This window comes from Micromonospora sp. NPDC049282 (genome assembly GCF_043197045.1).
Classification (GTDB): Bacteria; Actinomycetota; Actinomycetes; order Mycobacteriales; family Micromonosporaceae; genus Micromonospora.
In genome coordinates this window covers 1-56407 of record NZ_JBICSL010000006.1, presented here as the reverse complement: position 1 = coordinate 56407, position 56407 = coordinate 1, and the positions used below count along the sequence as shown (strand labels likewise).

The window sequence follows — 56407 nt, the reverse complement described above, 5'->3', positions numbered from 1 at the left end:
GCTGGACGAGAAGTCGGCCCAGCTGCGGGCCGCCAGTGAGTCGAAGAGCCGGTTCCTGGCCAACGTCAGCCACGAGCTGCGCGCCCCGGTCACCGCGATCATCGGGTTGGGGCGGCTGCTGGCCGATTCCGCCTCCGACCCGCTCACCGGCGAACAGGCCCGCCAGGTGGGGCTGATCCGGTCCTCCGCCGGCGACCTGCTGGCCCTGGTGAACGAGCTGCTCGATCTGGCGAAGGCCGAGTCGGGCCGGATCGAGCCGGACTGGTCCGAGGTCGACCTGCGCGCGGTGTTCGGGCAGTTGCGCGGCACGCTGCGGGCGCTGGCCACCCGGCCGGAGGTGGAGCTGGTGGTCGAGGAGCCGCCCACCCCGGCCACGGTCCGCTCCGACGAGGTGCTGCTCGCCCAGGTGCTGCGCAATCTGCTGCACAACGGTCTGAAGTTCACCGAGCGGGGCGAGGTGCGGTTGCGCGCCGAACGTCGCGACGGGGCGTGGTCGCTCTCGGTCACCGACACCGGCGTCGGCATGCCGCCGGAGCTGCACGAGCGGATCTTCGAGGAGTTCTACCAGGTGCCCGGGACGACCCGGGTCGGCGGCACCGGCCTCGGCCTGCCGTACGCGCGGCGACTGGTCACCCTGCTCGGCGGGACGCTGGAGCTGACCAGCGAAGCGGGCCGGGGCAGCACCTTCACCGTGATCCTGCCCGTGGGCGGAGCGTGACGGTGGACGGCGGGCCGGCGACGGTGCTGGTGGTCGACGACAGCGGCCCGAAGCGGTACCTGCTGGTGAAGTGGCTCAACCGGGCCGGTTTCACGACCGTCGAGGCGGAGAACGGCACGGCGGCGCTGGACCGGGTGGCCCGGGAACCGCTCGACCTGGTGGTGCTCGACGTCCGGCTGCCGGACATGAGCGGCTTCGAGGTGTGCGAGCGGATCAAGGAGATGAACCCGTCCATCCCGGTCATCCACGTCTCCGCGCACGCGGTGGACGTGGTGGACCGGGCGCAGGGGCTCACCCGGGGCGCGGACGCCTACCTGACCGAGCCGATCGAGCCGGAGGAGCTGGTCGCCACCGCGCACGCGGTGCTGCGCTACTACCAGGCGCGGCGGCGGGCCGAGCAGCTCGCCGAGCGACTGGCCACGCTGGCCGACGCCACGGTGGAGATGCACGCGTCGCCGAATTTCGTCCGCCTGCTGGAGGCCGCGGCGTCCAGCGCCGCGCGGATCTTCCGGTCACCGGCGGCGGTGGTCGCCGAGACGTTCGACGGGGACTGCCTGGCCGGGGTGGCCGTCGACCCGCACACGCCGGCCGGGATCGTGCCGTGGGTGGTGGACGACACCGGCGTGCCGATCGGCACCCGGGTGTGGGTGGACCAGGCCGCCAACTGGCCGCTGACCGACTGGCCGGCCGGTGACACGGTGACGGTGGCCGCGTCCCGGCTGCGGGAGGACCGGGCCCCGCTCTACGTGGTGGTGCCCACGTCGACCCAGACCGTGCGTACGCCGGTGCTGGTGCAGCTCGCCCAGGCCGTCGCCTCGGCGGTGGAGGCGCAGCGTTCCTTCGACGAGGAGCACCGGATCGCGGTGACGCTCCAGCGCAGCCTGCTGCCCCGGCGACTGCCGGAGGTGGCCGGCCTGGACCTGGCCGTCCGCTACGAGCCGGCGAGCGCGCAGACCGAGGTGGGCGGGGACTTCTACGAGCTGGTGATGCTCGACGGGCACCTGCTGGTGGCGATTGGTGACGTGGCCGGGCACTCGCTGCACGCCGCCACCGTGATGGCCGAGCTGCGGCACGCGGTGCGGGCGTACGCGGTCGAGGGGCACCAGCCGGGCGTGATCCTGGACCGGGTCAACGAGCTGATGCGTACGCTGCTGCCGACCGAGCTGGCCACCATCTGCGTGCTGCTGCTGCATCCGGGCAGCGGGCTGATCAGGCTGGCCAGCGCCGGGCACCTGCCGGCGTTGCTGAGCCGGGACGGGCAGGTCGAGTTCGTGACCCAGTCCGCGCCGCTGCTCGGGGTGCGCGCGCCCCGCCCGCCCGATCTGGAGTTCGTGCTGCCGGCCGGGGCCACGCTGGTGCTCTACACCGACGGGCTGATCGAGCGGCGGGACGCCACCATCGACGAGGGCATGGCGGCGCTCGGCGTGGTGGCCACCCGGGTGGACGACGACCTCGACCAGTTCTGCCAGCGGCTGCTGATCGAGCTGGCCCCGCCGGAGATCAACGACGACGTCGCCGTGGTCGCCGTCCGCCGCCGCTGACGGTCACCCTTCGTATTTCATCGGTGTTGTCACTCGGCGTGTCCGGGTGGCACGGGTGGCGGCAGGTGCCGTCGGCGCCTTTGCTCTGCAGCCATCGGCGCAGCACCGCCTTGAGCAGGGGTGGTGGTTGCGGAGGCGCGGCAACGGTCCGGATCGTCATCGTCACCCTACGTGCGTGCTGCGCCCGTGGCTGCAGAGCAAAGGCGGTACCGGCTGACCTCGGCAGCCTCGGCTGTCGTGACGGAGGGCAACCGCGTCACGTCCGGTCGCGTCGACCGCCCGGCCACCACCGCCCGCAACCACCGCTCGAGCCGGGCCCGCCGACGACCGTGGCGGTCGGCCCGTCCGGCCGGTCAGGCGCCGCGGGAGGCGGCCAGCGAGCGGGCGTACGCGGCGGGGGATACGCCGGCGACGGCGGTGAACTCGCGGACCAGGTGCGCCTGGTCGGCGTACCCCAGATCGGCGGCGATCCGCGACCAGTCCAGCGGTCCGGCGGTGGCCTGCTCGATCGCCTCCTGGAGCCGGTACCGCCGGATCACCCACTTGGGGCCGACGCCGACGTGGTCCAGGAAGAGTCGCTGGAGCCGGCGGGTGGAGGCGGTGTGCCGCCGGGCGAGGTCGGCCACCCGCAGCACGCTCCGGTCGGCGCGGATCTCCTCGACCAGCGCGACGGCCTCGGTGGTGACCGGATCGGGCGCCGGCGCCCAGCCGGTCAGCAGGTCGTCCAGCCGGCGGCACCGCTCGTCGTCGCCGCCCGGGCAGACCGGTCCGGCTCCGGCGGTCAGCCCGGCTCCGGCGGGCCGTCCGGTTCCGGCGGGCCGTCCGGCTCCGGCGGGCAGCCGGGCGTCCGGGGAGCGGGCAGGGGCGAGCGGGATGCGACGGCCGGTCAGCTCGGCCACCGGACGGCGCCAGAACGGGCGGAAGCCGCCGGGGCGGAACTGCACGCCGGTGACCCGCCCGGCGCCGTGCAGCGTGACCGTGAACAGGCCGGTGTCGACGCCGGCGATCTCGCCGTGCTCGGCCGCGCCGTCCTGCGCCTGGAACACCACGTTGACCGCCGGATGCGGCACGACGTGCTGGTCGAACGGTCCGGTCAGGTCCCAGTCGATCAGCCAGTAGTGCTCCACCCAGGGGCGCAACGCCGGGTCGGGCAGTCGGCGGCGGAACCGGACCTGCCGCAGCAACCGGTCGGGATCGAGGATCCCCCGGCTGTCCCGGCGCGGCTCGTGTCGCATTTCTTCAAGACCGTCCTCATACGCTGGCCCGATGAGCACGAAGACTAGTGAGCTGCTGGCCGTCGCCGCACCGGACACGGTGGCGGTGGTGCGCGGCGTCGCCGACGACCAGCTCGACCGACCCACCCCGTGTCCCGAGTACACGGTGCGCGACCTGCTCAACCACCTGATCGAGGTGGTGGTCAACTTCCAGGCGATGGCCCGGCGGGAGGAGGTCGACTGGTCGGGTGGGACCGATCACCTGACTGACGGCTGGCGTGAGCGGTTCGCCACCGAGTCGGAGCGGCTGGTCGAGGCGTGGTCCGACCCGGACGCGCTGGAGGGCGTCTCGCCGGGCATGGGACTGCCCCAGGAGACGGTCGGGCTGATGGCCCTGATCGACCTCACCGTGCACGGCTGGGACCTGGCCCGCGCCACCGGCCAGGAGGTGGTGGTGGACCCGTCGGTGGTGGCGGCCGGGCACGAGTTCATGGACCTGATGGGCGACACCGGGCAGCGGATGGGCGCGTTCGGCCCGCCGGTGCCGACCGACGCCGACCCCGCCACGCTGGACGCGCTGCTCGGCCGGACCGGGCGGGACGCGGCCTGGCCCCGCGCGGGCCGCTCTTGACACCACTATTCGCTCAGCGAATAGTGGGGCCGTGTCCACCCAGCACGTCCTCCTCGGGCTGCTCGCCGGCGGACCGCGTCACGGCTACGAGCTGAAACGCGCCCACGACGAGCGGCTGCCCCGGGCCAGGCCGCTCGCCTTCGGGCAGGTCTACGCGACGCTCGCCCGGCTGCACCGGGACGGCCTGGTCGCCCCGGCCGGCCCCACCCGCGACGGCGGGCCCGACCGCACCGTCTACGCGCTCACCGACGACGGGCGGGCCGTGCTCGACGCGTGGCTGGCCACCGTCGAGCCACCGATGCCGTACGTGGCCAGCACGCTCTTCGCCAAGGTGGTGGTCGCGCTGCTGGTGGCCGACGCCGACCAGGCCCGCGCCTACCTGATCGCCCAGCGCCGGGCGCACACCGAACGGCTGCGCGAGCTGACCGCGGTCAAGACCGCCCCCGGCGCCCACCTCGACGCGGTGGTCGCCGCCGACTTCGCCATCGCCCACCTCGACGCGGATCTGCGGTGGCTGCACACCACCCTCGACCGGGTCGCCGACTGGCACCGGGAGGTGCACTCGTGACGTTCCTGGAGGCGCGCGGCGTGGTTCGGGCATACGGCCCGACACCGGCGCTGCGCGGCGTGACGCTCGACGTGGCCGAGGGGGAGATCCTCGCCGTCACCGGCCCGAGTGGCTGCGGCAAGTCGACGCTGCTGCACTGCCTCGCCGGCATCCTGCGCCCCGACGCGGGCCAGGTCAGCTGGTGCGGCGAACGGATCGACCAGTGGTCGGAGGCGGCCCGCTCCCGGCTGCGCCGCACCGAGTTCGGGGTGCTGTTCCAGTTCGGCCAGCTCGTCGCCGAGCTGACCGCGGCGGAGAACGTCGCCCTTCCGTTGCTTCTCGCCGGCACGGGGCGGCGAGCGGCACGGACGGCGGCGCTCACCTGGCTGGAACGGCTCGGGGTGGCCGAGGTCGCCGACGCCCGGCCGGGCGAGATGTCCGGCGGGCAGCAGCAGCGGTGCGCGTTGTCCCGGGCCCTGGTCACCGAGCCTCGGGTGCTCTTCGCCGACGAGCCCACCGGCGCGCTCGACACGCTCGCCGGCGAACAGGTGCTCACCCAGCTGGTCCGGCTGGCCCGGGAGCAACGCACCACCGTCGTGCTGGTCACCCACGAGCCGCGGATCGCCGCGTACGCCGACCGGGAGGTGAGCCTGCGCGACGGCATGGTCGACCACACCGGGCTGGGCCTCGACCCGGCCCTGCCGGGCGGGTCGCGGTGAGGCCGGGCACGCTGCTGCGGCTCGCGCTGGCCGGCACCCGCACCGACGGGGCGCGGGTGGCGCTGACCGCGCTGAGCGCCGCGCTGGCGACGCTGGCCGGGCTGGCCGCGCTGACCGTGCTGGCGGTGGCGAAGCCGCCCGGTGACGCGTGGACGGAGTCCGAGCAGTACACCAACGCGCTGCTGCGCGAGCCCGGCCTGCGCCCCGGCGTCGCGTTCGCGTTGCTGCTGCTCTGCGTGCCGGTGCTCGGGCTGGCCGGGCAGTGCGCCCGCCTCGGCGCGCCGGGACGCGACCGGCGGCTGGCCGCGCTCCGGTTGGCCGGGGCCACCCCCGGCCAGGTCACCTGGCTCGCGGTCGCCGAGACCGGCGTGGCGAGCCTGCTCGGCACCGTCACCGGCCTGGCCGTGTTCGCGGTCGGCCGCTGGCTGCTGCACCGGCCCGACGCCGCCGGCCGGCTGCCGCTGCCCACCGACGTGCATCCGGCCCCGCTGGCCGTGGCCGCCGTCGTGGTCGGCCTGCCGCTGGTCGCCGCGCTGGTCGGCGCGCTGCTGCTGCGTCGGGTCACCACCACGCCCTTCGGCGTGGTGCGCCGGGTCCGCACCCGGGCGCCCTGGCCGTGGCCGGGCGTGCTCATCCTCGCCGCGCTCGGCATCTTCGCCGCGATCCGGCCGATCGGCCTCTGGTACGAGCGGCGCGACGTGGTGATGCCCGACTCGATCGTGCCGCTGCTACTGGTCCTGGGCGGGCTGACCGCCATGATCGGGGTGGTGTCCGGCACCGGCTGGATCTCGTACACCACCGGGCGGATGCTGCACCGCCACGGGCGTGGCCCGGCCGCGCTGCTCGCCGCGCGCCGGCTGACCGCCGACCCGTGGGCCGGCAGCCGTACGTTCGCCGCGCTGCTGGCCGCGCTGATCTTCGGCGCCGGTGCCGCCGGCCTGCGCGCCGCCTTCCAGGCCGAGGCCGAGCTGGCCCGCCGCACCGGCGGCGGCCTGTCCGACCCGGACTTCTATCTCGGCGCGATGGACCTGGTCAATCTGGCGGTCGTGGTGGCGGTGGTGATCGCCGGCGGCGGGCTGCTGGTGGCCGTGGTCGAGGGCATCACCAGCCGGCGTCGGGCGTACGCGGCGCAGGTGGCGACCGGAGTGCCCCGGGCCACCATCGGCCGGTCACTGCTCTGGGCATCGCTGGCCCCGGCCGTGCCGGCGATCGGGCTCGCGTTGACCGTCGGCTACCTGCTGGTCGCCGGCCTGATACCCGCCCCCCGCGGCGGCGGCTTCGAGCAGACGGTCTGCGACGCCGGCCCGCAGCCGTGCGACCCGAACGGCGGCGGGGCGCGTACCGAATGGGTGCCGAAGGTGACCGTCACGCCGGACGTACCGTGGGAGCAGCTGGCCTGGTTCGCGGCGGGTGGGCTGGCGGCGGTGCTGCTCACGGTCCTGGCCGGCCTGCTCCTCCTGCGCTCCGCCACGTCGGTGGAGGAGCTGCGCGTCACCTGAGCCGGCCGGTCAGCGGCCGAGCAGCCCGGCGGAGCCGGCGACGGCCAGGCCGACCACGGTCGAGCAGCAGCAGACCACCAGCGCGGCGGCGACCACCACCAGGATCAGCCAGGTCGGACCGCGCCGCGCCGCCGGCTGCTCCTCCTCGCTCACCCGGGGGGTGGCCGCTCAGGCCCGGCCGAGGCGGTCCAGCGTCCAGGCGTTGACGAACGCCTCCTCGCGCCAGGCGTCGTACCGGCCGCTGGGCCCACCGTGACCGGCGCCCATCTCGGTCTTGAGCAGGTAGTCGCCCTGCGGGGCGAGCGCGCGCAGCCGGGCGATCCACTTGGCCGGCTCGTGGTAGAGCACCCGGGTGTCGTTGAGGCTGGTCACCGCCAGGATGGCCGGGTAGTCGGCCGGCACCACGTTCTCGTACGGGGTGTACGACTTCATGTACGCGTAGACCTCGGGGTCGTCCAGCGGGTTGCCCCACTCCTCCCACTCGGTGACCGTCAACGGCAACGACGGGTCGAGGATCGAGGTGAGCGCGTCCACGAACGGCACCTGCGCGACGATCCCGGCGAACGCGTCCGGCGCGAGGTTGGCCACCGCGCCCATCAGCAGGCCGCCGGCCGAGGCGCCCCGGGCGACCAGCCGGTCGCTCGCCGTCCAGCCGGCCTTGACCAGGTGCCGGGCGCAGGCCACGAAGTCGGTGAACGTGTTCTTCTTGGCCAGCAGCTTGCCCTCGTCGTACCAGCGCCGGCCCAGCTCGCCGCCGCCGCGGATGTGCGCGACCGCGAAGATGACGCCGCGGTCGAGCAGGCTCAGCCGGGCGATCGAGAACCACGGGTCCATGCTGGCCTCGTACGATCCGTAGCCGTAGATGACCGCGGGCGCGGAGCCGTCGCGTGGGGTGTCCCGGCGGCAGACCAGGGAGATCGGCACCCGGGTGCCGTCGTCGGCCAGCGCCCAGTCGCGGTGCTGCTCGTAGTCGGCCGGGTCGTACGCCCGCCCGTCCGGGCCGGGCCGCACCGGCTTCTGCCGGAGCAGCGTCAGCTCACGGGTGGTCAGGTCGTAGTCGTAGACCGAGTCGGGGGTGACCAGCGAGGTGTAGCGCAGCCGTACCGTGCCGGTGCGGTATTCCGGGTTGGCGTCCAGCCCGACGCTGTAGATCGGCTCCGGGAAGTCGATGTCCCAGCTGTCGTCGCTGCCGATCGGCAGCACCCGCAGCCCGGTCAGCCCGTTGCCGCGCAGCGAGACCACCAGGTGGTTCTCGAACGCGTCGACCGCCTCCAGCCGGGTGCCCGGGGTGTGCGGGATCAGCGGCGTCCAGTCGCCCGGCGCGTCCGCCGAGGTGTACGCCAGCGCGAAGTCCTCCGCGCCGTCGTTGTGCAGGATCAGGAAGCGGTGGCCGTGGTGCTCGACCGCGTACTCGACGCCCTGCCGGCGCGCGGCCACGATCGCCGGCTCGCCGGTCGGGTCGGCCGCCGGGATCACCCGTACCTCGCTGGTGATCTTGCTGTGGATGTCGATCACCACGAAGCGCTCGGAGCGGGTCAGCTCGACGCCCACCCAGAACCGCTCGTCGTCCTCCTGGTGCACCACCACGTCCTCGCCCGACGGGGTGCCGATGGTGTGCCGCCACACCCGGTTCGGCCGCCAGGCGTCGTCCACCGTCACGTAGAAGAGCGTGGAGGCGTCGCTGGACCACGCGGTGCCGTAGAACGTGTCGGGCACCTCGTCGGGCAGCGGCTCGCCGGTGGCGAGGTCCTTGATCCGCAGCGTGAACCGCTCGTCGCCGGAGAAGTCGGTGGAGTAGGCCAGCCAGCGCCCGTCCGGGCTGACGTCGAACGCGCCGAGGGAGAAGAAGTCGTGCCCCTCGGCGAGCTGGTTGCCGTCGAGCAGCACCTCCTCGCCGTCGAGCGGGGCACCGTCCGCGCTGACCGGGGGCGTGGTCTCGCCCGGGCGGACGGCGCGCCGGCAGTGCACGCCGTACTGCTGCCCCTCGACCGTGCGGGTGTAGTACCAGTGGCCGTCCTTGCGGGTCGGCACCGACAGGTCGGTCTCCTGGGTGCGCCGGCGGGTCTCCTCGAACAGTTCGGCCCGCAGCCCGGCCAGGTGCGCGGTGCGCGCCTCGGTGTAGGCGTTCTCGGCGTCCAGGTAGGCGATCGTTTCCGGGTCGTCCTTGGTGGCGAGCCAGGCGTACTCGTCGACGACGGTGTCACCGTGGTGGGTCCGCTCGGCCGGAACGCGCTTCGCCGTGGGCTGTGGGGTCGTGGTCACGGCGCCACGTTACCGGTCGCCCGGCCGCCGCCCAGGGCGTCCTCGCCGCGCGGATCGGTGTCCGGTCGGTAGGCGGCGCGAAAACAGACCGGCAGGCGCGGTCTTCGATATCTGTCAGCCGCATACCGTCCGTCGACCACCGTGAGCGCGCCGAGGCGATCCTCGACCTCCTGGGCGGCGGCCAGGCACAGGTCCTCCCGGAACGCACGGCCGATGATCCGTACGCCGGACGGCAGCCCGTCGATCACTCCGGTCGGTACGGCGACCCGGGCACGCCCACGAAGCTGGTCACCGTGCACAGGCGCATGCCCGTGCCGACAACCCGCCGCCAGGCTATTCGAACATGTGTACGATAACCGCCATGGCGGCTGCAGCGCGTTCCACCGACCGACCCGGAGCCCTCGAGATCACCCGGAAGCTGACCGAGATCTGCGGTCCGCCGTTCGCCCGTTTCGCCGGCCCGGCCGACGAGGTGGCCGGCCGCACCGCCCGCTGGGTGGCCGTGCCGGGTGGCCCGCACGCCGCCGCCGAGGTGCTGCGGCTCGCCGCGGCGCACGACCTGACCGTGGTGCCGCGCGGCGCCGGCACGAAGATCGACTGGGGCGCCGCGCCGGCCCAGGTCGACATCATGCTCGACACCGGCCGGCTGGCCGGGGTCTGGCACGAGCCGCATGCCGCCTCGGTGGCCGAGATCGGCGCCGGCACGCCGCTGCGCGCCGTCCAGGCCACGCTGGGCCGCACCGGTCGGCGGCTTCCGGTCGACGCGCCCTCGCCCGGCGCGACGCTGGGTGGGGTGCTGGCCGCCGACGAGGCCGGGCCGCTGCGCCACCGGCACGGCAGCCCGTGCGCCCAACTCGTCGGCGTGCGCTACCTCGACGCCGACGGCGAGCTGGTCAGTGTCGGCGAGTCCGGCACCGCGCGCCTCGGGCGGGCGGCCCCGGCGGCCGGCTTCGACGGCCTGTTCACCGCCGGTTCCGCCGGCGGCGGCGACGCGCGGCCGGGCGTCGGTGGCTCCGGCACCGGCGGGCTCTTCGCCGGCATTCCGGGCGGTGGTGGCCCCGGTGCGGTCGGCCCGGATGCCGGCGGCGCTGACGCGATCCTGGGGCGCGACAGGATGCCGGGGTTGGATGTGGTCCGGCTGCTCTGCGGCTCGCAGGGCGGGCTCGGCGTGCTGGTCTCGGCCACCATGCGGGTGCAGGCGGTGCCGGCCGGCCGGGTCTGGGTGTCCCGCCCGGTGTGGACCCCGCTGGAGGTGCACGACCTGATCCGCGCGGTGCTCGCCGCCGACGTCGGGCCGGCCGCGGTCGAGCTGGACCTGCCGGTGCCGGTGCCCCTGCCCCGCCGCCGGATACCGGCGAGTCATCCCTCGGTGGCCGGCCGCCCCCACCACCCGGCGGTGACCGGGCGGCCGGCGGCGGGCAGCCTGGTGGTGCTGCTGGAGGGCGGTCCGTCCGACGTGGTCGAGCGGGCCGAGCGGTTGACCGCCGTGCTCGGCGCCGAGGCTGTGGTCAACCACCACGCGCCCGAGTGGTGGGGGTGCTACCCGTTCGCCCCGGGCGACACCGCGCTGCGCATCGAGGTGCCCGCCGGCGACCTGCACGCCGCGGTCTACGCGCTGCGCGACGCCGCCGGCGCCCCGGTGCCGGTGCGTGGGTCGGCCGGCGTCGGCACCGCGTACGCCGCCCTGTCCGGCGTGTTGCCGCCCGAGCGGGTCGCGTCGATCCTGACCGCGGTCCGCAGCGTGCTGATCGCCCGGGACGGCCGCTGCGTGGTGGTGGCGGCGCCGGCGCCGGTGCGCCGAGTCGTCGATTTGTGGGGCGAGCTGTCCACCCTGCCGCGGCTCCGCAGCGCCAAGGCCCACCTGGATCCGCACCACCGCCTGGCCCCCGGCCGTCTCCCCGGCGGCCTCTGACCCTGGCGACCGTCCGTCCTGGTGGCCTCTGGCCCGGCGACCGTCCGTCCTGACGACCGTCCGCCCTGGTGGCTTTCCCTTTGGCGGCCTGCGCCAGTTCGGGGAAGTGGCGTGGTCCGCGATGCGGCGATCCAGCCGTTTCGGGGAAGTGGTGGCCGGCAGCGAGCCGAAGTGACGATGTCGGCCGAACCGGATCCCGGCGGTCCCACCTGGTCGCCACCTCGACCAGGCCCCTCCTCCCGCGCCCCAACTAGTTGACCAAGGACTTCGCGTCCCACCTCCCCAGCCCTCAGGACCAAAACTCCTTGATCACGCCTCCCGGGCGATGGGATGCACGTTGATCATGAGGTTGACGGGGATGAAGGGGGCGGGATGTGCCGTCAACGTCATGATCGACGCGGAGGGCGGAGGGCGGAGGGCGGAGGGCGGAGGGCGGAGGGCGGAGGGCGGCTTAGGGGATGTCGTTGCGGAGGACCAGGACGGCGATGTCGTCGCGCGGGGGTTCGGCGGAGAACGCGATGGTGGCGGCGCGCAGACGCGCGGCGACCACGTCGGCCGAGTAGCCGGCCAGCGGCGTCGCCGACTCGCGCAGCCGCTCGGTGCCGAACAGCTCCCGGCCGCGCCGCCGCTCGGTCACCCCGTCGGTGTAGAAGATCAACGCGTCGCCGGGCTTGAGCGCCAGCTCCGCCGTCGGGGTGGCGATGGTGTCGAGCAGGCCGAGCGCGGTGCCGCCGGTGCCGACGAACGTCGCGCCGCCACCGCCGTGCAGCAACACCGGGCGGTCGTGCCCGGCCAGGTGCAGGGCGACGTCGAGCTGATCACCGTCGCCGGGCGCGACCGCGGCCAGCGCCAGCGTGCAGTAGCGTCCGCCGCCGCGCTCGACCAGCGTCTCGTTGAGCCGACCGAGCACCTCCGGCAGCGGCTTGCCGTCGCCCACCAGCACCCGGATCACGTCCCGGACCAGGCCGGTGACGGCGGCCGCCTGCACGCCCTTGCCGGAGACGTCACCGACCACGACCAGCCAGCGACCGTCCGGCAGCGGCACCACGTCGTAGAAGTCGCCGCCGACCTCGGCGTCGTCGCCGGTCGGGACGTACTCGGCGGCGAGGCCGAGGCCCTCGACCACCGGGAGCACCGGCGGCAGCAGCGACTGCTGGAGGGTCTGCGCGACCCGGCGGCGCTCGGCGTGGATGCGGGCGTTCTCGATGGCGAGCGCGGCCCGCCGGGCCACGTCCTCCAGCACCGCGACCTCGTCCGGGTCGTGCCGGTGCCGCTGGTGCCGGCCCACGGCCAGGGTGCCGAGCCGCTGCCCGCGGGCGATCAAGGGTACGGCGAAGCCCTCCATCGGCGCGCCCAGCGGCATCTGGGTCAGGCTGCGGGACGCCTCGCGCAGCCGGGACTGGATCGAGTCCGGGCCGGTCTCGGCGAGGACCCGGTGCAGGTGGGGGAGCATCGTCTCGTCGGCGTGGCTGGACGCGGCGAGACGCAGCCGCCCCCACTCGTCCGTGGTGTGCACCGCGCACCACTGGCCCAGCCGGGGCACCACGAGCTGCGGGACGAGCGCCATCGTCAACTCGACGTCGAGCGACTGGGCGAGCAGTTCGCTCGCCTCGGCGAGGAAGGTCAGCCAGGCGGAGCGGCGTACGTCGGCCCGGCGTAGCCGGTCGTTCTCCAGGTGCAGGGAGAGCCGCTCGGCGGCGAGCAGGGCGAGCGGTCGGGCGTACGTCGAGGGCGCCGCGTCCAGCTCCAGCTCGCCGGCGTACGGGCGGTGCACGGCGAGCGGGACGCGCAGCAGCTCGTTGTCGTCCCGGGGCGGTCGGCCGTGGCGGGCGAACACCTGGGTGCCCAGCCCGTCACCGCGGTCCAGCCGGACCGTGCCGCCCGCGGCGCCCACCATCTCGGCCACCCGGGTCAGCAGCCCGGCGGCGAACTCGGGCAGCGGGTCGTCGGCGTACGGATCGGGGGTGATCTGCATCAGCTCGCTCATGGCGGCGGCGCTCGGGGTGCCGTCGTCCGGGGGTTGCGCCGTCGCCTGGGCCGCCGCGGCGGACGGCCGGGCGGAACCGCGCAGGCCGGGACGGTCCAGGCGGAACCAGACGCCCTTGCCGCTGGGCAGGTAGGTGGTGCCCCACCGGCTGGCGAAGTGGTCGACCAGCAGCAGGCCGCGCCCGCGCGCGGCCACCTCGGTGATGTCGGAGGTGGTGTTGCGCACCCCGACGACGAGTTCCTCGACCGGGCTGGAGGCGAAGTCGGTGACGGTGACGGTGAACCCGGCGGGGTCGGCCTCGACCTCGATGTCCAGTTCGGTGCGCGCGTGCTCGACCGCGTTGGTGGTCAACTCGGTGGTGAGCAGCAGCGCCTCGTTGAGCAGCTCGGGCAGGTCGGCTTCGAGGAGCATGGCGCGCACCAGCGCCCGGGCCGCGGCCGGGGTGCGCCGGTCGGCGGGAAGGCGGACCCGTCGGACGTGCTCGTCCGCGCCGCCGCCGTGGGTCGGCTCCGCCTCCGCTGACACCTTCGTATCCTCCACCGCCGCCACCCCGGGTGCCAAGCTCCCCGCCGATTCGGCGAACCGGGCGGATACCGTGCGTGGCGCGCCACCAGCCGCCGGTGACCTCGACGGATCGCGCGGCAGAATGATGGGATGGCCGCGTGTCGGCACGAGCCGGTGGGCCCCGAGCTGAGCGAGGAATGATGACCACGGCGAAACAGTCGGTGACCGCGGATCCGTCCGCGTCCGACCACGAGGTGCTCCTCGGCGAGCTGGTCGAGGCGCTGCAGCGGGTGGCCCGCGGCGACCTCCGGGTGCGCCTGCCGCGACGGGCCGGCCTCTCCGGTGAGGTCGCCGACGCCTTCAACGACGTGGTGTCGTTGCAGGAGCGGCAGCACCTTGACCTGCGCCGGATCAGCCGGATCGTCGGCCGGGACGGTCGGCTCACCGAGCGGCTCGACGACGAGGGCCTGGAGGGTTCCTGGGCGGAGGGGCAGCGGGCGGTCAACTCGCTGATCGACGACCTGGGCCGGCCGACGACGGAGATCGCCCGGGTCATCGTGGCGGTGGCCGACGGCGACCTGTCCCAGCACATGGCGCTGGAGATCGACGGGCGCCCGCTGCGCGGTGAGTACCTGCGTATCGGCCGGACCGTGAACACGATGGTCGACCAGCTATCGTCGTTCGCCGACGAGGTGACGCGGGTGGCCCGGGAGGTGGGCACCGAGGGCAAGCTGGGCGGCCAGGCCGACGTGCGGGGCGCGGCCGGCACCTGGAAGGACCTCACCGACTCGGTGAACACCATGGCGTCGAACCTGACCGGCCAGGTGCGGTCGATCTCCCAGGTGGCGACCGCGGTGGCGAAGGGCGACCTGTCGCAGAAGATCACGGTCGGAGCGCGCGGCGAGGTGGCCGAGCTGGCCGACACGATGAACTCCCTCACCGACACGCTGCGCCTCTTCGCCGAGCAGGTGACCCGGGTGGCCCGGGAGGTGGGCACCGAGGGCAAGCTGGGCGGTCAGGCGCAGGTGCCCGGCGTGGCCGGCACCTGGAAGGACCTGACCGACAACGTCAACTCGATGGCGTCGAACCTGACCAGCCAGGTCCGCAACATCGCCCAGGTGTCGACCGCGGTGGCCAAGGGCGACCTGAGCCAGAAGATCACGGTGGCGGCGCAGGGCGAGATCCTGGAGCTGAAGGACACCGTCAACACGATGGTGGACCAGCTGTCGTCGTTCGCCGACGAGGTGACGCGGGTGGCCCGTGAGGTGGGCATCGAGGGGAAGCTGGGCGGTCAGGCCCAGGTACGCGGCGTCTCCGGCACCTGGCGCGACCTCACCGAGAACGTCAACCAGCTCGCCGGCAACCTGACCAGCCAGGTCCGCAACATCTCGCAGGTCTCCACCGCGGTGGCGAAGGGCGACCTGGGTCAGAAGATCACGGTGGACGCGCAGGGCGAGATCCTGGAGCTGAAGAACACCGTCAACACGATGGTGGACCAGCTGTCGTCGTTCGCCGACGAGGTGACGCGGGTGGCCCGTGAGGTGGGCACCGAGGGCAAGCTGGGCGGTCAGGCGCAGGTGAAGGGCGTCTCCGGCACCTGGCGGGACCTGACCGACAACGTGAACTCGATGGCGTCGAACCTGACCAGTCAGGTCCGCAACATCGCGTCGGTGACCACGGCGGTGGCCAAGGGTGACCTGTCGCAGAAGATCACGGTGGACGCCCGGGGCGAGATCCTGGAGCTGAAGTCGACGGTGAACACGATGGTCGACCAGCTGTCGTCGTTCGCCGACGAGGTGACCCGGGTGGCCCGTGAGGTGGGCACCGAGGGCAAGCTCGGCGGCCAGGCCCAGGTACGCGGCGTGGCCGGTACCTGGCGGGACCTGACCGACAACGTGAACTCGATGGCGTCCAACCTGACCGCCCAGGTCCGCAACATCGCCCAGGTGTCCACGGCGGTGGCCAAGGGTGACCTGTCGCAGAAGATCACGGTGGACGCGCAGGGCGAGATCCTGGAGCTGAAGTCGACGGTGAACACGATGGTCGACCAGCTCTCGTCGTTCGCCGACGAGGTGACGCGGGTGGCCCGGGAGGTGGGCACCGAGGGCAAGCTGGGCGGTCAGGCCCAGGTGAAGGGCGTGTCCGGCACGTGGCGGGACCTGACCGACAACGTGAACTCGATGGGGTCGAACCTGACCAGCCAGGTCCGCAACATCGCGTCGGTCACCACGGCGGTGGCGCGGGGCGACCTCGGTCAGAAGATCACGGTGGATGCGCAGGGCGAGATCCTGGAGCTGAAGAACACCGTGAACACGATGGTGGACCAGCTCTCGTCGTTCGCCGACGAGGTGACCCGGGTGGCCCGCGAGGTGGGCACCGAGGGGAAGTTGGGCGGTCAGGCCCAGGTCCGCGGTGTCTCCGGCACCTGGCGCGACCTGACCGAGAACGTCAACCAGCTCGCCTCGACGCTCACCACGCAGCTGCGCGCCATCGCGCAGGTCTCCACGTCGGTGACCCGGGGCGACCTGACCCAGCGGATCAACGTCAAGGCCCAGGGCGAGGTCGCCGACCTGAAGGACAACATCAACCAGATGATCGTCACCCTCCGGGAGACGACCAAGAAGAACGCCGAGCAGGGCTGGCTCGACTCCAACCTGGCCCGCATCGGCGGCCTGCTCCAGGGTCAGCGGGACCTCGGCGAGGTCTGCCGCATGATCATGATGGAGGTGACCCCGCTGGTCGACGCGCAGCTCGGCGCGTTCTTCCTGGCGGACAGCTCCGAGGGCAGCATGCGGCTGCGGCTCACCGCCTCCTACGGGTACGTGGCCCGCGGGCACGACGTCACGTTCGGCCCCGGCGAGGGGCTGGTCGGGCAGGCCGCGCTGTCCCGCCGGACCATCCGGGTCAAGGCGCAGCCGGACGGGCGGCTGGTGGTCCGGTCCGGGCTGGCCGACACGCCCCCGGCCGACCTGGTGGTGCTCCCGGTGCTGTTCGAGGGGGAACTGCTCGGCGTGATCGAGTTCGCCGGCGTGACCACCTTCTCCGACCTGCACCTGGCGTTCCTGGAGCGGCTGGTGCTCACCATCGGCGTCGCGGTCAACACCATCCAGGCCAACCGGCGTACGGAGGAGCTGCTGGCGCAGTCGCAGCGGCTGGCGCACGAGATGCAGGACCAGTCGGCGGAGTTGCAGCGCACCAACGCCGAGCTGGAGGACAAGGCGAAGCTGCTCTCGGAGCAGAAGGCCAACATCGAGACGCAGAACCGGGAGATCGAGCTGGCCCGGCTCGGTCTGGAGGAGAAGGCGCAGCAGCTCACCCGCGCGTCGGCGTACAAGTCGGAGTTCCTGGCGAACATGAGCCACGAGCTGCGTACGCCGCTGAACTCGCTGCTCCTGCTGGCGCGGCTGCTCGCCGAGAACCCGGAGCGGAACCTGAGCGCGAAGCAGATCGAGTTCGCCCGCACCATCCACAGCGCCGGCTCGGACCTGCTCTCGCTGATCGACGACATCCTCGACCTGTCCAAGATCGAGGCGGGCCGGATGGACGTGGAGCCCACCGAGGTTCACTTCTCCGAGATCCGCGGCTACGTCGAGCAGGCGTTCGCGCCGCAGGCCGAGGAGAAGGGCCTGGACTTCCAGGTCCGGGTGAGCCGGGAACTGCCGGCGGGCCTGGTCACCGACGCCCAGCGGTTGCAGCAGATCCTGCGCAACCTGCTCTCCAACGCGGTGAAGTTCACCGACAACGGCGCGGTGACGCTGCGCATCGGGCCGGCCGCCGAGAACGCGGTGTTCGACGTGCCGTCGCTGACCAACGCCCAGCGGGTGATCGCGTTCACGGTGATCGACACCGGGATCGGCGTCTCGGACGACAAGCTGTCGTTGATCTTCGAGGCGTTCCAGCAGGCCGACGGCACGACCAGCCGGCGCTACGGCGGCACCGGTCTGGGTCTGTCGATCAGCCGGGACCTGGCCCGCCTGCTCGGCGGCACGATCACCGTGTCGTCCGCGCCCGGGCAGGGCTCGACGTTCACCCTCTTCGTACCGGATGTGCTGGCGCCGGACGCGGTGGTGGCGCCGGCGCCGCCGTCGCCGAGCCGCGCGGGCCTGCCGTCTTCGCTGCTCATGCCGATGGAGCTGCCGCAGCCGCAGGAGACGCCGGCTACCCGCCGGCTGGACGGCGTGACCGTCCTGATCATCGACGACGACGTGCGGAACGTGTTCGCGCTGACGTCCGCGTTGGAACTGCACGGGATGACCGTGTTGTACTCGGACAACGGCGTGGACGGCGTGCGCCAGCTCGCCGAGCACCCGGAGGTGGACATCGTCCTGATGGACGCCATGATGCCCGACCAGGACGGGTACGAGACGACCGCGCAGATCCGCCGCAACCACCGCTTCGCGGACCTGCCGATCGTGTTCCTGACCGCCAAGGCGATGCCCGGCGACCGGGAGTCGGCGCTCGCGGCCGGCGGCAGCGACTACATCACCAAGCCGGTGGACCTGGACGAGCTGATCGGGCTGATGGCGTCCTGGATCGGCCGCAGCAGAGGCGAGGAGACCGCGTGACGCAGACGGCCAAGGCGCTGCTGGTGGACGACCGTCGGGAGAACCTGATGGCGCTGGAGGCGATCCTCCAGGGCCTCCCGGTGCAGTCGGTCGCGGTGGAGAGCGGTGAGGCCGCGCTCAAGCAGTTGCTGGTGGACGACTTCGCGGTGATCCTGCTGGACGCCCAGATGCCGGACATGGACGGCTTCGAGACCGCCACCCACATCAAGCGGCGGGAGCGGACCCGGCACATTCCGATCATCTTCCTCACCGCGGCGGACAAGGACGCGCAGCTCGCGCTGCGCGGCTACCAGGTCGGCGCGGTCGACTACCTGACCAAGCCGTTCGATCCGTGGGTGCTGCGGGCCAAGGTGACCGTCTTCGTCGAGCTGTGGGTGAAGACCCGGCAGCTCGCCGCCCAGTCGGACGTGGTGCGGGAGCGGGACGTGCAGTGGCGGCGTCTGGCCGAGGCGGTGGACTCCGCGACCGCGTTGCTGCGCGCCGACGGTGACCCGGCGACCCGGGAGCGGGCGGCGGACCTGCTGGAGCAGGCCCGCTGGGGCAACACCCGCTGAGGGTTCAGTCGGTGGCCGGGCCGCCGTGCCCGGTCGCCGCGCGTCGGGCCCGCCAGCGATCGCCGAGCGACTCCACCTCCTCCTGTACGAAGAGGAAGAAGTCCCGCATCTCGGCGACCCGTTCGCCGGCCGGGGTGCTCCGGCCACGCAGCGCCTCGACGCCGCCGTCGGCGATGTCGATGAAGGTCTTGTAGAGGTTGGTCTTGGTGATGGTGGCCTCGTACCAGGGGTTGTCCGGCATCCGGTAGCGGTCGCGCCGGGAGCCCTTGACCGGCTCGCGGACCAGCATGGCGAACTGGGTGAGGTAGCGCACCGCGCCAGAGACGGCCGCCGCGCTGACACCCAGCCGTTCGCCGATCTCGCCGGCGGTGAGCGGCTCGTCGGCGCTCATCACGGCGAACAGGACCCGGGCGGCCATCCGGGGGAAGCCCACGTCGGCGAAGGCCATCGCCATCCGCTCGACGAAGAGGTGGACCTCTTCCTCGTCGTGCCGGGCCGGTGGGCTCACGGCGGTCTCCTCGGTGCTCATCCCCGCGATCGTCTCTCACATCTCACTGTCTTCACAAGTTTATGAAATGAGCGTAGCTTCCGAAGCATGGAAATAAGCATCGAGGTGTCCGGCCTGGTGAAGACGTTCGGCCGCACCCGAGCGCTCGACGGGCTCGACCTGAGCGTCCGCACCGGCGAGGTGCACGGCTTCCTGGGCCCCAACGGCTCCGGCAAGTCCACCACCATCCGGGTGCTGCTCGGCCTGCTTCGGGCGGACGCGGGGGCCGTCCGACTGCTCGGCGGCGACCCCTGGCGGGACGCCGTCGCCCTGCACCGCCGGCTCGCGTACGTGCCCGGCGACGTCACGCTCTGGCCCAACCTCAGCGGCGGCGAGGTGATCGACCTGCTCGGCCGGCTGCGCGGCGGGCTCGACCCGAAGCGTCGCGCCGAACTGCTGGAGTCGTTCGAGCTGGACCCGCGCAAGAAGGGCCGCACCTACTCCAAGGGCAACCGGCAGAAGGTCGGCCTGGTGGCCGCGCTCGCCTCCGACGTCGAACTGCTCATCCTCGACGAGCCGACCTCCGGGCTCGACCCGCTGATGGAGGAGGTGTTCCAGCACTGGGTCCGGCGGGCCCGCCACGACGGCCGCACCGTGTTGCTCTCCAGCCACATCCTGGCCGAGGTGGAGGCGCTCTGCGACCGGGTGACGATCATCCGCGCCGGTCGGGCGGTCGAGTCCGGCACCCTCGGCGACCTGCGTCACCTGCACCGCACCGCGATCGACGCCGAGGTCGCCGCGCCGCTCGACGGGCTGGCCGACCTGCCCGGCGTGCACGACCTGCGGGTCGACGGGCACCGGGTCCGCTTCGACGTGGACGCCGCCGCGCTGGACGCCGCGCTGCGCCGCCTCACCGAATTGGGCGTACGCAGCCTGGCCAGCACGCCGCCGACGCTGGAGGAGCTGTTCCTGCGCCACTACGAGGGGGCCGACCAGTGAGCACGCTCACCGGGACCCGGCACCTGGCCCGGCTGATCCTGCGCCGGGACCGCCTCCTGCTGCCGCTCTGGGTGCTGGTCCTGGCGGTGTTGCCGATGTCGTACGCGGCCAGCTTCTTCGAGCTGTTCCCCACCGCCGCCGAGCGGGCCGCGTACACCGAGGGCACCGCCCGCAACCCGTCCATCATCGCGCTGCTCGGCCCGGTCTACGGCGACACGGTCGGCGCGCTGACCGCCCAACGCAGCGGTTTCCTGCTGGTGATCGTCGGACTGTTCAGCCTGCTCACGGTGATCCGGCACACCCGCACCGAGGAGGAGGCCGGCCGGCGGGAGCTGCTCGGCGGCAGCGTGCTGGGCCGGTACGCCGGACTGACCGCCGCGCTGCTCGTCACGTACGCGGCCGACCTGCTGCTCGGCCTGCTCACCGCGGCCGGGCTGCACGCCACCGGCCTGTCGGCCACCGGCTCCTACGCGTACGGACTCGCCGCCGCGCTGACCGGGATGGTCTTCGCCACGCTCGGCGGGTTGGCCGCACAGCTCACCGAGACCGCCGGCGGTGCACGGGGGATCGGCATCGCCGGCGTCGGCGCCGCGTTCGGGCTGCGCCTGGTCGGTGACACCGCCGGCAACGACTGGCCGAGCTGGCTGTCCCCGCTGGGCTGGGCGGCGCGGGTCCGACCGTACGAGGGGGAGCGGTGGTGGGTGCTGTTGCTGCCGCTGGTCGCCACGGTGCTGCTCGCGGCGCTCGCGTACCCGGTCTCGGTCCGCCGCGACCTGGGCGCGGGCGTGTTGCCGCCCCGGCTCGGCCCGGCCACCGCCGGTGGTGCCCTGTCCGGCCCGTTCGGCCTGGCCTGGCGGCTGCACCGGGGGCAGATCCTCTGGTGGTCGGTCGGGTTCGGCCTGCTCGGGCTGATCCTCGGCGGCGCCGCCGAGGCGGCCGGCCGCTCGGTGGAGGGGAACGCGCAGCTGGAGCAGATCATGGCCCGGATCGGCGGGGCCTCCGGGCTGGCCGACGCGTACCTGGGCGCCACGCTGAGCCTGGCCGGGTTGGCCGCGACCGGGTACGGCATCCAGGCCGCGCTGCGGATGCGCGCCGAGGAGTCCGCCGGCCGGGCCGAGCCGGTGCTCGCCACCGGCACGCGTCGCTCCACCTGGTTGCTCTCGCACGTGGTGTTCGCGCTGCTCGGTCCGGTCGTGGTGCTCGCCGTGACCGGCCTGGCCACCGGCCTGACCTACGGCCTGAGCGTGGGCGACGTGCCCCGGCAGGTGGGCCGGATGCTCGGTGCCGGGCTGGCCCAGGCGCCGGCCGCCTGGGTGCTGGCCGGGCTCGCCGTGCTGCTCCACGGGCTGCTGCCCCGGCTCGCGTCGGCCGCCTGGGCGGTGCTGGCGGTCTGCGTGCTGCTCGGTCAGCTCGGCGCGGTGCTGGAACTCGGCCAGTGGCTGCTGGACCTGTCCCCGTTCACGCACACCCCCCAGGTGCTGCGGCCGACCTGGACCCCGACCCCGCTGTACCTGCTGACCGCCCTGGCCGCGGCGCTGGTCGCCGCCGGCCTGCTCACCTTCCGCCGCCGCGATTTCCCGGTCACCTGACGCTCACCTCGCCGGTCTTGCACTTTCGGCCCCGACGAAAGGGGCAATCACCCCACACCGGGGGCCGGAAGTGCAAGATCGCGGGGGATCAGGGGGCGGTTTCGTTGCGGATCATCAGGGCGCTGCGCAGGCCGGTGATGTCCAGGACGCGGAGCAGGAAGTCGCCGACGTTGCTCAGCATCAGCACGCACTGCATGTGGCTGGCCTTGCGGCTGAGCACCACGAGCGTGCCGAGGCCCTGGGAGTCGCAGAAGGTGACCCCGGCCAGGTCGAGCACGATGCGCGGCGGCGGATCCGCCAGCACCTCGTTGACCACGGTCGAGAGCTGGGCGGCCGTGAGCATGTCGATCTCACCGGCCAGGCGAAGCACGGCTTCGTCACCCGTCCGGTTCACGGCGATGGACAGTTCGGCACGATCCACCCGGTCAGCCTATCGCGATCTCGACGAACGGGCCTGTCGAGCGGGCCGCGACCGGCGCACCCACCGGCCCGACGAGGGGTGAGCCGGGTAACCCCCGTTGCGGGGTGGCTGCCGCCGGGCCGGCCGACGCTGACACAATGGCGGCATCGTGACCGAGACCATTTCCGCCGGATCCGGCCGCTACCCGGCCGACGCTCCGGCCTCCGAGGCCCTGTTCGACCGCGCCAAGGCCCTCGTGCCCGGCGGGGTGAACTCCCCCGTGCGCGCGTTCCGTGCCGTCGGCGGCACTCCGCGCTTCATGGTCCGGGGGGAGGGTCCCTGGCTCTTCGACGCCGACGGCCGCCGCTACGTCGACCTGGTCTGCTCCTGGGGCCCACTGATCCTCGGCCACGCCCACCCGGCCGTGGTGGAGGCGCTGCGCGAGGCCGCCGCGCTGGGCACCAGCTTCGGCACGCCCACCCCGGGCGAGGTCGACCTGGCCGAGGAGATCGTCGCGCGGACGCCGGTGGAGCAGGTGCGTCTGGTCAACTCCGGCACCGAGGCGACCATGTCGGCGATCCGGCTGGCCCGCGGCTTCACCGGCCGCGCCAAGATCATCAAGTTCGCCGGCTGCTACCACGGCCACTCGGACGCGCTGCTCGCCGCCGCCGGCTCCGGCGTGGCCACGTTCGGCCTGCCCGACTCGCCCGGCGTGACCGGGGCGGCGGCCGGCGACACCATCGTGCTGCCCTACAACGACCTGCGCGCGGTCGAGGCCGCCTTCGCCGCCGAGGGCCCGCACCTCGCCGCGATCATCACCGAGGCCGCGGCCGGCAACATGGGCGTGATCGCCCCCCGGGACGGCTTCAACGCCGACCTCGCCCGGATCGCGCACGCGCACGGCGCGCTGCTCATCGTCGACGAGGTGATGACCGGGTTCCGGGTCTCCCGCGCCGGCTGGCACGGCCTCGACGCCTCCGACGCCGACCTGTGGACGTACGGGAAGGTCATGGGTGGTGGCCTGCCCGCCGCGGCGTTCGGCGGGCGCGCGGAGATCATGGCGAGGCTGGCCCCGGCCGGCCCGGTCTACCAGGCCGGCACGCTCTCCGGGAACCCGCTGGCCTGCGCGGCCGGGCTGGCCACGCTGCGGCTGGCCGACGACGCGCTCTACCGGCGCCTCGACGAGACGTCCGCCGCGCTGGGCAGGCTCGCCACCGAGGCGCTGTCCGCGGCCGGCGTGCCGCACCGCCTCTCCACCGCGGGCAACATGTTCTCGATCTTCTTCACCGACGCCGACGTGCGCGACTACGACAGCGCCCGCACCCAGCAGGTGCCGGCGTTCAAGGCGTTCTTCCACGCGATGCTCGCCGCCGGCGTCTACCTGCCGCCGAGCGCGTTCGAGTCGTGGTTCGTCTCGGCGGCGATCGACGACGCCGCGTGGGAGCAGATCGCCGCCGCCCTACCGGTGGCGGCGCGGGCGGCGGCAGCGGCCGGAAACGGGGAGTAACCCATGGCGGAGACGGTGGTTCACGTGCTGCGGCACGGCGAGGTGTACAACCCGGACGGCATCCTCTACGGCCGGCTGCCCGGATTCCGCCTCTCCGAGCTGGGCGTGCAGATGGCCAAGGCGGCCGCCCAGGCGCTCGCCGAGCGCACCGTCGTGCACGTGGTGGCCAGTCCGCTCGAACGCGCCCAACAGACCGCCGAGCCGATCGCGGCGCAGTTCGGCCTCTCCGTCGGCGTCGACGAGCGGCTGATCGAGAGCGCGAACTGGTTCGAGGGCAAGAAGGTGTCGCCGGGCGACGGCTCGTTCCGCGACCCGCGTAACTGGTGGGTGCTGCGCGACCCGGTCACCCCGTCCTGGGGCGAGGCGTACCAGGTGATCGCCGAGCGGATGTTCGCCGCGCTGCACGCCGCCCGGGTCGCCGCCGAGGGGCGCGAGGCGGTGCTCGTCTCGCACCAGCTCCCGATCTGGACGCTGCGCCGGCACGTCGAGCGCAAGCGGCTCTGGCACGACCCGCGCCGCCGCCAGTGCGGCCTGGCCAGCCTCACCTCGTTCCACTTCGACGGCGCCAAGATCGCCGGTATCGGCTACTCCGAGCCGGCGGCCCACCTGATCGCGATCTCGCCGACCGCCCGGACGGCCAAGGGGGCCTGATGCTCACCCGGAGGCTCGCCGCCGCCCTGCTCGCCGCCGTCACCGCCGGTACGGCGCTGGTCGGCTGCACCTCCGGCAGCGAGGAGAGCCGGTGCGCCGCCGACGGCCTCACCGTGACCTGCGCCGCGGACCAGCGTTCCAGGACCCCCGAGGTGAGCGGTGAGCTGCTCACCGGCGGCAGCTACGACATCTCCCGCGACCGCGGCCAGGTCGTCGTGGTCAACTTCTGGGGCTCCTGGTGTGCGCCCTGCCGCGCCGAGGTGGACGACCTGGAGGCCACCTACCAGGCCACCAAGGGCGACGGCGTGACGTTCCTCGGCATCAACGTGCAGGACAGCCGGGACAAGGCGACCGCGTTCGAGGAGAGCCAGGGGGTCACCTACCCGAGCCTCTACGACCCGTCCAGCCGGCAGGCGCTCAACTTCGACATCCCGCCGAACTCGACCCCGGCGACCGTGGTGCTCGACCGGGACGGCCGGGTGGCGGTGGTGATCCGGCGCGCGGTGACCCAGGACGAGCTGCGACCGATCGTGGCGAAGATCGCCGGCGAGAAGCCGGCGCCGAACGGCTCCCGCTGATGGGTGAGACGTTCGCCCGACTCGCCTCGTCCGGGCCGTTGCTGCTCGCGGTGGGTGCGGCGGCGCTGGCCGGTCTGGTCAGCTTCCTCTCCCCGTGCGTGCTCCCGCTGATGCCCGGCTACCTCTCCTACGTCACCGGCCTGGCCGGCGCCGACCTGGAGGGGGTAAGGAGGGGCCCCCGCTCAACGCCTCCGGTAGCGGAGGGGCCCCCTCTCAACAAGGCAGGCGGCGTGGGCGTCGCGGAGCGGGCGGCGCCGGCGCGGAGCGCCGCCGCGGTGAAGGGGCGGGTGCTCGCCGGCACGCTGCTCTTCATCGCCGGTTTCACCGCCGTCTTCGTGTCCACCGCGATCCTCTTCTCCAGCGTCGGCAAGCTCTTCTTCCGGTACGAGCGCACGTTGGAGATCGTCATCGGCGCGCTGGTGGTGGTGCTCGGGCTGGGCTACCTCGGCGTCATCCCCGGAATGCAGCGCGAGTTCCGCATCCGTTGGTTGCCGTCGGCCGGGCTGCTCGGCGCGCCCGTGCTCGGCGCCGTCTTCGCGCTCAGCTGGCTGCCGTGCACCGGCCCGACGCTCGGCGCGGTGATCGGCCTGGCCACCACCGAGGGCAGCGCCGAGCGGGCTGTGGTGCTCGCCGTGGCGTACTGCCTCGGGCTGGGGCTACCGTTCGTCGTCTTCGGGCTGGGCTTCCAACGCCTGCTCGGGGTGTTCCGCGCCGTCCGGCGCAACAGCCGCTGGGTCACCCGCGTCGGCGGCGCCCTGCTGATCCTGATCGGCCTGGCGCTGGTCACCGGCGGCTGGCAGAACGTGGTGATCTGGTTGCAGACGCACGTGGGCGTGGGCGAGGTGAGCATCTGATGACGACCGTGGACGACCGGCCGACCACCCCGCCGGCCGAGGCGCCCCGACGCCGGGTCAACCCGGTGCTGGCCCTGCTGCGCAACTCCTGGCGGCAGCTCACCAGCATGCGTACCGCGCTGATCCTGCTGTTCCTGCTCGCGGTCGCCGCCATCCCCGGCTCGGTGCTGCCCCAGCGCGGGGTCAACCCGGAGAAGGTCGACAAGTGGTTCGTCGACCATCCCGACCTGGCGCCCCGGCTGGATCAGATCGGCGCGTTCGCGGTCTTCGGCTCGGTCTGGTTCTCCGCGATCTACCTGCTGCTGTTCACCTCGCTGATCGGCTGCATCCTGCCCCGTACCCGGGATCATGTCCGGGCGCTGCGGATGCGGCCGCCGGCCGCGCCGAAGCGGCTGGACCGGCTGCCGCAGCACGCCGTGCTGGAGGCCCCGGCCGCCGCCGACCCGGAGGCCGTCGCGGCGGTGCTGCGCCGCCGCCGGTGGCGGGTCACCGTCCGCGGCAACGAGGTCTCGGCCGAGAAGGGCTACCTCAAGGAGACCGGCAACCTGCTGTTCCACACGTCGCTGATCGCCGTCCTGCTCGGCGTCGCGGCCGGTTCCTGGTACGGCTGGCACGGCAACCGCATCCTGGTCGCCGGCGCGGACAACGCGTTCTGCAACACCCGCCAGCAGTACGCCGAGGCGTCGCTCGGCCCGCGGGTGGACAGCGCCGACCTGCCGCCGTTCTGCCTCACGCTGGAGAAGTTCGAGGCCGACTACCTCGACTCCGGGCAGGCGTCCCGCTTCTGGGCCACGGTCAGCGTGGACTCGCCAGGCGGCACGCCCCGGACCGCCGGCTTCTCGGTCAACTCGCCGTTGCGGCTCGACGGCGCCAACGTCTACCTGCTCGGCAACGGCTACGCGCCGGTGCTGAAGTACACCGACCGCTACGGCAAGAGCCAGACCAGCGACGACCCGTTCCTGCGCACCGGCGACCCGAACGCGACCGAGGAGGGCGTGGCCCTCTTCCCCGACGCGAACGTCGACCCGAAGACCGGCAAGCGGGCCCCGGACCAGCAGGTCGCCTTCGACGGGCTCTACCTGCCCACCGCCGGGGACAAGCCGCCGTACGTCGCGTCGCAGTTCCCGGCCGAGCGGAACCCGGCGCTGAACCTGACCGCGTACCGGGGCAACCTCGGGCTCGACGCCGGCATCCCCGGCTCGGTCTACCAGCTCGACCAGCGGCAGGTCGCCAACGGCAAGCTCAAGCAGGTCGGCACGAAGCTGCTCCGGCCCGGCGAGAAGTGGACCCTGGACGACGGCAGCACGCTGGAGTTCGTCGGCACCCGGCCGTACGTCACGCTCGCCGTCCGGCACGCGCCCGGGCAGACGCTGCTGCTGGTGGCCAGCGGCACGCTGCTGCTGGGCCTGATGGGCTCGCTCTTCGCCCGCCGGCGTCGGGTCTGGTTCCGCGTTCCGCCCCCCGAGGGTGGATCTCCGACGAGCGGTAGTAGCTTGGTGGAGGCCGGTGGGCTGCCGCGCACCGAGCACCCAGGGTTCGCCGACGAGTTCGCGCAGCTCGTCGCCGCGGTCAGCGGCGGCGCGCCGGACCAGCGGCGGGCGCGAGAAGGAGACGAGTGATGTCCGCACTCTCCGACCAGCTGGTCACGCTCGCGATCCTGGCGTACCTGGTCGCGATGATCAGCCACGCCGTGGAGTTCGCGCTGGGCAACGCCCGGAAGGTGGCGGTCGCCGCCCCGGCCCGGCAGCTCGTCGGCGCGGGCGTCGGCGGCGCCGGTGGGACGGTCGACGAGCCGGTCGCCCCGGCCGGGCCGCAGCGTCCCGACCGCTCCACCACGCGGGCCGTGCTGGCCGGGCGGATCGCCGCCTGGCTCACCGCGCTGGGCGCCGCGCTGCACCTCGGCGCCGTGGTCACCCGGGGCATCGCCGCCGAGCGGATGCCCTGGGGCAACATGTACGAGTTCGTGCTGACGGTCACCTGGATCGGGGTGGCCGCGTGGCTGGTGGTGCTCTGGAAGCAGCCGTCGCTGCGTCGGCTCGGCCTGTTCCTGACGCTGGTGATGGTGCTGCTGCTCGCATTCGCCGAGCTGAAGCTCTATGTGCAGGTCGTGCCGTTGATGCCGGCGCTGCAGTCGTACTGGTTCATCATCCACGTGTCGACGATCATCTTCTCCTCGGGCATCTTCCTGCTGGGCGTGGTGCCCGCCGCCGCCTACCTGATGCGGGCCGGCTGGGAGCAGGGGCGGCGCAGCTTCCCGTACACCCTGGCTCGCCGGCTGCCGGCGGCGGACGGCCTGGAGCGGTTGACCTTCACGCTGCACGCCTTCGCCTTCCCGATCTTCACGTTCGCGGTGATCGCCGGGGCGATCTGGGCCGAGGCGGCCTGGGGTCGCGCCTGGGGCTGGGACCCGAAGGAGACCTGGGCGTTCATCTCCTGGGTGGTCTACGCGGGCTACCTGCACGCGAGGGCCACGCCGAGCGTGAAGCGCAACGTGGCCACCTGGATCGCGGTCGTGGGCTTCCTGACCGTGCTGATGAACCTGTTCGGGGTCAACTTCTTCTTCACCGGCCTGCACTCGTACGCCGGCGTCTGAGTCTCAGTGGCAGGTGCCCATCCCGGAGTCGGTGAACGTCCTGCCGGCCACCGGGAGGAACTGCCAGGAGTAGGCGTTGGTGGAGAGCGTCAGCTTGAGCACCCCGAACGTGTTCCCGTTCTTGACCTGGCTGTTGGCGGCGGGCTCGGGGAACGTGCTCATCAGCGGGCGGCCGCCGGTGCCGACCACCCATTCCCGGATGCCCCGGGTCGGGTCGGCGACGCCTGACGGGTTCTGCGGGGCGAACCGCTCGTACTGGTGGTTGTGGCCGTTGATGACGATCTCCGCGCCGGCGTCGTAGAGCGCCTGGAACAGCGGGCGCACGTTCGACGACTCCCGGCCGCCGGAGCTGAACAGCGGGTGGTGGTACTGGGCCAGGGTGCAGCGGTTCGGGTGGGCCGCGAGGTCGGCGCGCAGCCACTTCTCCTGGGGTGAGCCGGCCTGGCAGCCGCCGACGTGGGAGCAGTTCGAGTTCAGCACCACGATGTGCCAGCCGGCCTTGTCGAAGGAGTAGTAGCCCTTCCCGGGTGGCAGGACCGCGCCGAAGTAGTTGAACGTGGGGATCGCGCCGGCGGTGAGGTAGTCGTGATTGCCGAGGATGGGCTTCGTACGGTCCTTGAACTGGCCCCAGGTCGGGCCGTAGCAGTTGGCGAGCTGTGCGGCCGTACCGCTGTCGGTCAGGTCGCCGCCGGCCATCACGGTGCCGGGCTCGCGGGCGATGATCTGCGCGGTCTGGGCGGCGCCGGTGGTGCTGCACGCGGCGATGTCACCGCCGTTGAGCAGCACGTTGTCCCCGGTGGGCGGCGGGCCGGTGGTGATGATCAGCATTGGCGCGTAGGTGCCGGACTCCCGGCTGTCGTAGAAGGCGCCGTCCGGGTTGGTGGAGGAGAGCGAGAACGCGACCAGGCCGTTCCCGGTGACGGCGCTGGTGACGTCCAGCTCGTACCAGGTGTTGGCACGCACGGTGGCGAGCGAGGCGAGCGGCGCGCCGACGGGCGCCGGCCGGTTCGCGTAGGTCAGGGTGCTCTCCGACCAGCCCGTGCCGGCCTCCTGCGCGGTGCCGCCGTTCGGGCTGGGGGCGTTGGCGGTGTTCTGGACGTGCAGCCGGAGACGGGCGGTGGAGACCGGGTCGACCAGCCGGGTGACGTTGAACTCCAGGTAGGAGATCCGGGTCGGGGCGGCGCCGACCACGAGCGAGTTGGTGCCGCTGAAGTTCGCGTTCGGGCTGGACGAGCTGACGTAGCTGTCCTGGCTCGCGGCGAACGGGAAGGTGGTGGTGGCCGCGCCGGCCGGCGCTGTGGCGGTGAGCAACCCCGCGGTGAGGGCGGCGGCGGCCAGCCCGGCGTGGAGTGCGTGCCTCTTCATGGGAGCTCCATTCCGACGGCGCTCCGCTCGTGCCGTCCGGGCACAGCGGGCCGCCTCGTTGCGGGAGCCCAGTGCACATTACGGAGCGTGACCTGTCCGTCACGAGATGACAGGACTCCGTGACGACCTCGGCTGCCGGTGGGGCACGACCGCCGGGAGTGGTCGTGCCCCACCGGTTCAGCCCACGGTGACCGTGGCGGTGTCGTTCGCCGGGTCGTCGTCGGGGCGGGGGTACGCGTACGGAACGGTGACCGAGCCGGGGGCGCCGAGCGGGCCGTCGATCCGCAGGGCGAATCCGACCAGGAAGCTGCCGCCGGCCGGGAAGACGCCGTCCGGCACCGTGCAGTACCAGGTGATCGGCGCGCCCGGGTTCTCCTCGTCCCCGCTGCCGGAGCAGTGCTCCGGCGTGTTCGTCACCACCGTCCCGGCCGGCCGGGCGCAGCCGCAGCGCCGTGTCCGCCGGGCGGCGCCGCAGCGTCACGCCGAGTGGTCGGCGTGCCGATCCCATGAGGAGCGTGTGACGGCGGTGACCCCGCTCAACACCTCGTCCACCCGCCTGGTGATCTGGTAAGCCACCTCGGGCAGGTCGGCGAGGTCGAGGCGGTCGGCCCGCAGCGCGAACTGGGCGTGCAGCTCGCGGGCCACCGCGTCGCGGATCTGGGTCTGGAGCGGGCTGAGGCCGTCGGGATCGCCCACCACGTACGCGTCGTCCATTCGCCAATGATGGCGGACCGGCGTGGCGAAATGCGGGACTCGGGGGGTGAGGGCGGCATGGGCCAGCAGCGGACCTCCCGCCACTGTTGCGGGTGGCCGCCGCGACAGCACCCGGAAGGCTTGTCAGCCTTTATGGACAAAAACCCCGACTCAGGCGCGACTCTTGCCTGGCCATTCATTGATATCTATGGTTGTCAGAAAGCGCTTTCTAACGCAAGGTGCTCACGCCTGAAAGGTGAAACCGGATGAGACGCAAAGTAGCCACTCGGTGGCTGGCCTGCGGTGCCACTGCGGTCGCAGGTGCCGTCGTCGCGCTGACGCTGCAGATGCCCCATGCCTCGGCCGCCACGAATCTGAGCCTCGGCGCCGGCGCCGACGGCTCCAGCAAGGCCAGCGGTACCAGCTATGGCAACGTCATCGACGGCAACGCCGGCACCTACTGGTCGCCGAGCGGCTCGACCGGCACGATCTCGGTCAAGTGGGGCAGCGCCACCACGGTGTCCTCGGCCGTCATCGTGCAGGCCTCGGGCGGCGGCTCGATCAGCGGCTGGCAGCTCAAGAACTACGACACGGGCTCCGTCCTGGCCAGCGGCGGCAGCGCCCCGAGCACCATCAACTTCTCCTCGACGTCGCTGAAGAAGCTCTCCTTCGTCATCACCAGCGCGTCCGGCACCCCGCGGATCGCCGAGTTCGAGACGTACTCCAGCGGCGGGTCGACCCCGACCACCAGCCCGACCAGTGGCCCCACCAGCGGTCCGACGTCCGGCCCGACCGGTAACCCGGGCACGCCGACCGGCGCGTGGCCGTCGTCGGCCGGCTCGGTGAGCATCTCGAGCACGGTCAACGTCTCCGGCACCTTCGACGGCGGAATGAAGACCTACTGCTGCATGGGTGACGGAGGGCAGGGCGAGTCGCAGGACCCGATGTTCAAGATCGCCAACGGTGGCACGCTGCAGAACGTCATCCTCGGTTCGCCCGCCGGTGACGGCGTGCACTGCGAGGGCACCTGCACGCTGCGCAACGTGTGGTGGAACGACATCGGTGAGGACGCCGCGACCTTCAAGCAGACCAACGGCGGTACCTCCTACGTCATCGGAGGCGGCGCGCGCAGCGGCAGCGACAAGACCTTCCAGCACAACGGCAACGGCACGGTCAACATCTCCGGCTTCTACCTGAAGGGGTCCGGCAAGCTCTACCGCGCCTGCGGCAACTGCTCCACCTCCTACACCCGCCACGTGCGTGTCGACAACGTCCTCGTCGACGACATCGACATGCTCGCCGGCATCAACAGCAACTGGAACGACACCGCGACGATCACCCGCGTGGTCGTGATCGGCTCGGCCACCATCTGCGGCAAGTACAAGGGTGTGGCCAAGGGCAGTGAACCCAGCTACCTCGGTGAGGGCTGGAACGACGCCAACTGCAAGGTCAACAGGAGTGACGTCATCTTCCGGTAGTCACTGGGCACATCTGTTCGCGAAGGGGCACCCGCGCCCAGGCCGGGTGCCCCCTCGGCGACTGAGATTCACCCGCCGAACCAACCGGGGACGTCGAGGCGGAACACGTCGGCGGGGACCATCCGCCGCAGGTCGTCCTCGATCGCCGCGACCCGGTCGGCGCCGAGCGTGGCCGCCCAGCGCTCGCGCAGTTCGTCGAAGACGACCGCGGAGCGGTGCAGCCCGTCGTGGCCCCGGGCGGTCATCCGGACCAGCTTGCGGCGCGCGTCGGCGGGGTCGTCCACCCGTTCCAGGTAGCCGAGCGCGACCAGCCGGTCCACCGTCTTGCCGGCGGCCTGCTTGGACACGCCGAGCCGCTGCCCGAGGTCGGAGGCGGTGGTGCCGGTCGGGCCGACCGCCTGCAGGACGAAGCCGTGCGCCGGGCGCAGCTCGGTGTGCCCGTGCCGGGCCAGCTCGGCGTGCAGGTCGTCGATGAGCGTGCGGAAGCCGGCCAGCAGCAGCAGTGGCAGCGCGAAGCCGGGACGGTCAGGCGTTGCCATGTTCGACAACCACGTTTACTATTTCGTCAACCACGTTGACTATCTTACGAGAGGGGAGCGGAGATGTCCCGCTTCACCGCGTACGACCCCGAGACCGCGCCCGCCGCCGCCCGACCCGTCATGGCCGGCGTCCACCGCAAGCTCGGCCACCTGCCCGCCGCCGTCGGCCTGATGGCCGGCTCCCCCGAGCTGCTCAAGGGCTTCCTCGCCGCCAACGCCGCGTTCGAGGCCACCGACCTCGACCCGGTCGCCCGCGAGGTGGTCGTGCTGACCGTCGCCACCCGCAACGGGTGCCACCTCTGCGTGGCCATGCACACCGCGACGCTCGCCCGCCACGACGCCGACCCCGCGCTGATCGACGCGCTGCGGGCCGGCGAGGCGCTGCCCGAACCCCGGCTGGAGGCGCTGCGCCGATTCACCGTCGCCGTGCTCGACCACCGGGGCGAGGTCCCCGACGCCGAGCTGGACGCGTTCCTCACCGCCGGCTGGCAGCCACGGCACGCGCTCGACGTCGTGCTCGGCGTCGGGACCTACACCATCTCGACGTTCGCGAACCGGCTCACCGCCGCGCCGCTCGACGAACCCCTCCAGGCGTACGCCTGGACGCCGGCCGCCTGAGCTGCGTTGTCAAGACGGGGCCCCGCCTCTACCGAAGGCGTTGAGCAGGGGCCCCGCCTTCACTCCGATCGTCGACGTGGGGTGGCCCAGCCGAGGAAGCGCTCGTGTTCGTGGAGTCGGCCCGCCGGCACTGAGCTGCCCCGCCCGTTCGTCAGCCCGTCAGGAACGGCAGCAGCAGAGCGGTGAGCTTCGCCGGCTGCTCCTCGAAGAGCCAGTGGCCGCAGTCCTCGACCACCGCGCCGGTCACCGAGTCGGCATAGCGGCGGACCTGCTCGGCCACCTGCCCGCCGAGGCTGGCCTGCGCGCCGACGGCGAGCACCGGCATCGGCAGCTTCGTGCCCCGGTACGCCGTGTTGTCCGCGACGTCCTGTCCGAACGCCCGGAAGTAGCCGAAGCTGGCCCGCAGGTGCCCCTCGTCGCGCAGGTGGCCCGCGTACTCCTCGATGTCCTCCGGGCCCAGACTGCCCTTGTTGACCATGATGGAGTCGGTGAACCGGTCGACCCAGAGCGCCTCCCGGCCGGCGACGAGTTGCTCGGGCAGGCCGTTGGGGACGTTGAAGAAACCGAAGTTCCACACGGCCGGCCCGGCGGCGGTCAGCGCAGGGATCGCGTAGATGCTCTCGTCGGGGATCGGCGCCTCGCTGAGCACCAGCCGGGCGACGGAGTCGGGATGGGCGGCGGCATAGGCGTACGCGACCATGGTGCCCAGGTCGTGGCCGACCAGCCGGATCTCCCCGGCCAGGTCGAGCCCGGTCAGCAGGCCGTGCAAATCGGCGGCGACCGTCTTCTTGTCGTACCCGCCGGGCGGGGCGTCGCTGTCACCGAAGCCGCGCAGGTCGGGGGCGATCACCTCGTACGACCGGGCCAGCTCCGGCAGCACGTGCCGCCACATCCGCCAGCACTGCGGATAGCCGTGCAGCAGCACCAGCGTGGGCCCCCGGCCACCTCGGACGTAGTTCCAGGTCACCTCGCCGACCCGGGCCCGCTGCTCGGTGAACCCCGCCGGCAACCGTTCGCCACTCATGCCGCCGACTACCCGCCCGGCGGGGTGTTAAGCGGGGGCCCCGCCTCTACCGAATGCGTTGACAAGGGGCCCTTCCTTGCACCTCAGGGGGGTGGGGGAGGATGGGGGCATGGCGCGTGGGTTTCCGTACGACGATCTCAAGGACTTCCTCGCGGCCCTGGAGCGCGCGGGCGAGCTGCGGCGGGTCAGCGTCCCGGTCGATCCCACGCTGGAGATGAGCGAGGTGGTCACCCGGACCGTCCGCGCCGGCGGGCCGGCTCTGCTCTTCGAGCGGCCCACCCGCGGCGAGATGCCGGTGGCGGTGAACCTGTTCGGCACCGAGAAGCGGATGGCGATGGCGCTCGGCGTCGACACGCTGGACGAGATCGGCGAGCGAATCGGCGAGATGCTCAAGCCGGAGCTGCCGCAGGGCTTCGCCGGCATGATGGGCGGGCTCGGCAAGGTCATGCAGCTCAAGTCCATGCCGCCGAAGAAGGTCCGGACCGCCCCCTGCCAGCAGGTGGTCTACCGGGGTGACGACGTCGACCTGAACCGGCTGCCGGGGCTGCAGGTCTGGCCGGGCGACGGCGGGATCTTCCACAACTTCGGGCTGACCCACACCAAGCACCCGGAGACCGGCAAGCGCAACCTCGGTCTCTACCGGCTCCAGCAGCACGGCCGGAACACGCTCGGCATGCACTGGCAGATCCACAAGAACTCCACCGCGCACCACGCGGTCGCCGAGCGGCTCGGGCAGCGACTGCCGGTGGCGGTCGCCATCGGCGCCGACCCGGCGGTCGCCTACGCCGCCAGCGCGCCGCTCCCCGCCGACATCGACGAATACCTGTTCGCCGGCTTCCTGCGCGGCGAGCGCGTCGAGATGGTCGACTGCCTGACCGTCCCGTTGCAGGTGCCGGCGCACGCGCAGGTCGTGCTGGAGGGCTACCTCGAACCGGGTGAACGACTGCCCGAGGGGCCGTTCGGCGACCACACCGGCTTCTACACGCCTGTCGAGCCGTTCCCGGTGCTGCACATCGAGGCCATGACCACCCAGCGCGACCCGATCTACCACTCGATCGTCACGTCCCAGCCGCCGCAGGAGGACCACGGCCTCGGCAAGGCCACCGAGCGGATCTTCGCCCCGCTGCTGCGCTTCCTGATCCCGGACATCGTCGACTACGACCTGCCCGCCGCCGGGGTCTTCCACAACTGCGCGATCGTGTCGATCCGCAAGCGCTACCCGAAGCACGCGCAGAAGGTGATGAACGCGATCTGGGGCGCGCACATGATGTCGCTGACGAAGCTGATCGTGATCGTCGACGAGGACTGCGACGTGCACGACTACAACGAGGTCGCCTTCCGCGCCTTCGGCAACGTCGACTACGCCCGCGACCTGCTCCTCACCGAGGGCCCGGTGGACCACCTGGACCACGCCTCGTACCAGCAGTTCTGGGGCGGCAAGGCCGGCGTGGACGCCACCCGCAAGCTGCCCACCGAGGGCTACACCCGCGGCTGGCCGGAGGAGATGCGGATGTCCCCCGAGGTGGTCTCCCTGGTCGACAAGCGCTGGCAGGAGTACGGCATCCGATGACGGCGGTAGCGGAGCGGCCCGGCCGGGTCAAGTCCTTCCTCAAGCTCGTGGCGATCGAGCACTCGGTGTTCGCGCTGCCGTTCGCGTACCTGTCGGCGCTGACCGCCATGCAGGTCCACGGGGGGCGGGTGCGCTGGCTCGACCTGCTGCTGATCACCGTGGCGATGGTGGGCGCGCGGACGTTCGCGATGGCCGCCAACCGGATCCTCGACCGGCGGATCGACGCCCGGAACCCGCGTACCGCGAACCGGGAACTGGTCACCGGGGCGGTGAGCGTGCGCACGGCCTGGACCGGCGCGGTCGCCGCGCTTGTGGTCTTCCTGGCCGCCGCCGCCCTGCTCAACCCGCTCTGCCTGGCGCTCGCCCCGCTGGCCGTGGTGCCGCTCGTGGTCTACCCGTACGGCAAGCGGTTCACCGACTGGCCGCACGCCATCCTCGCGGTCGCCCAGGCGGTCGGTCCGGTCGGCGCCTGGCTGGCGGTCACCGGCACGCTGGCCGGCTCGGGCCCGGCGTGGCTGCTGGGCGCCGCGGTCGGGCTCTGGATCGGCGGCTTCGACCTGATCTACGCCTGCCAGGACTCGGAGATCGACCGGGAGATCGGCGTGCGCAGCGTCCCGGCCCGCTACGGCAGGCGCTTCGCGCTGCACGCCTCCACGGTCGCGCACGTGGTGACGTTCGCGCTGTTCATCTGGTTCGGCGCGCTGGTCGGCTTCGGCTGGCTCTGGTGGATCGGGCTGGCGCTCACCGCGGTCGCCTTCGCCTATCAGCACCTGGTGGTCAGCCCCACCGACCTGAGCAAGGTCAACCGGGCGTTCTTCACCGCCAACGGGTTCGTCGGCATCGCGTTGTTCCTGCTCGCCCTGCTCGACCTGGTGGTCCGGCTCGGCCTGCGACCCTGACCGGGCCGGGCCGGCCGCTCGCCGGTCAGGGCGTCGCGGCGGCCGGGTAGCGGGCGCTCTCCAGCGTCCAGTCGACCGTGCCGCGGACCGCGGCGGCCACCCCGTCGAGGTGGGCGGTGACCGCCTCGTCCAGCGTCGGACCGAACGACGGCGCCGCCGCGCGCAACGCCATGAAGCGGCTCATCTCGGCACGCCAGTGCCCGGCCACCAGGTCGACCGCGACCGGCAACGGCACGCCCCGCTCACCGGCCACCGCGAGCACCAGGTTGTGCCCGCCGCCGGTGGCCAGGTCGCGCTCCAGCGACGCGATGTCGTTGAACCAGGAGAGCAGGTCGTTGGCGAGGTCGGCGTGCCGGCGCAGCGCCGGGTGGTGGTAGACCGCGTCGGGCAGCGGCCGGCCGGCGGCGAACTCGATCAGCGGGAACGACACGTACGCCGCCGAGGTGGCCCGGCGCAGCCGCACGTACTCGGCGACGCCGGGCGGCCGGCCGGCCGAGGTGGCGGCCGCCTCCCGTGAGACGCCGTCGAGGTGGTCGGCCACGGCGTCGGCGAACCGCAGGCGCCAGCGTGCCGGCATCCGCCGGCGCGGCTCCCGCCACGCCTGCACCAGCAGTCGGCGCAGCGGGCCGGAGAAACCGGGGTGGCGGGCTCGGGGGCCGTCGCGGAGCAGCGCGAGCGCGCCGTCACGCAGCGCGCGGATCTGCGGCGGGGCCAGCCGGTCCGGGCCGTCGCAGGCGTCGTCGACCAGGAAGAACCAGGTGAACAGCGCGGTCAGCACCCGCAGGTCGGGTTCGGTGGCGTCCGGGTAGAGCCGTCCCGCGTACCGGGCGAAGCCGGCCCGGGCCAGCCGCCGGCGGGTGTCCGGATCAAGCGGCAGGCCGAGCCGGTCGAGGCGGTCGACCAGCCAGCTTTGCACCTCGTCGGCGTACGGGGAGAGTCGGGGCGTGACGGGACAGTCGGTGCGCAGCGCGCGCAGCACCGCAGCCGTCATCACCGGGCCTTTCCGTTGATGGGGAAACTCCGGAAAGAAGAATCCCATGTCGCGGGAAGCCCCGTCGCCCCGTCGGACATTTGGCCTGGCAGGCTTGACGGCATGCGCGAACCATGGGTGGTCGGTGTCTCCGGCGCCTCCGGGACCCCGTACGCGGCGGCGGTCGTCCGGGGCCTGCTCGACGCCGGCCAGGCGGTGGACCTGATCGTCTCCCGGGCTGCCCGGCTGACCGTCCTCGACGAGACCGGCCGGCCCTTCCGGGACGCGCACTGGGCCGAGGACCTGGCCGCCTGGCTCGACCGTGACCTGGCCGGGGCGGACCTGCGGCACTGGCCCGCCGGCGACCTGGCGGCCGGCCCGAGCAGCGGCTCCTATCCGGTACGCGGCATGGCGGTCGTGCCGGCCAGCACCGCGGCCTGTGCCGGCATCGCCATCGGACTCTCCAAGGACCTGCTGCAACGCGCCGCCGAGGTGAACCTCAAGGAACGCCGGCCCGTCGTGGTGGTGCCCCGGGAGACCCCGGTGACGCGTAGCCACCTGGAGCACCTCATCGCGTTGCACGACGCCGGCGCGGTGGTGCTGCCGGCCAGCCCGGGCTTCTACGGCGCCGGGGCGGCGGCCTCCGCCCAGCAGTTGGTCGACTTCGTGGCCGGCAAGGTGCTCGACGCGCTCGGCGTCCCGCACACGCTGTTCCGGCGCTGGTCCGGTGAGCTGGCCGCGGCCCGCCGGGACGCCGACCACGCCGACCCGGCCTGACCGTCCGTGCGCGACCGGCCGGGGCGCAGACCGACCGGCCCACCGGCCGGACCGCGCCCCGCTCGTTCAGTACATGCCGGCGTTCGCCGGGCCGGGGCCGGTCGAGGCGGTCGGGCCCATGTTGCGTGCCTTGCCCATGTCGTCCGCCTCGTCCAGCATGCCCTCCCCCTCAAGCAGGGCCCGCACCTCGGATTCCCGAAACCGGCGATGCCCGCCTGGAGTCCGGATGCTGCCGATCCGGCCGGCCGCTGCCCATCTGGTCACGGTCTTCGGGTCAACCCGAAACAGCGCAGCGACCTCACCCGGTGTCAGCAGGCGATCTCCAGTGTCCACAGCCCCCTCCTCGCGTCGACGAAGCCCCCGGCTGAACACACTGCCCCCGGCCGGTGCGAGCCCAGAGCCGTCATGAGGGACGTATGGCAATTACAGCACCAGCGACCGGGCGTGTCCGCCAAACGCGAAAAACGCACACAGTGCGAAAGTTAGTAAATGGTACCGGCGTAGAACCCCCGTGACCGCGCGTTTGTGAATGGCGACGTGACGTCATGTTCCACGGTGCCCACCACGCCCGGTTACGCCCGGTCACGCCCAAAAGATAGGGTCACTCTCCGTGGACACGATCGATCTGAGCCTCGTGGAGCTGCTACGCGGCAACGCCCGCCTGTCCTACGCGGAGCTGGCCCGGCAGGTCGGCCTCTCCGCGCCGGCCGTGCACGAGCGGGTCGGCAAGCTGGAGTCCGGTGGGGTGATCCGGGCCTACCGGGCCGAGGTCGAGCCGGAGGCCATCGGGCTCGGGGTCGCCGCGCTGATCGGCATCGTGGAGAACTCCGACGCGGACACCGACGACGTGCTGGAGGCGTTCCGCCAGATCCCCGAGATCGAGTCCTGCTACTTCATGGCCGGCGTCGAGTCCTTCCTGCTCAAGGCCCGAGTGGGCACCATCGCCGAGCTGGAGCAGTTGATCGTGCGGCTGAACCGCACCCCCGGGGTCGCCTCCACCCGCACCAGCATCGCCCTGTCGACCAAGTGGGAGAACCGCCCCCAGCCGCTCGAACCCCCCACCCCCTGACCGCCGAGGTCTGGCCAGCGGCGGCGCGGGCGGTTAGCGTGCGCCGATGACGACCTCGAGGCGGGGCGCCGCCGTGGTGACCGGAGCGGCCGGCGGGCTGGGCCGCGCGCTCGCCACCGCGCTGCACGCCGACGGCTGGCGGGTGCTGCTGACCGACGTCGACGCCACGGCGGCGGCCGACGCCGCCGGGCCGCTGGGCGGCTGGTCCCGACCCCTCGACGTACGCGACGAGGTCGCCTGCGCGGCGGTGGCCGCCGAGGCGGCCGGCGCGCCGGGCGGGCTCGGGCTGTGGGTGAACAACGCCGGCACCCTGGTCACCGGCCCCTCCTGGGAGCACGACGCGCAGACCCGACGCCGGGTGGTGGAGGTCAACGCGCTCGGCGCGATGAACGGCACGCTGGCCGCCGTGGCGGTGATGCGGGAGCAGGGCCACGGGCACGTGCTCAACGTGGTCTCGCTGGCCGGGCTGATCGCGGCGCCCGGGGAGACCGTCTACGCGGCCAGCAAGCACGCGCTGCTGGCGTTCAGCCTCGGCACCCTGACCGACCTGCGGATGGCCGGCGTCCGGGGCGTACACGTGTCGTGCCTGTGCCCGGACGGGATCTGGACGCCGATGCTGCACGACAAGCTCGACGACCCCGGCGCGCTGGCCTCCTTCACCGGGTCGCTGCTCACGCCGGAGCGGGTCGCCGCCCGGGCGGTACGGCTGGCCCGCCGGCCCCGCCCGGTGGTCAGCCTGCCGCGCTGGCGCGGCGCGCAGGTGCGGCTGCTCGACGCGTACCCCCGGCTCGCCCTGGCCCTCACCCCGGTGGTGCGGGCCGCCGGCCGGGCCGGGCAGCGCCGGCAGGCGCGCCGGGTCCGGTCGGACCCGAGCCCACCTCGCTTGTAACGTTGCCGGCGTGACTCATCTCGACCGATGTGACGAGGCCGGCCGGCGCTGGCTGACCGAGGCGATCGCCACGGTCGAGGCGGACGCCAACCGCTCCGCCGACACCCACCTCCTGCCCTTCCCGCTGCCCCGGGCGTGGGGGATCGACCTCTACCTCAAGGACGAGTCGGTGCACCCGACCGGCTCGCTGAAGCACCGGCTGGCCCGGTCGCTGTTCCTCTACGGCCTGTGCAACGGCTGGATCCGCCGCGACACCACGGTCGTCGAGGCGTCGTCCGGGTCGACCGCGGTCTCCGAGGCCTACTTCGCGCGCATGCTCGGGCTGCCGTTCATCGCGGTCATGCCCGCCTCCACCTCCCCGGAGAAGATCGCCCAGATCGAGTTCCAGGGCGGGCGCTGCCACCTGGTCGAGGACCCGGCCAAGGTGGTGATCGAGGCGCGCTGGCTGGCCGAGGACACCGGCGGGCACTACATGGACCAGTTCACCTACGCCGAGCGGGCCACCGACTGGCGGGGCAACAACAACATCGCCGAGTCGATCTACGCCCAGCTGGCGCTGGAGCGGCACCCGGTGCCGGCCTGGATCGTGGTGGGCGCCGGCACCGGCGGCACCAGCGCCACCATCGGCCGGTACGCCCGCTACCGCCGGCTGCCCACCAAGCTGTGCGTGGTGGACCCGGAGAACTCCGCGTTCTACCCGGCGTGGCAGGCCGGCGACTGGTCGGTCCGCACCGGTCGCGGCTCCCGGATCGAGGGCATCGGCCGGCCCGGCGTCGAGCCGTCCTTCCTGCCCAGCGTGGTGGACCGGATGGTGCAGGTGCCGGACGCCGCGTCGCTGGCCGCCATGCGGGCCGGCTCGGCCGTGCTCGGCCGCCGGGTGGGCGGCTCCACCGGCACCAACCTCTGGGGCGCGTTCGGCCTGATCGCCGAGATGCTCGCCGCCGGCCGGACCGGTTCGGTGGTCACGCTGATCTGCGACCCGGGCGACCGCTACGCGGACACCTACTATTCCGACGAGTGGGTGGCCGCGCAGGGCCTCGACCTCGCCCCGCACCTCGCCGCCGTCGACCGGTTCCTGACCGGCGGCGACTGGCCGGCCTGAGCGGTCAGCGGGGGTCGACCCGCTCGGCGAGCCCCGGGTAGCGCATCACGAAGCCGTCCGGATCCACCTGCAGGTCGGCGCTGAAGGTGCCGCTGGCGTAGCGGACCCGACCCGGGCCGAGCGAGGTGTAGACCTGCTCGGCCGGCACCACGGCCAGCCCGGGCAGCAGCACCCAGGCGACCGTCACGCTGGTGGCGAGGTCGGCGGGGAGCCGGCCCAGCCCGATCCGGCGGATGGGCAGCGTGTTGGTCAGCGGGGAACCGCCCAGGTCGACGTCGAGCGCCTCGGCCAGCCGGTCCGGGTCGTCCGTACCGGGCAGGCCGGCCTGCGGGTGTCCGGCCGCGCGCAACGCCGCGTCCAGGTCGCCCTCCTCACCGGTACGCACGCGCCACCCGTCGCGGCCCCGCTCCAGGCGTACGCTCCGCGCCCAACCGGCGCCGTCCGCGTCGACCTCCAACCGCTTGGTCGACCAGTCCCGCGCGATCGTCAGGCGGTAGCGGCAGGTGTAGGGAATCGGGTCGACGGCCAGCGCCACGCCCTGCGCGGTCAGCCCGTCGCGGTCGTCGAGCACCACGTGCTCGGAGCCGGCGGTGTCGGTCCTGGTCCAGAAGAGCGACTTCGGCATGGACCGGACGTTACGCGAGCCGGCGGCCACCGGCAGCGGATGCGCGAACGCCGCCGCCGAGCGGATGCTCGACGGCGGCGTTCGGCCAGGTGATCTCCGGGGGCCCCGGATCAGTGCGTACGAGCCGGCGGGCGCCCGCCGAAACCGCGCCGGTCGTCGCGCGGCCGGTCGTCCCGACCGCGCCCCTCGGAGCGGAACCCGCCCCGCCGCTCAGCCGGCCGGAAGTCGCCCCGATCGCCGAAGCGCCGCTCGCCCTGAGCGTCCCGGTCGCCGAAACGCCGCTCGCCCTGCGGGCGGTCGTCGGGCCGGCGCTCACCGAGGCCGCGCCCGCCGGCGGGCCGGTCGTCGTTTCGCCGGGCGTCCCGGTCGTAGCCGCGCTCGCCCGCCGGCCGGCTCCGGTCGGCGAACGGTCGGTCGCCGCCGGTCCGGCCGTGCTCGGCGCGCTCGCCGAAGGGCCGCTCACCGGCCGGTCGGCCGCCGAACCGGTCGCCGCGGTCGTCGGACCGCCGCTCGCCGAAGCGCCGGTCGTCCCGGGCCTCGGGCCGCTCGAAGCGGCGCTCGCCGTAGCCACGCTCGCCGCTGGGCCGGTCCGCGTAGCGGCGCTCACCACGTCCGTCCGTCGGCCGGTCGCCGTAGCCGCGCTCGCCGCTGGGCCGGTCGCCGTAGCCACGCTCGCCGGTGGGCCGGTCGCCGTAGCGGCGGTCGCCGGTCGGCCGGTCGCCGTAGCGGCGCTCACCGCGGCCGTCGAAGCTCCGGCCGCCGCGGTCGAAGCCGCGGCCGTCCCGGTCGCCGAAGCGGCGAGGACCGCCGCGGCGCGGCTCCGGCTCCTCGCGCACCGGCACGCCGCTCGGCTCGCGCGCGCCGGTCAGCTCGGCCAGCGCCTCGTCGCCGGCGCGGACCCGCGCCTGGGACGGCTCGACGCCCGCCTTCTCCAGCATGGCCAGCGTGGTCCGGCGCTGCTTGGGCAGGACCAGGGTCGCCACCGCGCCGGACTCGCCGGCCCGGGCGGTACGGCCGGCCCGGTGCAGATAGTCCTTCGGGTCCTTCGGCGGGTCCACGTGCAGCACCAGCGACACCCCGTCGACGTGGATGCCGCGGGCCGCCACGTCGGTGGCGACCAGCACGTTCATCCGTCCCTCGCGGAACTCGGCGAGCGTCTTGGTGCGCACCCGCTGGGTCTTGCCGCCGTGCAGGCCACCGGCCCGCACGCCGACCGCGGTGAGCTGCTCGACCAGCCGGTCGACGCCGAGCTGCGTACGGGCGAAGACCATGGTGCGGCCGTCACGGGCGGCGATGGACGCCGTCACCGCGAACTTGTCGTGCGGCGGGATCAGCAGCATGTGGTGGTCCATGGTGGACACGGCGGCCGTCGCCGGCGCGGTCGAGTGGGTGACCGGGTCGGTCATGAACCGCTTGACCAGCGTGTCGACGTCGTTGTCCAGAGTGGCCGAGAAGAGCAGCCGCTGGGCGTTCGCGGGCGTCTTCGCGAGCAGTTCGGTGACCTCGGGCAGGAAGCCCATGTCGGCCATCTGGTCGGCCTCGTCCAGCACGGTGACCTCGACGTCGTCGAGTCGGCAGACACCGCGCGCGATCAGGTCGCCGAGCCGCCCGGGGGTGGCCACGACGATCTCCACGCCTCGGCGCAGCGCGTCGATCTGCCGGTCGTACGGCACGCCGCCGACCGCGGTCTTCAGGAAGATGCCGACCGACTTGCCGAGCGGCACCAGCGCGTCGTTGACCTGCATGGCCAGCTCACGCGTGGGAACCAGGATCAGGCCGCGGGGGTGCAGCGGCCGGGCCCGGTTGCGGTCGGCGAGCCGGCCGATCAACGGGAGGCCGAAGGCGAGCGTCTTGCCCGAGCCGGTCTGGCCCCGGCCGAGCACGTCGCGGCCGGCGAGCGCGTCCGGCACGGTGGCCCGCTGGATCTCGAACGGAGTGGTGATGCCCTGCCGGGCGAGCGCCTCGACCAGCGGCCGGGGCAGGCCGAGCGAGGCGAAGTCGGTGGTGTCGATGGTCGGGTCGACGGACGGGGACGTGCCGGAGGCAGCGAAGGTGGTCAAGAAATGCCTTTCGAGCGGGGCGCATCTTCGCGATGGCCCGCCGCGGCGCCGTTACGCCGTCGAATCGCCCGCAAGATCGCCCATGGGCGCGCAGTCGGCGCGCGCCGGGTCAGTGATCCCGACAAGTGTACGGCGATCCGCCGACACGGCCACCTCACCGCGCGGCCGTAGTGGGCGGGCTCACCCCGTCAGCGGGCCAGCATCGAGCCGGTCAGTCCGCTCAACGCGTCGTTGGCCAGGAAGACCACGAGCAGACTGATGGCGATCAGCGCCGTCAGCGCGACGGCCAGCACGATGATGACCTTGGTGTTGCTGGCCCGGGCGGTCGGTGCGTCCTCGGACCAGCCCTGGGCCAGGATGTGGCCGGTCAGCGAACCGGAGTTCTCCGTCGGGCTGCCCTGGGGGAACGAGACGGTGGCGAAGCCCGGACCCTCGGTGCCGCCGTACGCGGTTCCGGCCAGGTCCTGACTGCCCGGCTGCGGGCGTACCGGACGGGTGGCCTCGGCGCCCCGGGCCGGGGCGGCCGGCGGTGGCCAGGTCGGCAGCGCCGGCGCGGGCACCACCGGCGGCGGGGGCGACGGGTACGTGCCGGCCCAGGCCGGCGGCGTGCCGGCGGCACCGGCCATCGCCGGCGGCGGCGGGAACGGCGGCGCGGGCATCGGGCCCGGCGGCGCGGGCGGCGGGGGCACCAGTGGTCCCGGTGGCGGCGCGGGCGGCCCGGGCACCGGCGGGATCGGTCCGGGCGGGACCGGTCCGGGCGCCGGGGACGGCGTGGGCACCGGCGGGATGGGCATCGGGGGCGTCGGGCGGAGCGGCGGCTCCGGCTCGGGCACCGGCGGGGCGGGCGACGGGGGCGTCGGACCCGGGACCGGGGTCGGTGCCGGGTCGGGCTCGGGGCCGTGCGGCGCCGGTGGCTGCGCCGGCTCGGGTGGCTGGGCGGGCTCCGGCGGCTCGGGACTGACCGGGCCGGCCCGGTAGACCTTCGCGGCGGCGGGAGCGGTCGCCACGGAGGCCGCTACCTCGTCGGCGGACACCCGGCTCAGGCCCGGCACCGACGCGCTGGCCCGCGCCGCCGGCGGGTCGGTACGCGGTGCGGGGGTGGCCCGCCCGGCGAACCGGTCGTCCGGCTGGCGCGGTGCGGCGCCGCCTCCCGGCGGATCGTCCGGTTCCCGCTGCCCGGGCACCTGGGCGGACCCGGAGACCCGGGGCGCCGGCGCGACTGCCGTCGAGCCACCGCCGGTCGCGGCTTCTCGGGCGTCGTCGGGGGCTTGGAACGGCGGGTCGGCGGCCTCGCCGGTGGTCGCGGACGCCGGCGCGGTGAGGGCCGACGCGGCGGGGACCGGGAGAGCCGGGCCCGGGTCGGCCGGGACGGGCGAGGACGCCGGGAGATCGGCGGCTCCGGGACGGGGCGCCGCGAGATCACCAGCCGGTTCGGAGTCGGGCGTCGGGCGGTCGCCCGCCGGTTCGGAGTCGGGCGCCGGGAGGTCGGCGGCCGGTTCGGAGTCGGGCGCCGGGAGGTCGGCGGCCGCGAAGGCGGACCAGCTGGACGGCGGCACCGTCGCTCCGGGGCGGCGCCGGTCGAGCGGCGGCGCGGTCTCCGCCGGAGCGCCCGCGCGATAGGTGGTGGCGGTGGCGGGCGGCCCGGTGCGTTCGCCGCCCGACGGCGGCGGCACGGCCGAGCCGGCCACGCTGACCCGGGCCCGTGCCACGGCCACCGGCGCCGCCGGGCGCTCGTCGGAGTCACCGACGGGGTCGGGCCTGGATCCCGGGTGGACCGTCTCCGCCGGAACCTCTTGCTCGCCCATCTCGCCCTCCGCAGCCACGCTCGCCCCCGACCGTGGCGCCGGTCGGAAGTGCCTGGATCTCACCGTGCCACATTCCGGCCCGGGAACACAGTCGGAGCGGACGGTTGGGTCAGCCGGCGCTGGTCGGGCTCGCGGAGTCGCTGCCGGCCGCGCTCTCGGCCGGCTTCGCCGAGCTGCTGGACGGCGCTGCGGCGCTCTCGGTCGGCTTCGCCGAGGTCGTGTCCGGCTCGGCGGTGGCGGTGCGGCTCGGCGACGGGCTCGGCGACTCGGACGGGCTCGGTGTCGTCGGCGGCGTGGTGCTCGTCGACGGGGTGGGCGTCGGGCTGGACCCGGTCGGCTTCGGCGTCGGCTTCGGCGTGCCCGAGGGCTTCGGCGTGCCGGTCTTCGTCGGCTTCGGCGTCGGCTTCGACGTGGGCGGGTTGGTCGGCACGGTCGGGGCCGGCACCGGCGTGGCCGGGGCCGGCACGGCGCCGACCACCCGGGTCGCGGCGTAGAGCCGGGACCAGCGGACCACGGAGATCTTCACCACGTCGCCGGTGCGGGGCGCCTCGACCATCTTGCCGTTGCCGATGTACATGGCCACGTGGTGGATGCTGGCCCAGCTGCTGCTCGAGGCGAAGAAGAGCAGGTCGCCCGGGAGCAGCGCGTTCGGGCTGACGGTGCGGGACCGGGTCGCGAAGTACTGGTCCCGGGAGACCCGCGGCAGGCCCCGGTAGCCGGCCGCCTGGTAGGAGGCGAGCATCAGGCCGGAGCAGTCGAACCGGTCCGGCCCTTCCGCCGCCCAGAGGTAGGGGTCGCCGAGCTGGGCCAGGGCGTAGCGCACGGCGTCGAGCGCCCGGGGGTCGGCGACCAGGCCGTTGATGCTCTGGTTGACGACGTAGGGGTTGCCGCGCTGCTGCTCGGCGGCGTCCTCCCGGCGCTCGATGACGAGCAGCCTGGCGGCGTTGTCGCGGCGCAGCTTGAGCAGCGCCGCCTCCTGCTTGTGCAGGTCCGTCTCGACACGGGTGAACTCGGCGGTCTTCTCGGTGACCCGCCGCTGGACCGAGGCGTGCGCCTCGCGGGCGACCCGCTCGTCGTCGGTGGCGCGGAGCAGCTCACCGGTCACCGACGTGCTGGCGCCCTCGGCCTTGTCGCCCCGGGTGATCCGCTGGAGGTCGCTGAACTGACGCAGGCTGGCGCCGAACTCACCGGGCGGCAGCGCGGCGTCGGCCTTGACCGCTTCGGCCGCGGCGCTCTTGGCGTTCTCCTGGGCCCGGGTGAGCGCGGCCTGGGCCTCGGTGAGCCGGCCGGTGGCCGCGGTCAGCTCGGTCTGGGCCGCGTCGCGCTCGCCCTTGATCCGCAGGAGGTCGTCGCCGAGTTGGGCGACCCGGGCGTCGACCTGGTTGATCTGCGCGATCAGCGGGCCGTCGGCCGGGTTGGTGACGCCGGTCGTGGTGCCCGGCAGGCCCGCCACGCCGCCCGGGACCGTGGCGCCGGGAATCGTGGCGCCGGGACCGGCGCCCGCCCCGGTGGGCAGCTGGAGCGTGCCGGTGACCTGCGGTCGGGAGCCGGAGCTGGGGATGGTGTCGGGCAGCGGATCGGCCCAGGCGGGGGTGGCCAGCGCCGCGGCCGCGACCGCCCCGAGCAGGGCGGACCAGAGCGCGGGACGCAGCACCGGTGAGATCACTGGTGGCCGGCCTCGTCGCCGTCGGGCCTTGGTGCTGTCGACCATTCCGCTCCCCGTCCGGTCTGGTGCGCGCCACGCGTCGTGGGCGTGATGAGACAGGACGGCACTGGTGTGTGTTCCGCCCCACTCTTGTCTTACCTCACCGACGCAGCGATGTCGATGTGCGGAGGGTGACGGGCGGTGAACCGGGTCGCTGCGGTGGACCGCGGCGGCGGTCCGTCCGACCCGCGACGTACGCTCGATCGGGACCCCAGGTGGAAGGACGTGGCTGTCGGATGGACGCCGGACTCAAGCGCGAGCTCGAAGCAAAGGTCTACGCGGGGGAGCGACTGACCCGCGAGGATGGCGTCGCGCTCTACGCGAGTGACGACCTGACCTGGCTGGGCCGGCTGGCTCACCACAAGCGCACCGAGCTCAACGGCGACCGGGTGATGTTCAACGTCAACCGACACCTCAACCTGACCAACGTCTGCTCCGCGTCGTGCGCCTACTGCTCGTTCCAGCGCAAGCCGGGCGAGAAGGACGCCTACACGATGCGGATCGACGAGGCGGTCCGCAAGGCCAAGGAGATGGAGGACGAGCAGCTCACCGAGCTGCACATCGTCAACGGCCTGCACCCGACGCTGCCCTGGCGCTACTACCCCAAGGTGCTGCGCGAGCTGAAGGCCGCGCTGCCGAAGGTCAACCTCAAGGCGTTCACCGCGACCGAGGTGCAGTGGTTCGAGAAGATCAGCGGGCTCACCGCCGACGCGATCCTCGACGAGCTGATGGACGCCGGGCTGGAGTCGCTGACCGGCGGTGGCGCGGAGATCTTCGACTGGGAGGTCCGGCAGCACATCGTCGACCACGCCTGCCACTGGGAGGACTGGTCGCGGATCCACGCGCTGGCCCACTCGAAGGGCATGAAGACGCCGGCGACCATGCTCTACGGCCACATCGAGGAGCCCCGGCACCGGGTCGACCACGTGCTGCGGCTGCGCGAGCTGCAGGACGAGACCGGTGGCTTCCAGGTCTTCATCCCGCTGCGCTACCAGCACGACTTCGTCGATTCGGCGGACGGCAAGGTGCGCAACCGGATCCAGGCCCGCACCACGATGGCCTCGCCGGCCGAGTCGCTCAAGACGTTCGCGGTCTCCCGGCTGCTGTTCGACAACGTCCCGCACGTGAAGTGCTTCTGGGTCATGCACGGGCTCTCGGTGGCCCAGCTCTCGCTCAACTTCGGCGTGGACGACCTGGACGGCTCGGTTGTGGAATACAAGATCACCCACGACGCCGACTCGTACGGCACGCCGAACACCATGCACCGGGACGACCTGCTGCACCTGATCTGGGACGCGGGCTTCCGCCCGGTGGAGCGGAACACCCGCTACGAGACCGTCCGCGAGTACGACGCCGCGCCGTCGATGGCCGAGCGCCGCTCCGAGCCGCAGCAGGTCTGGGCCTGACCTCGGCGATGGGTACGCAGGAGCAGCAGCGCGCGTTCCCCCGGCGGGACGCCGAGGGACGCATCCTCACCCTGGGCGACCTGCTCGGGGTGACGCTCGCCGGCCTGGTGATCGGGGTGCTGGCGCTGCTGCTCTTCGAGTGGGCGTTCGCCGCCGTGGGCGCCGGCGGGTTCGGGCGGACCAACGGTTGGCTGGCGGTGATCCTGCCGCTCTGGCTGTTCTGGGACGACTTCCGGGCCTGGGAGTTCGGCGCCGCCCGGGTGCTGGCCGCGCTGGTCGGCATCGGGGTCGGCGTCCTGGCCGGGCTGTTGGCGGCCGGGCTGGCCGCAGGGCTGCCGGCGCTGTTCACCGGCGCGCTGGCCGCGGCGGTGTTCACCGTGGTCTACGCGGTCATCTGGTTTCATGGCGTGCACTGGCTGGCCCGGCGTACGGGCTGAGGCGCGGAGAGAGTGGGAAATCGGGCATGAGCGCGGCGGTCAAGTACACGCTGGGCCGGGTCGGGCTGTTCGTCGGCGTGCTGGCGGCCCTCTGGTTCGTCGAGATGAACATGTTCCTCCGGTTGATGCTGGCGCTGGTGTCCTCCGCCGCGCTGTCGTTCTTCCTGCTCCGGGGCTGGCGGGACGAGATGGCCGGGGAGATGGCCGAGGCGTCGGAGCGGCGTCGCGCGGAGAAGGACCGGCTGCGCTCCGCGCTGGCCGGTGACGACCAGGCCGAGCCGGAGGGCGAGCGCCGGGAGGGCTGAGCCCGGAAACGGGGCAGCGGGCGGCCGATCCGACCGCTAGGGTCAGCCGCCGTGAGTTTCCTGAACAAGATCGACGGATGGCGGACCAAGGTGTTCGTCTGGTTCGGCCTGCCGGTCATCGCGGCCATCGGGCTGATGATGGGTGCCACCGATCTCGCCCCCACCTGGGAGGCGAAGAACGGCGGCGGCACGCCGGGCACGTTCACCGCGGTGCACGAGGACTGCGGCCGGCGCAACTGCGAGTGGCGCGGCACCTTCGCCGCCGACCAGGGCGGCGGCCGACGCGCCGACGTGATCCTCTACGACGCGCCGGACGGTCTCGCCGTGGGCGGCACCGCACCGGCCCGGGACACCGGGGCGCGGGCCGGGGTGTTCTCCACCACCGGCGGCTCCACCTACCTGCTGGTGACCGGGTTGACCGTGGCCGGCGTGGCCGCGCTGGCGGCCTGGGTGGTGATCATCATCCGGAAGATCCGCGGTCGCCGGGCGAAGGCCGCCGCCCCGGCCGTCTCGTTCGCCCCGTCCCGTTAGCCCGGGCAGCCGGGCCCGGCGCGCGGACTCCGCGCCGGGCCCGAGCCGCTCACCAGTTGGTCGAGCCCGGGACCGCCGGCCACCGGCGGTCGGTCGGCTTGATCAGGTACGCGATGCCGCCAGAACCGGAGGCCACCGTGCCGTTGGCCCGGTAGCGCTTGGTACGCAGCCAGATCTGCTCGAACTGCTCGCGCTGGTAGACGTTGCGCACCGCCTCGTTGGACGACGAGGCCGGGTCGTTGACGATCACGTCACCCTCGGCGGTGAAGCCGACGATCACGAACAGGTGCCCTGAGGTGCCGTAGTTGGCGCCGTCCAGCTCGCTGGCGAGGAACGACTGCGAGGTGACCACCGGGATCCCCGCCTTGATGAACCGTTCCGCCTCGTCCAGCGAGTGCAGCCGGGTGACCCGTGCCTCCAGGCCCGGGAAACCGGCGGCGTACGCGGTGTTGAACGGCCAGTTGCCGGCGCCGTCGTACTCGTGGTCGTAGGTCATCCGGGCGGCGTGGTCGACGGTCGGGTCGGCGTAGGAGGGGTCGACCCAGGCGGTGTCCTCGGCGGAGGGCTTGCGGCCCCAGTACTCGACCACCATCTCGGTGGAGGTGGGGGAGCACCAGGCCTCGCCGCCGCCGTCGTACTCCGGGTACTCGCCGATGTGGACGTTCTGCGAGTAGCGGGGCACGGCCAGCTCGGTGCCCCAGGCGATGCCGCCCCGGCTGGGCGTGACGGTGAACCGGTCCGGCACGTTCGAGGCCATCGCGCCGAGCATCCGCACCTGCGGCGCGGCGGCCTGACCGGGCGCGCGGTAGAGCGTCAGCCGGAGCTGGTACGAGCGCAGCAGCACCCCGGCCGCGGCGTCGTCGATGGAGAACGTGTCGGTCCAGATGCTCGACCACGGGTCGCCCTGGCCGTCCAGGGTGGACCGCTTGATGTCCTGGTCGCCGGAGGCCCAGCGGCCCATCACGTACCAGGGGGTGTGCTCCCCGGTGGTGTAGGTGCCGTTCAGCTCGACCTGGATCCAGGTGCCGGCCGGGGTGCTGGCGTTCCACGACGCGACCAGTTCGGTGGCGTCGAACCCGATCCGCCGCTCCGGCGAGGTCCAGGTGGCGTACTCCCAGGTGCGGGTGGCGCCGGTGTGCTCGTCGGTGAACTCGGTGGTGCCGGCCGGCCGGCCGATCGTCAGCGCGGGGTGCCGGCCGGGTACGGCGCGGGTGCCCTGGTGCGAGCCGCCGCGCCAGTCGGGGTACCGGGAGAACTCCTGGAAGGTGATCTGTTCGTCGTGCGTGACGCCCGGCCGGGGGCCGTGCGCCTGGGCGGGTGCGGTGGTGGCGAGGAGGGTGAGCGCGGTCAGGCCGGCGAGGGCGACCGTACGCAGGGGTCTTCCGAACATGGCAGCTCCACGGGGGAAACGGCATCGTCGCCGTTCACTGTCGCGCTTGGCGGGAAGTTTCGCCAGATGTTCGGCCATGGAAAATCATTGCCGGGGTGAGGATCCGGTCGGGATGGGCCCAGAGAAAGATGAATATTGATATGACCATGTGACTCCTGGTGAAGTGTGCGGACAACGGGATCTCCCGTACCCCGAGGAGGTTTTTCATGGCCTTCCGCACGCTCCCGATCCGCCGGCGGCTGGCGCTCGTCGCCGCCGCCGGCCTGACCCTGGTCATCGCCGCAGCCGGGCCGGCCGGCGCCCGCCCCACCCCGGACCGGGCCGGCGAGCCGGCCGCCGTCGCCTACCGGGTGCTCGGCCCACGGACCGTCGCCGACCGCACCGCGGTCGCCCGCACCGGCGCCGCGATCGACTACTCCGAACACGGTGTGCTGCACGTCACGGCGACCACCGCCGAGGCCGCCGCGATCACCCGGCTCGGTTTCCGGCTGGAGAAGGACGTGGCCCCGGCGCCCGCCGGCGGCGCGACCGCGTACGCCTTCCCACCCGCCGACTCGAACTACCACGACTACGCCGAGCTGACCACGGTGGTGAACAAGGTGGTCGCCGACCACCCGACGATCGCCCGAAAGCTCAGCATCGGCACGTCCTACCAGGGCCGGGACCTGATGGCCGTGAAGATCTCCGACAACGTCGGCACCGACGAGAACGAGCCGGAGATCCTGTTCAACGCGCAGCAGCACGCCCGCGAGCACCTGACCGTCGAGATGGCGATCTACCTGCTCAACCTCTTCACCGACAACTACGGCAGCGACTCCCGGATCACCAACATCGTCAACTCCCGGGAGATCTGGATCGTGCCGACGGTCAACCCCGACGGCAGCGAGTACGACATCGCCACCGGCTCCTACCGCTCCTGGCGGAAGAACCGGCAGCCCAACAGCGGCTCCACGTACGTCGGCACCGACCTGAACCGCAACTGGAGCTACCAGTGGGGCTGCTGCGGCGGCTCGTCGAGCACGAAGTCGTCGGAGACCTACCGCGGCCCGTCCGCCTTCTCCGCCCCGGAGACCGCGGCGCTGCGCAACTTCGTCAACAGCCGGGTCGTCGGCGGCGTGCAGCAGATCAAGACGAACATCGACTTCCACACCTATTCCCAGCTGGTGCTCTGGCCGTACGGCTACACGTACAGCAACACCGCCACCGGGATGAACGCCGACCAGTACAACACGTTCGCCACCATCGGCCAGCAGATGGCGGCGACCAACGGCTACACCCCGGAACAGTCCAGCGACCTCTACATCGCCGACGGCACCAGCATCGACTGGATGTGGGGCACCCACAAGATCTGGGCGTACACCTTCGAGATGTACCCCGGCTCGTCCTCCGGCGGCGGCTTCTACCCGCCCGACGAGGTGATCCCGGCGCAGACCTCGCGCAACCGGGACGCCGTGCTGATGCTGTCCGAGTACGCCGACTGCCCGTACCGGGCCATCGGCAAGCAGAGCCAGTACTGCTGACCTCACCACCAGTGGTGGGGACCCCGGTTCCACCCCCGCCGGGGTCCCCACCCACCCTCCCGTCCGGGCGATCTCCGCTGGTCGTGCGCTACCGTGGCACCGACCGTGCCACAGCGAAGCCGGTGCGAAACCGGCGCTGTCCCGCAACTGTGATGCCCCGTACGCGCGGCGTCGGCCTCCCGCCGGCGCCGACGGACGTGGGACGAGCCAGGTCGCCTGCGGCCCGGTCGCGACATGCGCTCTCGAGGAAGGGCGCCTCGCGGACGGGCCTTCCACCTGTCGGCGAAGCACCACGCTCCTCGACCGACAGGAGGACCGATGATTCGACGTACCCCTCGGCTCTTCGCCGCCGCGCTCGCGGCCGGCGTGCTGCTTCTCGGCGGCTGCGCCGAGAAGACCTCGCCCGACACCCCCGCCGCCGGCGCCTCGGGCGGTGCCTTCCCCGCCAGCGTGGGCAACCTGACGCTGGAGAAGCGCCCCGAGAAGATCGTCTCGCTCTCGCCGACCTCGACCGAGATGCTCTTCGCCGTCGGCGCCGGCAAGCAGGTGACCGCCGTCGACGACCAGTCGAACTACCCGGCGGACGCGCCGAAGAGCGACCTCTCCGGCTACCAGCCGAACGCCGAGGCGATCGCCGCGAAGAGCCCCGACCTGGTGGTGATCGCCAACGACACCAACAAGATCGCCAGCCAGCTCGTCGCGCTGAAGATCCCGGTCCTGCTCGCCCCGGCCGCGACCACGCTCGACGACACCTACCGGCAGCTCACCGACCTGGGCAAGCTCACCGGCCACCCGGCCGAGGCGGACGCCGTGGTGCGGAAGATGAAGGACGACATCACGGCGCTCACCAAGGACCTGCCCAAGCGCGCCGAGAAGCTGACCTACTACCACGAGCTGGGCCCGGAGCTGTACAGCGCGACCAGCAAGACCTTCATCGGCACCATCTACGCCCTCGCCGGGCTGGAGAACATCGCCGACCCGGCCGACGCCGATGGCAAGAGCGGCGGCTACCCGCAGCTCTCGCAGGAGGTCATCGTCAAGGCCAACCCCGACTTCGTCTTCCTGGCCGACACCAAGTGCTGCCAGCAGAGCGCGGACACGGTCAAGGCGCGCAGCGGCTGGGCCGGCGTCACCGCGGTGAAGAACAGCCAGATCGTGGCGCTTGACGACGACGTCGCCTCGCGCTGGGGCCCGCGCGTCGTCGACCTGCTCCGGACGATCGTCGACGCCACCGCCAAGGTCCCGGCCTGACCGTGGCCGTACGACAGGTGGACCCCGAGCCGGCCGGGACGCCCGACGCGTCCCGGCCGGCCGGCCGGCTGCCCCGACCACGCCGAGGCGCGGCACGCGCCGACGCCCCGGCCCGGCCGGCCGGGCTGCGCAAGCGCTGGCTGCTCGCCGGCCTGGTGGCGGTGCTGGTCGCGCTGGTGGCCGGCGTCTCGTTCGGCCCGGTCAGCCTGCCGCCCGGCAGCGTCGCGGCCGAACTGCTCAACCTGCTGCCCGGGGTGCACCTGGACAGCGGGCTCACCGAGCGGGAGGTCGCCATCGTCACCGAGCTGCGGCTGCCCCGGGTGGTGCTCGGCCTGCTCGTCGGTGCGCTGCTCGCCCTGGCCGGCGGCTGCTACCAGGGCGTCTTCCGCAATCCGCTGGCCGACCCGTACCTGCTCGGCGTCGCCGCCGGGGCCGGGCTCGCGGTCACCGCGGCGATCGTGCTCGGCGCGGGGGCGGGCGGGGCGCTCACCGGGCTGCCGGTCACCATCCCGCTCGCCGCGTTCGTCGGCTCGCTCGGCGCGGTCGCGATGACGTACCTGCTCGGCGCCGCCGGCGGCCGGGACCGGTCACCGGCCACGCTGATCCTGGCCGGGGTGGCGGTGTCGGCGTTCCTCGCCGCCGGCCAGACCTACCTGTTGCAGGCGCACTCCGACAACCTCCAGCAGGTCTACTCCTGGCTGCTCGGCCGGCTCTCCACCGCCGGCTGGCACGACGTGCTGCTGGTCCTGCCCTACTTCCTGCTCACCGCCGTGGTGGTGCTGGCACACCGGCGCGAGCTGGACGTGCTCTCCCTCGGCGACGACGAGGCCAGCAGCCTCGGACTGCACCCGCAGCGCTCCCGCTACCTGCTGATCGCCGCCGCCTCCCTCGGCACCGCCGCCGCGGTCTCCGCCTCCGGCCTGATCGGCTTCGTGGGCATCATCGTGCCGCACACCGTCCGGCTGCTCGCCGGCTCCAGCCACCGGGTGATCCTGCCACTGTCGATGCTCTTCGGTGGCGCGTTCCTGGCGTTGACCGACGTGGTCGCCCGGACCGCCGCCGCCCCGGCCGAGATCCCGATCGGGGTGGTCACCGCGCTGCTCGGCGGCCCGTTCTTCGTGCTGATCCTGCGTACCGCCCGCGGGGTGCGGGCATGAGCGCGCGGAGTGAGCCGCTGTCGCGAGCCGCGGTCGAGGTGCGGGACCTGCGGGTGGAGCTGGGTGGCAACCCGGTCCTGGCCGGCGTCGACCTGACCGTCGCGGTCGGCGAGTGGGTCACCGTGATCGGCCCCAACGGCGCCGGCAAGTCGACCCTGCTGCGCGCCGTCGGCGGCCTGCTGCCCGCGCCGGACGCCGTCTCCCTCTTCGGTACGCCGATCCACGCCCTGCGCCGCCGCGACCGGGCCCGGGTGGTGGCCACGGTCGCGCAGTCGCCGGTGGTACCGGCCGGCATGGCGGTCTTCGACTACGTCCTGCTGGGGCGCACTCCCTACATGCCGCCGCTGGGCCGGGAGTCCGCCGCCGACGTGGCCGCCGTGCACGAGGTGCTGGACCGGCTCGACCTGGGCGGGTTCGGCCGCCGCGAGCTGGCCACCCTCTCCGGTGGGGAACGGCAGCGGGTCTTCCTGGCCCGGGCGCTGGCCCAGGGCGCCACCCTGCTGCTGCTCGACGAGCCGACCAGCGCGCTGGACATCGGGCACCAGCAGGAGGTGCTGGAGCTGGTCGACCAGCTCCGCCGCGAGCACGACCTGACCGTGCTCGCCACCATGCACGACCTCTCCATCGCCGGCGAGTACGCCGACCGCCTGGTGCTGCTCGCCGACGGCCTGGTGGCCGCCGCCGGCCCACCCGAGGACGTCCTCACCGAGCCCTTGCTCGCCCGCCACTACCGCGCCCACGTCCGGGTGATCCCCGGCCCGCACGGCCCCCACGTGGTCCCGCTCCGTCGTGGGTGAAGGAGGGGCCCCCTCTTAATACTCCAACGTCACTTGGCCTGTCTGCCCTGGTAGTGGGATCGGCGGGCTCGGGCTTGGGATGTTCGTCGCCAGATTGACCAGTGCAGGATGTGC

51 protein-coding genes, 1 pseudogene and 1 riboswitch (1 of these 53 cut by a window edge) are annotated in these 56407 nt (G+C 73.1%); of the genes and pseudogenes, 33 read left to right on the top strand and 19 right to left on the bottom strand.

All coding sequences use genetic code 11. The features are described 5' to 3' along the window. Positions 1–718 carry the 3' portion of a sensor histidine kinase gene (locus tag ACGFI2_RS12830; RefSeq protein ID WP_393515137.1) on the top strand. 632 nt of this gene lie to the left of the window's left edge, so only the last 718 of its 1350 coding nucleotides appear in the window; the start codon falls outside the window, past its left edge; its stop codon occupies positions 716–718. A gap of 2 nt (positions 719–720) precedes the next feature. Further along, positions 721–2259, top strand: coding sequence for a SpoIIE family protein phosphatase (locus ACGFI2_RS12825; RefSeq protein ID WP_393515134.1), 1539 nt, complete (start codon positions 721–723; stop codon positions 2257–2259). 353 nt (positions 2260–2612) lie between these two features. On the opposite strand, the gene ACGFI2_RS12820 is transcribed toward ACGFI2_RS12825, so the two are convergent. Continuing rightward, positions 2613–3494 (bottom strand): DUF6597 domain-containing transcriptional factor, encoded by an 882-nt coding sequence (locus tag ACGFI2_RS12820; RefSeq protein WP_393515131.1) that lies wholly within the window; start codon positions 3492–3494, stop codon positions 2613–2615. Positions 3495–3525: 31 nt separating this feature from the next. Between ACGFI2_RS12820 and ACGFI2_RS12815 the strand changes: the two genes are divergently transcribed. The 4 genes from ACGFI2_RS12815 to ACGFI2_RS12800 are packed head-to-tail and all read left to right on the top strand — an operon-like array spanning position 3526 to position 6869. Next, on the top strand, positions 3526–4104 hold the full coding sequence (locus ACGFI2_RS12815) for a TIGR03086 family metal-binding protein (protein ID WP_393515128.1): 579 nt from the start codon (positions 3526–3528) through the stop codon (positions 4102–4104). Between the two features lie 31 nt (positions 4105–4135). Continuing rightward, positions 4136–4672 carry a PadR family transcriptional regulator gene (locus ACGFI2_RS12810; RefSeq protein WP_393515125.1) on the top strand — a complete coding sequence of 179 codons (537 nt, stop codon included), beginning with the start codon at positions 4136–4138 and terminating at the stop codon, positions 4670–4672. After that, positions 4669–5370, top strand: a complete 702-nt coding sequence (locus ACGFI2_RS12805; RefSeq protein WP_393515122.1) for an ABC transporter ATP-binding protein — start codon at positions 4669–4671, stop codon at positions 5368–5370. Before ACGFI2_RS12810 ends, ACGFI2_RS12805 begins: the two co-directional genes overlap by 4 nt. Beyond that, entirely contained in the window at positions 5367–6869 is a 1503-nt protein-coding gene (locus tag ACGFI2_RS12800; RefSeq protein WP_393515119.1) for an FtsX-like permease family protein, read from the top strand. The genes ACGFI2_RS12805 and ACGFI2_RS12800 overlap by 4 nt, the downstream gene beginning before the upstream one ends. A 9-nt stretch (positions 6870–6878) precedes the next feature. Here the strand turns inward: ACGFI2_RS12800 and ACGFI2_RS12795 are convergent, their stop codons facing one another. From ACGFI2_RS12795 to ACGFI2_RS12785, 3 genes are read right to left on the bottom strand one after another with little or no spacing between them, the layout of a single operon-like run. Next, positions 6879–7022, bottom strand: a complete 144-nt coding sequence (locus ACGFI2_RS12795) for a hypothetical protein (protein ID WP_393515116.1) — start codon at positions 7020–7022, stop codon at positions 6879–6881. A 15-nt stretch (positions 7023–7037) separates the two neighbouring features. Next, positions 7038–9131: a S9 family peptidase gene (locus ACGFI2_RS12790; RefSeq protein ID WP_393515113.1), complete on the bottom strand. Its 2094-nt coding sequence runs from the start codon at positions 9129–9131 to the stop codon at positions 7038–7040. Then, positions 9128–9430, bottom strand: coding sequence for a hypothetical protein (locus tag ACGFI2_RS12785; protein ID WP_393515110.1), 303 nt, complete (start codon positions 9428–9430; stop codon positions 9128–9130). Before ACGFI2_RS12785 ends, ACGFI2_RS12790 begins: the two co-directional genes overlap by 4 nt. Before the next feature lie 62 nt (positions 9431–9492). On the opposite strand from ACGFI2_RS12785, the gene ACGFI2_RS12780 reads away from it, so the two are divergent. After that, the gene (locus tag ACGFI2_RS12780; protein WP_393515108.1) at positions 9493–11043 is read left to right on the top strand and encodes an FAD-binding oxidoreductase; all 1551 of its coding nucleotides are present in this window, start codon (positions 9493–9495) and stop codon (positions 11041–11043) included. A gap of 451 nt (positions 11044–11494) precedes the next feature. Here the strand turns inward: ACGFI2_RS12780 and ACGFI2_RS12775 are convergent, their stop codons facing one another. Next, positions 11495–13555, bottom strand: coding sequence for a SpoIIE family protein phosphatase (locus ACGFI2_RS12775; RefSeq protein WP_393515106.1), 2061 nt, complete (start codon positions 13553–13555; stop codon positions 11495–11497). Between the two features lie 179 nt (positions 13556–13734). Between ACGFI2_RS12775 and ACGFI2_RS12770 the strand changes: the two genes are divergently transcribed. Both ACGFI2_RS12770 and ACGFI2_RS12765 read left to right on the top strand, forming a co-directional pair. Next, positions 13735–18099 (top strand): HAMP domain-containing protein, encoded by a 4365-nt coding sequence (locus tag ACGFI2_RS12770; RefSeq protein ID WP_393515104.1) that lies wholly within the window; start codon positions 13735–13737, stop codon positions 18097–18099. Continuing rightward, positions 18096–18653, top strand: a complete 558-nt coding sequence (locus ACGFI2_RS12765) for a two-component system response regulator (protein ID WP_393515102.1) — start codon at positions 18096–18098, stop codon at positions 18651–18653. Before ACGFI2_RS12770 ends, ACGFI2_RS12765 begins: the two co-directional genes overlap by 4 nt. Positions 18654–18657: 4 nt before the next feature. Here the strand turns inward: ACGFI2_RS12765 and ACGFI2_RS12760 are convergent, their stop codons facing one another. Further along, the gene (locus ACGFI2_RS12760) at positions 18658–19182 is read right to left on the bottom strand and encodes a GbsR/MarR family transcriptional regulator (protein ID WP_393515099.1); all 525 of its coding nucleotides are present in this window, start codon (positions 19180–19182) and stop codon (positions 18658–18660) included. A 66-nt stretch (positions 19183–19248) separates the two neighbouring features. Between ACGFI2_RS12760 and ACGFI2_RS12755 the strand changes: the two genes are divergently transcribed. Both ACGFI2_RS12755 and ACGFI2_RS12750 read left to right on the top strand, forming a co-directional pair. Next, positions 19249–20139, top strand: a complete 891-nt coding sequence (locus ACGFI2_RS12755; RefSeq protein WP_393515096.1) for an ATP-binding cassette domain-containing protein — start codon at positions 19249–19251, stop codon at positions 20137–20139. Then, on the top strand, positions 20136–21728 hold the full coding sequence (locus tag ACGFI2_RS12750; RefSeq protein WP_393515093.1) for an ABC transporter permease: 1593 nt from the start codon (positions 20136–20138) through the stop codon (positions 21726–21728). Before ACGFI2_RS12755 ends, ACGFI2_RS12750 begins: the two co-directional genes overlap by 4 nt. 88 nt (positions 21729–21816) lie before the next feature. Here the strand turns inward: ACGFI2_RS12750 and ACGFI2_RS12745 are convergent, their stop codons facing one another. After that, positions 21817–22149, bottom strand: a complete 333-nt coding sequence (locus ACGFI2_RS12745; RefSeq protein WP_393515090.1) for an STAS domain-containing protein — start codon at positions 22147–22149, stop codon at positions 21817–21819. 148 nt (positions 22150–22297) lie between these two features. Between ACGFI2_RS12745 and hemL the strand changes: the two genes are divergently transcribed. Genes hemL through ccsB form a run of 6 tightly spaced genes read left to right on the top strand, consistent with a single transcriptional unit; the run spans position 22298 to position 28311 of the window. Continuing rightward, positions 22298–23635 carry a glutamate-1-semialdehyde 2,1-aminomutase gene (gene hemL, locus ACGFI2_RS12740; RefSeq protein ID WP_393515087.1) on the top strand — a complete coding sequence of 446 codons (1338 nt, stop codon included), beginning with the start codon at positions 22298–22300 and terminating at the stop codon, positions 23633–23635. A gap of 3 nt (positions 23636–23638) precedes the next feature. Further along, on the top strand, positions 23639–24286 hold the full coding sequence (locus ACGFI2_RS12735; protein WP_091062951.1) for a histidine phosphatase family protein: 648 nt from the start codon (positions 23639–23641) through the stop codon (positions 24284–24286). Beyond that, positions 24286–24864 carry a TlpA family protein disulfide reductase gene (locus tag ACGFI2_RS12730; RefSeq protein WP_393515084.1) on the top strand — a complete coding sequence of 193 codons (579 nt, stop codon included), beginning with the start codon at positions 24286–24288 and terminating at the stop codon, positions 24862–24864. Before ACGFI2_RS12735 ends, ACGFI2_RS12730 begins: the two co-directional genes overlap by 1 nt. Next, the gene (locus ACGFI2_RS12725) at positions 24864–25718 is read left to right on the top strand and encodes a cytochrome c biogenesis CcdA family protein (protein WP_393515081.1); all 855 of its coding nucleotides are present in this window, start codon (positions 24864–24866) and stop codon (positions 25716–25718) included. Before ACGFI2_RS12730 ends, ACGFI2_RS12725 begins: the two co-directional genes overlap by 1 nt. Next, the gene (locus ACGFI2_RS12720; RefSeq protein ID WP_393515078.1) at positions 25718–27337 is read left to right on the top strand and encodes a cytochrome c biogenesis protein ResB; all 1620 of its coding nucleotides are present in this window, start codon (positions 25718–25720) and stop codon (positions 27335–27337) included. Before ACGFI2_RS12725 ends, ACGFI2_RS12720 begins: the two co-directional genes overlap by 1 nt. Then, complete coding sequence (gene ccsB / locus ACGFI2_RS12715; RefSeq protein ID WP_393515075.1) at positions 27337–28311, top strand: c-type cytochrome biogenesis protein CcsB; 975 nt, start codon at positions 27337–27339, stop codon at positions 28309–28311. The genes ACGFI2_RS12720 and ccsB overlap by 1 nt, the downstream gene beginning before the upstream one ends. A gap of 3 nt (positions 28312–28314) precedes the next feature. Here ccsB and ACGFI2_RS12710 read toward each other — a convergent pair whose 3' ends face one another. The 3 genes from ACGFI2_RS12710 to ACGFI2_RS12700 form a co-directional block, all read right to left on the bottom strand. Further along, entirely contained in the window at positions 28315–29676 is a 1362-nt protein-coding gene (locus tag ACGFI2_RS12710; protein ID WP_393515072.1) for a DNRLRE domain-containing protein, read from the bottom strand. A gap of 177 nt (positions 29677–29853) precedes the next feature. Beyond that, positions 29854–30093 (bottom strand): hypothetical protein, encoded by a 240-nt coding sequence (locus tag ACGFI2_RS12705; RefSeq protein ID WP_393515069.1) that lies wholly within the window; start codon positions 30091–30093, stop codon positions 29854–29856. A gap of 60 nt (positions 30094–30153) precedes the next feature. After that, on the bottom strand, positions 30154–30390 hold the full coding sequence (locus ACGFI2_RS12700; protein WP_393515066.1) for a hypothetical protein: 237 nt from the start codon (positions 30388–30390) through the stop codon (positions 30154–30156). Positions 30391–30635: 245 nt separating this feature from the next. Between ACGFI2_RS12700 and ACGFI2_RS12695 the strand changes: the two genes are divergently transcribed. Further along, complete coding sequence (locus ACGFI2_RS12695; RefSeq protein WP_393515063.1) at positions 30636–31847, top strand: pectate lyase; 1212 nt, start codon at positions 30636–30638, stop codon at positions 31845–31847. A 68-nt stretch (positions 31848–31915) separates the two neighbouring features. On the opposite strand, the gene ACGFI2_RS12690 is transcribed toward ACGFI2_RS12695, so the two are convergent. Next, positions 31916–32386 (bottom strand): MarR family winged helix-turn-helix transcriptional regulator, encoded by a 471-nt coding sequence (locus ACGFI2_RS12690; protein WP_393515060.1) that lies wholly within the window; start codon positions 32384–32386, stop codon positions 31916–31918. 63 nt (positions 32387–32449) lie between these two features. Between ACGFI2_RS12690 and ACGFI2_RS12685 the strand changes: the two genes are divergently transcribed. Then, positions 32450–33004, top strand: a complete 555-nt coding sequence (locus ACGFI2_RS12685; protein WP_393515057.1) for a carboxymuconolactone decarboxylase family protein — start codon at positions 32450–32452, stop codon at positions 33002–33004. Between the two features lie 151 nt (positions 33005–33155). On the opposite strand, the gene ACGFI2_RS12680 is transcribed toward ACGFI2_RS12685, so the two are convergent. Further along, the gene (locus ACGFI2_RS12680) at positions 33156–34028 is read right to left on the bottom strand and encodes an alpha/beta fold hydrolase (RefSeq protein WP_393515055.1); all 873 of its coding nucleotides are present in this window, start codon (positions 34026–34028) and stop codon (positions 33156–33158) included. 109 nt (positions 34029–34137) lie between these two features. Here ACGFI2_RS12680 and ACGFI2_RS12675 point away from each other — a divergent pair, with 109 nt between their 5' ends. Both ACGFI2_RS12675 and mqnP read left to right on the top strand, forming a co-directional pair. Next, positions 34138–35598 (top strand): menaquinone biosynthesis decarboxylase, encoded by a 1461-nt coding sequence (locus tag ACGFI2_RS12675; RefSeq protein ID WP_393515052.1) that lies wholly within the window; start codon positions 34138–34140, stop codon positions 35596–35598. Next, complete coding sequence (gene mqnP, locus ACGFI2_RS12670; RefSeq protein ID WP_393515050.1) at positions 35595–36497, top strand: menaquinone biosynthesis prenyltransferase MqnP; 903 nt, start codon at positions 35595–35597, stop codon at positions 36495–36497. Before ACGFI2_RS12675 ends, mqnP begins: the two co-directional genes overlap by 4 nt. Before the next feature lie 25 nt (positions 36498–36522). On the opposite strand, the gene ACGFI2_RS12665 is transcribed toward mqnP, so the two are convergent. Beyond that, positions 36523–37488 carry a terpene synthase gene (locus ACGFI2_RS12665; RefSeq protein WP_393515047.1) on the bottom strand — a complete coding sequence of 322 codons (966 nt, stop codon included), beginning with the start codon at positions 37486–37488 and terminating at the stop codon, positions 36523–36525. A 102-nt stretch (positions 37489–37590) separates the two neighbouring features. Between ACGFI2_RS12665 and ACGFI2_RS12660 the strand changes: the two genes are divergently transcribed. After that, entirely contained in the window at positions 37591–38244 is a 654-nt protein-coding gene (locus tag ACGFI2_RS12660) for a UbiX family flavin prenyltransferase (RefSeq protein WP_393515044.1), read from the top strand. Between the two features lie 66 nt (positions 38245–38310). On the opposite strand, the gene ACGFI2_RS12655 is transcribed toward ACGFI2_RS12660, so the two are convergent. Further along, positions 38311–38577, bottom strand: a complete 267-nt coding sequence (locus ACGFI2_RS12655; protein WP_091565253.1) for a BldC family transcriptional regulator — start codon at positions 38575–38577, stop codon at positions 38311–38313. Between the two features lie 277 nt (positions 38578–38854). Between ACGFI2_RS12655 and ACGFI2_RS12650 the strand changes: the two genes are divergently transcribed. The 3 genes from ACGFI2_RS12650 to ACGFI2_RS12640 are packed head-to-tail and all read left to right on the top strand — an operon-like array spanning position 38855 to position 41304. Continuing rightward, on the top strand, positions 38855–39313 hold the full coding sequence (locus tag ACGFI2_RS12650; RefSeq protein WP_393515040.1) for an Lrp/AsnC family transcriptional regulator: 459 nt from the start codon (positions 38855–38857) through the stop codon (positions 39311–39313). 46 nt (positions 39314–39359) lie between these two features. Beyond that, entirely contained in the window at positions 39360–40202 is an 843-nt protein-coding gene (locus ACGFI2_RS12645; protein WP_393515037.1) for an SDR family NAD(P)-dependent oxidoreductase, read from the top strand. A 10-nt stretch (positions 40203–40212) separates the two neighbouring features. After that, positions 40213–41304 carry a PLP-dependent cysteine synthase family protein gene (locus ACGFI2_RS12640; RefSeq protein ID WP_393515034.1) on the top strand — a complete coding sequence of 364 codons (1092 nt, stop codon included), beginning with the start codon at positions 40213–40215 and terminating at the stop codon, positions 41302–41304. 4 nt (positions 41305–41308) lie between these two features. Here ACGFI2_RS12640 and ACGFI2_RS12635 read toward each other — a convergent pair whose 3' ends face one another. The 4 genes from ACGFI2_RS12635 to ACGFI2_RS12620 all read right to left on the bottom strand — a co-directional run bounded on the left by ACGFI2_RS12635 (position 41309) and on the right by ACGFI2_RS12620 (position 47505). Then, positions 41309–41929 carry a putative glycolipid-binding domain-containing protein gene (locus ACGFI2_RS12635; RefSeq protein WP_393515032.1) on the bottom strand — a complete coding sequence of 207 codons (621 nt, stop codon included), beginning with the start codon at positions 41927–41929 and terminating at the stop codon, positions 41309–41311. A gap of 110 nt (positions 41930–42039) precedes the next feature. Next, positions 42040–43989 (bottom strand): DEAD/DEAH box helicase, encoded by a 1950-nt coding sequence (locus ACGFI2_RS12630; protein ID WP_393515029.1) that lies wholly within the window; start codon positions 43987–43989, stop codon positions 42040–42042. A gap of 188 nt (positions 43990–44177) precedes the next feature. Further along, a complete protein-coding gene (locus ACGFI2_RS12625) occupies positions 44178–45794 on the bottom strand; it encodes a hypothetical protein (RefSeq protein WP_393515026.1) in 1617 nt (538 codons plus the stop codon). Positions 45795–45903: 109 nt separating this feature from the next. Continuing rightward, complete coding sequence (locus ACGFI2_RS12620) at positions 45904–47505, bottom strand: NlpC/P60 family protein (RefSeq protein ID WP_393515023.1); 1602 nt, start codon at positions 47503–47505, stop codon at positions 45904–45906. 230 nt (positions 47506–47735) lie between these two features. Between ACGFI2_RS12620 and mqnE the strand changes: the two genes are divergently transcribed. The 4 genes from mqnE to ACGFI2_RS12600 are packed head-to-tail and all read left to right on the top strand — an operon-like array spanning position 47736 to position 50178. Further along, positions 47736–48905: an aminofutalosine synthase MqnE gene (mqnE, locus tag ACGFI2_RS12615; protein ID WP_393515020.1), complete on the top strand. Its 1170-nt coding sequence runs from the start codon at positions 47736–47738 to the stop codon at positions 48903–48905. 8 nt (positions 48906–48913) lie between these two features. After that, positions 48914–49342: a hypothetical protein gene (locus ACGFI2_RS12610; RefSeq protein ID WP_393515017.1), complete on the top strand. Its 429-nt coding sequence runs from the start codon at positions 48914–48916 to the stop codon at positions 49340–49342. Positions 49343–49368: 26 nt separating this feature from the next. Beyond that, positions 49369–49647 (top strand): DUF4229 domain-containing protein, encoded by a 279-nt coding sequence (locus ACGFI2_RS12605; protein ID WP_393515015.1) that lies wholly within the window; start codon positions 49369–49371, stop codon positions 49645–49647. 51 nt (positions 49648–49698) lie between these two features. Then, positions 49699–50178, top strand: coding sequence for a hypothetical protein (locus tag ACGFI2_RS12600; protein ID WP_393515012.1), 480 nt, complete (start codon positions 49699–49701; stop codon positions 50176–50178). A 49-nt stretch (positions 50179–50227) separates the two neighbouring features. Here the strand turns inward: ACGFI2_RS12600 and ACGFI2_RS12595 are convergent, their stop codons facing one another. Beyond that, complete coding sequence (locus ACGFI2_RS12595) at positions 50228–51568, bottom strand: C39 family peptidase (protein WP_393515009.1); 1341 nt, start codon at positions 51566–51568, stop codon at positions 50228–50230. A 206-nt stretch (positions 51569–51774) separates the two neighbouring features. Between ACGFI2_RS12595 and ACGFI2_RS12590 the strand changes: the two are divergent. From ACGFI2_RS12590 to ACGFI2_RS12575, 4 genes and pseudogenes are all read left to right on the top strand, one after another. Continuing rightward, positions 51775–53085, top strand: a pseudogene (locus ACGFI2_RS12590) (M14 family metallopeptidase); the annotation flags it as partial. A gap of 121 nt (positions 53086–53206) precedes the next feature. Next, positions 53207–53300: riboswitch (cobalamin riboswitch) on the top strand. 106 nt (positions 53301–53406) lie between these two features. Beyond that, complete coding sequence (locus ACGFI2_RS12585; RefSeq protein ID WP_393515006.1) at positions 53407–54339, top strand: ABC transporter substrate-binding protein; 933 nt, start codon at positions 53407–53409, stop codon at positions 54337–54339. A 68-nt stretch (positions 54340–54407) separates the two neighbouring features. Then, complete coding sequence (locus ACGFI2_RS12580; RefSeq protein WP_393515797.1) at positions 54408–55496, top strand: FecCD family ABC transporter permease; 1089 nt, start codon at positions 54408–54410, stop codon at positions 55494–55496. A gap of 17 nt (positions 55497–55513) precedes the next feature. Next, on the top strand, positions 55514–56293 hold the full coding sequence (locus tag ACGFI2_RS12575) for an ABC transporter ATP-binding protein (RefSeq protein WP_393515794.1): 780 nt from the start codon (positions 55514–55516) through the stop codon (positions 56291–56293). The last annotated feature ends 114 nt before the right edge of the window (positions 56294–56407 follow it).

Coding starts and splice junctions, on each gene's coding strand:
- ACGFI2_RS12820 (WP_393515131.1), bottom strand. CDS start 3,494: ATGCGACACGAGCCGCGCCGGGACAGCCGGGGGATCCTCGATCCCGAC.
- ACGFI2_RS12605 (WP_393515015.1), top strand. CDS start 49,369: ATGAGCGCGGCGGTCAAGTACACGCTGGGCCGGGTCGGGCTGTTCGTC.
- ACGFI2_RS12595 (WP_393515009.1), bottom strand. CDS start 51,568: ATGTTCGGAAGACCCCTGCGTACGGTCGCCCTCGCCGGCCTGACCGCG.
- ACGFI2_RS12645 (WP_393515037.1), top strand. CDS start 39,360: ATGACGACCTCGAGGCGGGGCGCCGCCGTGGTGACCGGAGCGGCCGGC.
- ACGFI2_RS12760 (WP_393515099.1), bottom strand. CDS start 19,182: ATGAGCACCGAGGAGACCGCCGTGAGCCCACCGGCCCGGCACGACGAG.
- ACGFI2_RS12675 (WP_393515052.1), top strand. CDS start 34,138: ATGGCGCGTGGGTTTCCGTACGACGATCTCAAGGACTTCCTCGCGGCC.
- ACGFI2_RS12725 (WP_393515081.1), top strand. CDS start 24,864: ATGGGTGAGACGTTCGCCCGACTCGCCTCGTCCGGGCCGTTGCTGCTC.
- ACGFI2_RS12770 (WP_393515104.1), top strand. CDS start 13,735: ATGACCACGGCGAAACAGTCGGTGACCGCGGATCCGTCCGCGTCCGAC.
- ACGFI2_RS12635 (WP_393515032.1), bottom strand. CDS start 41,929: ATGCCGAAGTCGCTCTTCTGGACCAGGACCGACACCGCCGGCTCCGAG.
- ACGFI2_RS12710 (WP_393515072.1), bottom strand. CDS start 29,676: ATGAAGAGGCACGCACTCCACGCCGGGCTGGCCGCCGCCGCCCTCACC.
- ACGFI2_RS12660 (WP_393515044.1), top strand. CDS start 37,591: ATGCGCGAACCATGGGTGGTCGGTGTCTCCGGCGCCTCCGGGACCCCG.
- ACGFI2_RS12780 (WP_393515108.1), top strand. CDS start 9,493: ATGGCGGCTGCAGCGCGTTCCACCGACCGACCCGGAGCCCTCGAGATC.
- ACGFI2_RS12690 (WP_393515060.1), bottom strand. CDS start 32,386: ATGGCAACGCCTGACCGTCCCGGCTTCGCGCTGCCACTGCTGCTGCTG.
- ACGFI2_RS12815 (WP_393515128.1), top strand. CDS start 3,526: ATGAGCACGAAGACTAGTGAGCTGCTGGCCGTCGCCGCACCGGACACG.
- ACGFI2_RS12685 (WP_393515057.1), top strand. CDS start 32,450: ATGTCCCGCTTCACCGCGTACGACCCCGAGACCGCGCCCGCCGCCGCC.
- ACGFI2_RS12610 (WP_393515017.1), top strand. CDS start 48,914: ATGGGTACGCAGGAGCAGCAGCGCGCGTTCCCCCGGCGGGACGCCGAG.
- ACGFI2_RS12720 (WP_393515078.1), top strand. CDS start 25,718: ATGACGACCGTGGACGACCGGCCGACCACCCCGCCGGCCGAGGCGCCC.
- ACGFI2_RS12755 (WP_393515096.1), top strand. CDS start 19,249: ATGGAAATAAGCATCGAGGTGTCCGGCCTGGTGAAGACGTTCGGCCGC.
- ACGFI2_RS12730 (WP_393515084.1), top strand. CDS start 24,286: ATGCTCACCCGGAGGCTCGCCGCCGCCCTGCTCGCCGCCGTCACCGCC.
- ccsB (WP_393515075.1), top strand. CDS start 27,337: ATGTCCGCACTCTCCGACCAGCTGGTCACGCTCGCGATCCTGGCGTAC.
- ACGFI2_RS12700 (WP_393515066.1), bottom strand. CDS start 30,390: ATGGACGACGCGTACGTGGTGGGCGATCCCGACGGCCTCAGCCCGCTC.
- ACGFI2_RS12695 (WP_393515063.1), top strand. CDS start 30,636: ATGAGACGCAAAGTAGCCACTCGGTGGCTGGCCTGCGGTGCCACTGCG.
- ACGFI2_RS12620 (WP_393515023.1), bottom strand. CDS start 47,505: ATGGTCGACAGCACCAAGGCCCGACGGCGACGAGGCCGGCCACCAGTG.
- mqnE (WP_393515020.1), top strand. CDS start 47,736: ATGGACGCCGGACTCAAGCGCGAGCTCGAAGCAAAGGTCTACGCGGGG.
- ACGFI2_RS12625 (WP_393515026.1), bottom strand. CDS start 45,794: ATGGGCGAGCAAGAGGTTCCGGCGGAGACGGTCCACCCGGGATCCAGG.
- mqnP (WP_393515050.1), top strand. CDS start 35,595: ATGACGGCGGTAGCGGAGCGGCCCGGCCGGGTCAAGTCCTTCCTCAAG.
- ACGFI2_RS12585 (WP_393515006.1), top strand. CDS start 53,407: ATGATTCGACGTACCCCTCGGCTCTTCGCCGCCGCGCTCGCGGCCGGC.
- ACGFI2_RS12665 (WP_393515047.1), bottom strand. CDS start 37,488: ATGACGGCTGCGGTGCTGCGCGCGCTGCGCACCGACTGTCCCGTCACG.
- ACGFI2_RS12735 (WP_091062951.1), top strand. CDS start 23,639: ATGGCGGAGACGGTGGTTCACGTGCTGCGGCACGGCGAGGTGTACAAC.
- ACGFI2_RS12680 (WP_393515055.1), bottom strand. CDS start 34,028: ATGAGTGGCGAACGGTTGCCGGCGGGGTTCACCGAGCAGCGGGCCCGG.